Origin of the sequence: Mucilaginibacter myungsuensis (assembly GCF_015222005.1) — a bacterium.
Lineage (GTDB): Bacteria > Bacteroidota > Bacteroidia > Sphingobacteriales > Sphingobacteriaceae > Mucilaginibacter > Mucilaginibacter myungsuensis.
This window is the reverse complement of record NZ_JADFFL010000003.1, coordinates 633,712-691,382: the sequence shown is the minus strand read 5'-3', so window position 1 is coordinate 691,382 and position 57,671 is coordinate 633,712. Positions and strand designations below refer to the sequence as shown.

Here is a 57,671-nt window from a genome sequence, read left to right as displayed (position 1 = left end):
TCAAAAAACCGATCAGTGCCGATCCTTTTAACGACCATGCCGTAGTTGGCGCATTTTGGTTCAGAAACAAGGATGTTTATATGCGATCTGTAGATAGGATGATTGATCAGGACCGCCGCATCAACAATGAATTTTATATAGACGAGTGCATTAACGATGCCGTTGCCCTAGGATACAAAGTAAAAATTTTGGAGGTTGATAAATACATATGTTGGGGAACCCCGAACGATTATGAGACCTATAATTACTGGAAAAGCTATTTCGAAAAATATTGATGATGCAACTGTCTATCGTAATTCCTTGTTATAACGAGTCGGGTAACCTCAGCGCCCTGATCGGCAGATGCGAAAGCCTGGTAACCGACCATCCTGATGTGGAGGTGATTCTGGTGAACAACGGATCTACTGATAACTCTGCGGACCTGATGGCCGAACTGATCGCGAAAACGGGTAAAGCCAATATACGCTCGCATCATGTCGCAGTAAACAAAGGTTATGGACACGGCATATTAGCAGGCTTGCAGCAAGCTACAGCGGATGTGATCTGCTGGACACACGCCGACATGCAGACCGATATTTTTGATTGTGTCAAAGCTTTGGGCATCTATCAAAAGTCTGCGGATCCTTACACTGTTGTAAAAGGCCGCCGAAAGGGCCGCCCTGTCTTCGATAAATTGTTTACATCCTTAATGAGTTTTTATGTACTTTTTAAGTTGGGTAAATACACACCTGATGTTAATGCGCAGCCTAAATTATTCAGTCGGCAATTTTACAGCGAGATAGCCGGCAATGCCCCCGGCGATTTTTCGCTGGACTTGTATTTCTTGGTCAACGCGAAGAGTAAAGGCCGTATCATCGAATTTCCGGTCGATTTTGCTGTGCGAACTGCGGGCGAAGCCAAAGGCGGCAGCGGTGACTTGAAACTGAAGATCAAGCTTACCAAGCGGACGTTAGCCTTTATAAACAAATTCAAGATCGATCAGTAATAACCTCTTGAGGTCGCCATCCCACGCTATCCTGTAGTATCTCATGAGGTAAAGTAAAATTATATACCTAATTATTTTAGGTATATAATTTTACTTTATATATTTGCTTTCATGAACGCTAATCCAATGCTAAAAGGCACACTGCAAACCATCATACTTAAACTGCTGGAAGATAACGGCCGCATGTACGGTTACGAGATCACCCAAAAGGTAAAAGAAGTATCTGCCGGTGAAGTAATGCTGACAGAAGGCGCTTTGTATCCGGCCTTGCATAAGTTAGAAGGAGAGGGCTTATTGCAAACCACCAGCGAGATCGTGGACGGTCGCGCTCGCAAATATTACAGCCTTACCCCGCAAGGCGGCAAAGCCGTTACCAGTAAAATGGAGGAGGCCCGTGCGTTCATCGAACAACTTCAAAATTTGTTAGACCTTAAACCCGCTATCAAATGAAATTGACCTACCAACAAGATGCGGCGGTACGGGAATACCTGAACCGTTATATAAAGTACAACGAGGTTAAGGCCGAAATGTACGACCATGTAATGACCGCGCTGGAACATACTCCTGAAGATTCGGTTTACGGCGAAGCCATGAATACCGTAATGAACGATATCGGTGGCATTAAAGGTTTAAAAGCGATACAACGGTCGGCTAAGCGTACTGTAATTAAAGCGATGGTCAAGCAGTATCTGCAAAGTGGCAAATTGGTGTTGTCATCGTTTTGGATGTTACCTGTGATCTGTATTACTGGGCTGGCCTATTTTATACTGCCTACCGGGCAGCCTTTCATGGAACTTTTCGGGATACCGTTCATGGGTTATTTAACCGGCTCAGGTGTTAGGCTATGGCAGAAAGCTACGCGCGGTTATACCGAGGGTAGCGTAGTAACTGCCGCCTTCGATACGGTCGTTCCCTTCATTCAGTTTTTGCCGGTCACCATCTTGTTGATACCTAAAATGATGTTTTTTAGTTTCGAGTTGCCTTTCCCGCCGGTCGTGTTCGTGAGCATCATTTTTTTATGCCTGCTTCACGTCGCAACAGCTATCAAATTCAGCTCAACGCAATTCGATAAAGCCAATGGCCTTGTCGCTTAAAGACCCCTGATCATATGAAACCAACACCACAGCAAGACACCACCATACGCCAATACCTGCGCGATTCGCTCCGCTACCGCGAAACATACGAGGAAGTTTACGATCACGTACTGACCGCCCTGGAGCAACGCCCCTTCACCGGAACTTTGGAGGAAGCCGTTAACCAGATCCTTCGCGAAGACTTTGGCGGCTACGACCAGATGCGAGCTATGGAGAACGATGCCAAACGCCAGGTGATCAGCGACGGTGTTTCTAAATACCTTAAGTTTTTTGCCAGCTATTTCCGTTGGCCAAGGGTGTTTTACACCTTAGGTGCGGTATTGGTTGTCTATTTTACGCTTGCTCAGGTAAAACTGGAACCTATCGTTTTCGAAGCCATATTTGCTATGGTAGTGTTTACGCCCGGCATCTTATCATTACGCAGGTACTATATTGTTGGTTATATTTTTAAGGATACCAAGCGGTCGATCAGAGATGATGTGTTCAGCAGGATAGCCACGGTTCCTACGCGTCTGGTCGTATTCGTGGGCTTGTTCATTATCATCAATATGGACAAAGGCAAAAATATCTTTGATAACGCCACCCCGCCGGTGCTGACCGCCCTGTACGTGCTATCGGGTGTTTACCTGCTATCGCTTGTTGAGTTGTACAAAGACGAATTTAAACTAAGCATCACCAAATGAAACTGACCCCTGAAGAAATTGCCTGGGTAAGTGATACCCTTAACCTTTACGATATCAAATACCAGGAGATATACGACGAGTTGAAAGACCACATGCTTACCGCCATTGAACGGTTGCGTGCCGGCGGCGACGACCGTGCCGTTAATCTGCTGTGGACCGATGTGCTTAAACAACAATTCCCGGGTTGGTGGCCTTTCGAGGATATCGTTAAGCAATATCAAGGTGCTTACCAGAAAAAGATAAAACGTGCTATGTGGGCCAACTTTAAGCACGCGCTTAATATCGAAACGTTGCCACTATTAATGATCTTGCTGGTCCTTGCGTACTATCTACCGCAAAGTAAGCCGGTCACCATAGTTTTTGCAATAACGTTTTTGATGGTAAGTATAATACCTGTGTTGTACATTTGGTTTAAAGGCAGGGCGATCAAAACCGAGAAACCAAAACGCTCCATGGTTAAAGATCGCGTAGGTAACGTCTCTACTTATCTCATGGTCATTTTTAACTTGCTTTTCAACCTTGTAGGCATGTTAAGTCGCGAGTGGAAAGCTGCTTCTTTTCTTAACCCGGCCAAATATCCACCGGTAGTTTTTGTAGTGATCTTATTTTTCGCGTTCATTTACGCGTTAAGCTGCATCAAGCTTAGTCGCGATGAATTTAAAATAGCCTGATCCCGTTATGAAACTGAACAAAGAACAACTACAGCAGATCAATGCCTTCATCAACAAACGTGGTTTTACTTACTACGACCTGAAGCTGGAGATACTGGACCACATGGCCTGCAAGGTTGAAGAATTGATGACCGCCGATGACAAGATCAGCTTAGATCATGCGATCAGCATGGCGCATGGTGAATTCGGGGTACATGGTTTCAGCGTCTTCGAGGATGCCATGAAAAGCTCCTTGCAAAAGCGGTATTACAAATTGTTCTTTACTACATTCCTGTCCTATCTCAAACCTGTTTATTTGCCCATTTATGCAGGCACTATCTACCTGATGCATTGGTTGGCGGTTCGGTTCAACTCGGCAGAATTAGTGCTGGATATTGCCTGGGGGATGGTCTTTGTACTATTCCTTGCCTATTTACTCACCAACTATTTGCGCGAGCGGAGATTTAAAGGAATGCTTACCAACCAAATGGGTGGCTTTGCCGCTGTAATGATCAATATCCCCCTGCAATTGTTTATCTACCTGCCCGGTAAAGACTCTGATCTGTCGCAGGGTACGGCCGGTATTTTGATGGGCGCATTCCTGGTTTTTTCTATTATTACCTACCTCTGCTTACAACACATGAAGAATACAGTCTTAGATGCTTGCCGCAAATTGGAGGAGCAATATCGGTTGACGGTGGGTAGCTGATATTGTAAACAACTATTTTGGGGTGTCATGGTGAGCTTGTCGAACCATCGCCACTATGTATGTTACGATACAATGTAACGAAGCAACCGCACATCCTTTGACCAGCTCAAGATGACCCCTTTTTCGCTCTCACTTTCAACTTCATCACTTCCTTTCCGTAGTCTATCACCGCTTTATACTTCAGCAAAATATCCCCACCCAAAACGCCTAATACCTCAGGGTGATTTAATTGCCGGTAAGCGATATTGATGGTAGAGAGGTCCAGTACTGCCACCTGCTGATCTTGGATATGCAGGTCGCCGATGAACATATCCGGAATAATGGCCGTGAATGAGGCCATTTCATTGGTCCCTAATCCGGTAGATAGTCTATCGCTTTCGGATATCAGCGCCTCCTCGTGTGCCTCTAACATCGACTTATCAAAAGCAGTGCGCGATGCGCCGGTATCCAGCACTATTTTAAATGTATTCCCATAGATCACAATGTCCAGCAGCGGATGAAAGCCATCGCCATGAAGGTCGATGATCTGGAGTGGGATGGTGTGGACGGGCATGGGCGCAAGATAGGGATTAAGTCTGAAGTCTTGAGTCGAAAGTCTGAAGTCCAATTCATGCTATAACAGCCTTAAGTCCTAAGTCTGGAACTGCGCATGACTTAGGACTTAAGACTTAGAACTTCCGACTTAAAACGGATACCCTATCGCTAAATTGAACACCCCATTGGTCCGGTCGAGCTTAAAGCGTTGCCCGGTGGCGTATGGTTGCAGGATCGGGATACCGTAGTCGGTGCGAAGCACCAATACAGTAACGTCAAAACGCAGACCGAAGCCTACGTCGGCAGCCAGTTGGTTGATGAAGTTCTTGCCGAAAGTGCCGCCTTCTAAGCCGCGTTGCGAGTTCAAATTCCATACGTTACCGGCGTCAACGAACAGCGCTCCGTGTACAATGCTGAACAGGTGCGGGCGGTACTCGATATTAGCCTCTAACTTGATATCGCCCGATTGATCCGGCAGGAAACCTGATGTTTGCACGCCGCCCGTATTGGTTTGCGCCTGGAACGAACCCGGACCGATGGATCTTGCCCTGAAACCACGTAAGCTATTGCTACCGCCAATAAAGAATTGCTGACTGTAAGGCATAATAGTAGAGTTACCGAACGGCACGCCTACCCCCGCCAAAAAACGTGTAGCGATAGAACTTTGCTTGCCCGTTTTATGATAAAAACGGAATTCGTTCTCGAATTTGGCATACTGGTTAAATGGCGTACTGCCTATCTTGCGCACCTTGCCTGCCAACGTATCGGCACCAGTGGCGATACCTAACAACAATGCCGACGTGCTCACCTTGGTATTAAAGTACCAGGTATTGGTGCGGTTATTTTCGGTAGTGTTAGTGAATGTATAACTGTAAGACGGGCCAAAGGTCAGCTGGTTATCGATCACGTGTTTCAACGTTGGGTTACCGGTACGGGCTATGGTGTCCAGATATTCCTGGCTCACATTCCCGGCGCTTACGTAAGTGATATTGGTGATATTTAACTCGTGCGATTTATGGATGTCATCCTTCCAGTTGTAACCAAAAGATCCGCTGAACGAGTTAAGCGAGTACAGTTTCACCCTGTTGGTCATGGAATATTGCAGCGTCAGCTTAGTATGCGGAACGAAAGCCGAAGTATTGGTAAAGTTGATAGGGCTAATAAAACGCGGCCATGACAGGCTGGTATTCACACCGTACTGATACACGTTGTAGCCGCTATTCTGTCCTGATACCTGCACGTCTGTACCACCAAAAGCTGATATGGTCAGCAACTCCGCGCCTTTAAAGGCGTTGCGGTGGCGCCAGCTTACGTTCAGTTGTGTACCGGTAAAGTTGGCCGATGTGGTACGGGTCAGTATCTCGGCCTGTAAGGATTTACGCGGATATGGGGTAAGAAAATAGAAGACATTCAACTTTGGCGAATCCGGCGTAGATACATCCTCGAACCTGTTCTTCACGAATTTGAACGGCCCTAACTCAATAAACCTGTTCAGCGCTTTATTGTGTTCGGTACGGTTGTATACGCTGCCTTTTTCAAACTGTACGGTTTGTTTAAATACAAAATCCCGTACATACTCTCTTTTTTGTACTACAAAATAATTACGGTAAGGCTTCGCTTGGTCCAGCATCAGCGAGGTGTCGCGCAAAGTATAGTTAGGATAAATATAGATGTTGTTGATATCGTACATTTTGCGGCCACGTTCGGATGTTTCAGGCTTTACCTCCACGGTCAGATTTACCTGGTGGTTAACAACAGGGGTATCCACCCTTACGATCAAATTTTCGGGCGAGAAGTAGTAAAAGCCTTCCTCTTTCAATTTGGCATCTATCCGCACACGTTCGCTCTTGATCACGTCCAGATTATATTTATCGCCGGTTTTTAAAAACGTACCTTTTGCCGTACCCGCCACGGCAGTATCCAGATCGGTTTTACCTTTAGGGAAATAGATATTACGAATGCTATAACTCGGGCCGGGCTGAACGTCAAATATCGCCTTGCCGGTTTTACCTTTGCTCACCGTATCGCCACTGGTCTGTGCTTGGAAATAACCTTTATTTTGCAGACGGTTCTGCATAATGTCGCTATTGGTCTGCACGTTCACATCACCAAGTAACACTGGCGGCTCGCCCATGCCGCTCAATAATTTTTGGATAAAGTTGCGGCGGGCGTGGGTTTTATTGTAGATCCAAAGTTTATAACGCAAACCTAAAATACTACTATTAGGCTGTGGGCGCACAAGGTCCTTCATCTCAGCCTCTATTTCGCTGCGTTGATCTTTAGTTGTTTGTTTTTTTGCAGTATCTACTTTTATCTCGGCACCGGTGTACAGTTTTTGGTTCCCTGTAAGATACTTGGTGTTGCTGCAGGCGCTCACAAAGGCCGCTATCACTAATAAATATATAAACCTTTTGCCCATTTTAGTTGGATGATGTGGTTGCGATCTGCTTTTGCTGATCTTGGTCCTCGCGGAAATTATTGTTCAATATGGCCTGCTCGTCATCGGTCGCTTCGTCTTCCTCGTTCGGGGTCGAAGTTTCTTCGGGCGGGGTATCCTGCTTACGTTGCTGCTCGGCTTTGTCCTGCCCGTCCTGGGCTTTTTTATCGGTCGAGTCCTGCTTGGCCTTGTCTATCTCTTTTTGCTGTTTTTCTTTCTCGTTATACTCGCGTTGTTTTGCCCGTTCCTCGGCGGTCTTTTTGCGGAAGAGCTGGCTGAAACGGTTGTAATCTGCAGTCACACTGAAGGCCACGCCGGTCTCCACAACCTGGCCCTGAATTACGATATACTCATCTTTGCGGTAAGCGCGCAAACGGTAACGGCCATCCTTACTTAATTTGTAATTCACCGAAAGGTTACCGGCAATATTGGTCGCTTTTTGGCCCGGCTGATTCTGACCCTCCAGGTTAAAGTTGTTACCCACAGTAACCGTCAAACGGTCATTCAGGAACTGTTTAGACAAGCCAACGTTAAGATCCGTGCGGTTCTGCTGCGTGCCTGTCGAGTAATCCGCGCCCGATTCCAGGTCGAAACTTAAAGCCACACCACCGATCAGGTCGCCTGCCAGTTTATTCAATTGATCCGATAGTAAACTGCTTACGCTATTACGTATAGCGCCATCCACGCCTGTGCTACCGCCCTGACTGGCCAATGGATTGTCACCGATAAAGTGACCTAACACCAGCACGCCCAGTACCTGCTTGTTTAACTCGTTAGGATCTTGCCTTACTTGCGCTAAACGGTTCTCAACGGTATTCACCACGTCCGGCGATACGGTATAGTTGCTATCCGGCAACACAATGTCGAAAGTGATCTTTGGCGACATTAGCTGATCCTTCAAATTCAGGTTAACGTTGAAAGGTAACCTTTGCTTGTACATGGTACGCTGGGTTTCATCGCCGGTCAATTGTTGTTCTACCAGATCTATTGGCGGTACTTTGGCCACATAAACAGCGGTCAAGTCCACAATAGCACTGGTCGGGTCGCCCGTCCAGATGATAGTACTACCATTTTTGAAATCGAACTTACGGTTGACAGTTGCGTATGATAGGGCGTAAGACCCCGAGTTGACGGTATAAGTACCCGTCAGGTTGATCTTGCCGCTTGGGTCTATCCCGGCGTTCAGTTGCGCGTCACCTTTCAGGTGCACCACGTCACCGTTACGCTCATCGATCACAATGTGGAAGGCGGCGTTCTTATCCACGTTCAATTGTGCGGATATATCCATACCGGTAATGTCCGACTTCTTCAGCGAATCTAACTGCTTAGCCAGCATGATCGAGTCGAGCTTAGGTGCGTTGGCATTGGCAAAATAAACCACGCCTTTACGGTCCTCAACCGCCGGGTCATTGGTCGGTAGTACAAAGGTCATATCGGTTTGCTCGTTCACAGTCAGGTTGGCATCCACCTCGGGCTTATCCATGGTGCCGCGTATCTTTACACGGGTATTGATGAACAGCTTGCCATAGAATAGTTTGTTATCCGACTTAGTAGAGTTGACCGCACGGAAATTATCCGCGTTAATATCCAAACCAAAACGGAAATCGGTATAGGTTTTAGTGTAAACCGTACCGCTCACTACGGCTTTATTATTCAGCGAGTCGATCAGGGTAAAGTTGTTAAAGCGAACGCCATCATCGTTAAAGGTGATGCTCTCCTTAGGCATGCGGAAGTACGAGTTAAGCATACTCACATTAAAGCCTACCTCGTTAAAATTGACATCGCCACGCACCACAGGCGCGCTTGGCGTACCGGTGATCTTCATTTGACCGGTAATGTTGCCGCTTGCCCTGCGGATAGCCCCAAAACTGAAGCCCTCGATGCTCTTCATATTCAAGGTAACGATGTTCAGGCTCATATCCATCCTGCTTTCAGGCGCGGTGTAGTAAAGGCCATCTAACGTAACCTGGTTGCCTTTGCCCGTGATATTGACGTTGGCCGCAAATGCATTAGCTGTTTGGTTATTTACCTTGATCGCAATGTTACCAACGGTATCGCCTTTAAAGCTAAAATCGCCTATGTTGATACCCGCAGTAAATTGCGGCGACGCTTGCAGGTTACTTACCTCGGCTTTACCGTTGATGGTACCACCTACCAGCAAGGTATCCTGCTGGGCCATTTTGGTCAGCGTTTCTATTTTAAAATTTGTGAAGGCAACCGTAAGCGGCGAGTTATACTCAGGTGTGTTACTGTTGATACTCAATGTTTGCCCGGCGTTGGATATGGCGAAGTCTTTCGCCAAAATACCTTTACCACCAAATTGTAAGGCATTGGTCGGGCTAACTGTCCACGGGGTATAATCCAGCAACAGGCCATTAGGCAACAGGCTGAACTGATATTCGTTCTGCAAAGCCGCGAACACCCCAGCTATACGGAAGCGCTCTTTTTTATCAGCATCGCGCACCTGCACATTCAGGTTCAGCTTATTATCCTTAGCACTACCGGTTATGCTTGGGTAAAGCAGTTTAAGCGATGTACCGGCGTCAATTTCATCAACGGTCAGCGCGTAGTTGAGCGCATTATTATTGGTGTTAACGTTCAGTTTTCCATTGGTCACCACGTTAGTGCCGTAAACCACTTTAGGGATGGTACCGTTAACGGTCAACTCGCCGGTATTGCTGTCAAAACGGCCATTAATGTTCACAGGATCTAAGGTCTTAAGATTTGGAACAAATTTGCTAACCAGCGGGGTTTTTACCATCGTTAAACCAAAAGTGAATTGCTGGGGCGAGTAAGCCGGTTTGATAGGCTTGTTATTTTTGATCTTAGCGCGGTTGGCCGAATCTATTTTAGCTCTTGCTGCTGCTGTAGCGCCACCGGCTGCGTCGGTATTGTAATACTTGTTGATCACATCCTGCAAGGCTGTACCCACCTCGGTCAATTTATACTTACCGGCCATGCGGGCTTTCAGCATTGGCAATTTCAGGTATAAGGTGCTGCTATCCGCTGTCGCGGTCGACTTTAACGTAACGGTATCCAAAGCGATGCGTTCGCCTTTATTCACAAGCAACATATCTGTCAGGCTGATATCGGCATTCAGGTAGTCGGGATCAGCGGTAGGTACATCCGCGATCAGCTTACCGTGAAAACGCATCGGGTCTTTAACGAACTTTAAAGCTTGCAGGTTGATGCTATCAACTAACAGCGTAGCATTTACCGCCGGATATTTCTGGGTCATATCGGCTTTAGCATTCAACGCGAAGTTGATGTTAGGGTCTTTCATCCTGGCCGTTACATCATACTTGCCATTAGATGCAGTGCCTTTCATCACCAGGTCTTTGTAATTGTAGCCTTTTACGTAAACGCTTTTTACATCGCCCTCAAATTGTAAACTCAAATTTTTAGGGTCGATACCGGTTCCGCGTACTTTAGCATTAGCAGTAACACGACCGACCATTTGCGGTTGCTTGGTTAGCGCGCCAACGTTAACGTCTTTCAATTTTACGTTAGCATTGTAAGTCTCGCGGCCTTTGCGTGCGCCGTTGAAGATGGCATTCAGGTCGACAGCACCTAAGTTGGTGCGCAGTTGCATATTGGCCTTAAAGTTCTTAATGCCGCCTTTAAAAGTGCCCTTAAGGTTGATATTCTCCGGGACGCTCACACTTGCCGGGATGGTACCCTTAGGAGCCAAACGGAAAATATCGCCGCGGGTAGTAGTAAAGTCTTTCAGGTCCAGATCAAAGGTGGCTTTGTTCACATCAGGCAGGCCGCGCATGTAGGCAGTTGCTTTGATGTGCGTACGGCCCATACCACTGATCTCGATGTTCGGGATCTTCAGGTCGCTCACTTTGCCGGTCACCTTTCCATCGATCTTAAATACCGATCCAGGCGAACTTTTGAACGGCTCCATGGATGCCATGGTTGGCATCAGCAATAGCACATCACGTAAGCCTAATTTACTGCCATCCAGATCGGCATTGATGCCAAGTGAACCAACATCCTTGCTGATCGCATCTAATGATGGATAACTCACCTCTACCGATTTTTGAAGCGTTGTATTCGGGGTCTCCAACAACAGGTCTTTCAGGTAAGCACCTTTTGGCCCATATAAAAACGTGGTATGGAAAGTGTTGATCTTTAAACCACTCTTTTCATTAAACGCTAAATTCTCTATACGACCAGCGATGGTATCCGGACTGTAAGAAAGGCCTTTTATCTCGGTGGTCAGGCCTTTAATATCCATGTGGCCGTAATCTAAACCACGGGCGATAGGTTTTTGCGCGTTGTTATCAAATTTGATATCATCGTTATTGAATGTCATGCGCTCTAAGCGAACCCGCCAAGGTTTATTGGAGTTAGGCGCGGTCACCAACGTGTCTATCTTTTTAGCGGTCTTAACAACGGCTTCCGCGACAGTGGTCGGTTTATTCAAGATCAGTCCGGCTTTGGTGTCGTTAAGGGCGATGTTCTTAATGCCGATGCGCTGGTTCTTTAGGTCGATGTCGTCCATCTCTACCAGCAATTTGCCCAAGTCCATCTTGGTGCTCATCTCTTTGCTACGATAGTCAAGTTTAATGCGGGAGATATCGACAGTCCCAATATCCAGCGTCATATCCAACGGAGCGGTAGCGGTATCTACAGTAGCTGCCTGCGCAATAGACGAACCTTGAGGCGTTTGGATGATCTTCGCGTTCACATCCGAAAGGTTGATCTTAGGGATGCTGAATTTCATCTTATCCAGGTCAAAATCTTTGATGCGAGTATCAAAGTGACCTAATAAAAACTTCACATCGTTGCCGGTAGTAAGGTCTTTGTAAGAGATGTTGATCTTGTCGAGGATGATCTTATCCAGCGATATCACCATACCTGCCGAAGTATCTTTAGGCGCAGGCTCTGTCTTTGGTCCGCCGGCAAAGGCTTTAATGATGTAATCGAAATTAAAGACGCTATCCTGTCCGCGATACACTTTAGCAGTAATACCTTTTAGATTGATCTCGTTCACCTCTACTTTGTTGTTAAGCAACTTAAGCAGACTGATATCTACCTTTAACTTCTCGCCGGCGATCAGTGTGTCTTTTTTCTGGTCCTCAAAGTAAACGTTCTCCAGCACGATCAGCTTAGGCAAGCCCAGGCTGATGTGGCCGATCTGTACCTTGGTCTTGATCTTATCCTGCAAAAACGTAACTGCCTTATCTTTGGCAAAATTTTGCACGGAGGGTACCTGTAGCAGCACTACGATCAGCAGTACCAATATCAATACGCTCGCAATTATCCAGAGGATGGTCTTAAGGGCTATGCGTCCAAATTTTTCCAATTTGTAATTATTTCAAAGGGTGATGTACATGTTGCGTCGCCTGCAGGGTTGTCACGGCAAATATGGGATAGAACTAAAACTAAAAGTTGTACTCTGAATTTGCAGACGTCAGACTTTTTAACAACAGAGCTTGTTAGATGTTTTTAAAATAGGACAAGTTTTTTAGATGAAAACCTGCTTTTATGACTTATTCGATAGGGACATAGATGGCGAAGGTAGCCGACTACTACTCCACAAACAAATATACTAAAAATATTAGTCACTTTTAAATATTCCGTTGGAAATAATTTATACCGTCTCCTCAAGGTCAAAAGATATTCCACACTTATCAACACCACTGCCTGCCGATCGGTTTTTTGGTAGATTTGTTCTCCGCAACGATATAGTGCTAACGATAATTCTATTATGCCCGATTTTTCTCATTTACACGTACATACGCAATTTTCACTCTTAGACGGCGCTGCCGATATCAGCAAGCTTTATAAAAAAGCTGCCGCCGACGGGATGAAGGCATTGGCCATTACCGACCACGGTAACATGTTCGGCGTGTTCAAGTTCGTAGCCGAAGCGGGTAAGCATAACGTGAAGCCGATCGTTGGTTGCGAGTTTTACGTGGTTGATGACCGCCATAAAAAACAGTTCACTAAAGAGAATAAGGACGTACGCCGTCACCAGTTATTTTTGGCTAAGAATGCCCAGGGTTATAAGAACTTAGTGAAACTTTGCTCGCTGGGTTATATGGAGGGTTTGTACAGTAAATGGCCCCGTATTGATAAGGAGCTGATACTGAAGTATCACGAAGGACTGATCGCTACTACTTGCTGTATCGGGGCATCGGTACCGCAGGCTATTTTGAAAGGAACCGAAGAGGAAGCTGAAGCGGAATTTAAATGGTGGCTGGATCTGTTCGGCGAGGATTACTATATCGAACTGCAACGTCACGAGATCAACGAGCAGACCATCATCAACAATACGCTGCTTAAGTACGCTAAAAAGCATAACGTTAAGGTTATCTGCTCTAACGATTCGCACTATGTGGATCAGCAGGATAGCAACGCGCACGATATTCTGCTGTGTGTGAACACCGGCGATATGCAGAGCACCCCCATCATGACGGATGAGGACACCAGCAGCAAGGGCAAACGTTTCGGTTTCCCTAATGATCAGTTCTACTTTAAGACCCAGGCTGAGATGGGCAAGCTGTTCCATGATCTGCCCGAATCGCTGGATAACACTAATGAGATCGTAGATAAGGTGGACGTGCTGAAACTGAAGCGCGACATCATGCTCCCCAATTATCCTATCCCGCCCGAGTTTAAGATACACGACGGTGCAGAATCGGACACGCTGAACCAGTGGGAGTACCTGAAGCATTTAACTTTTACCGGCGCTAAAGAACGCTATATCGATATCAGTCCCGAGGCAGAGGAGCGGATCAACTTTGAGCTGTTCACCATCCGTACCATGGGTTTCGCGGGGTACTTCCTCATCGTGGCCGACTTTATTAAAGCCGGGCGTGATATGGGCGTATTCATCGGGCCGGGCCGTGGATCGGCAGCGGGATCAGTGGTTGCCTACTGCATCGGCATCACCAATATCGACCCGATCAAGTATAACCTCCTGTTCGAGAGGTTCCTGAACCCCGATCGTAAATCGATGCCCGATATCGATACCGACTTTGACGACGAGGGTCGCCAAAAAGTTATCGATTACGTAGTTGACAAATACGGCAAGAACCAGGTAGCCCAGATCATTACCTACGGTAGCATGGCCGCCCGTACCAGTATACAGGACGTAGGCCGGGTACTTGATCTGCCATTGGCCGAGGTGAACCAATTGAAAAAACTGGTGCCCGACACCTTGGGTATCAACTTGAAGCAGGCTATTGAGCAAGTTCCCGAATTGCAGGAGATACACAAGAGCAAAGAGCTTAGGGGTATCGTGCTGCGCGAGGCCGAGAAGCTGGAAGGTTCTATCCGTAACACAGGTGTGCACGCAGCGGGTATCATTATTGCGCCCGACGACCTGACCAATATCGTGCCGGTGGCTACTGCGAAAGACTCGGACCTGTTGGTGACCCAATACGACGGGCGTGTGATCGAGGACGCGGGCGTTATCAAGATGGACTTTTTGGGTCTTAAGACCCTGACCATCATTAAAGGCGCGCTCCGAATGATCAAGCAGAACCATGGCGAAGATATCGACATTGACCTGTTGCCGCTGACGGATCAGCTTACCTTTGAGCTTTACCAACGTGGCGATACCAACGGTACGTTCCAATTCGAGAGTGACGGTATGCAGATGTACCTGCGTGAGCTTAAGCCCGATAAGTTTGAGGATCTGATTGCCATGAACGCCCTTTACCGCCCAGGCCCTATCGAATACATCCCCAACTTTATTGCCCGTAAGCACGGCAGGGAACCGATCACTTATGACGTTCCGGATATGGAGGAATACCTGTCCGAGAGTTATGGCATCACCGTGTACCAGGAGCAGGTGATGCTCTTATCGCAAAAATTGGCCGGCTTTAGTAAGGGCGATGCCGACGTTCTGCGTAAGGCGATGGGTAAAAAGCAGATAGAGGTACTGAACAAGATGGAGGCCCAGTTTATGGACGGCGCCATGGCTAAAGGCCATCCTAAAGATAAACTTACCAAGATATGGACCGACTGGAAGGCTTTTGCCCAGTACGCGTTCAATAAATCGCACTCTACCTGCTACGCGCTGGTTGCTTACCAAACCGCCTGGTTAAAAGCCCATTATCCGGCCGAATACATGGCATCGGTATTGAATAACCAGAACAGTATAGATAAGATATCCTTCTTTATGGAGGAGTGCCGCCGCATGGGCGTGCCGGTATTGGGGCCTTGTATCAATGAAAGTGATAATGCCTTTGCCGTGAATAAAAAAGGCGAGATCCGCTTTGGTCTTTCAGGTGTGAAAGGTGTAGGTGAAAAAGCCGTGGAGAGCATCATAGAGGAGCGTGAAACTAACGGTCCGTATGCTACGGTTTACGATTTTGCCCAGCGGAGCAACGTGCGCGCGGTCAACAAAAAATCGTATGAGAACCTGGTTTATGGCGGGGGCTTCGACTGCTTTGGGATGAAACGTGCGCAGTTCTTTGCCAAGACCGATGTTGGTCTGTTAAACGGTATCGAACGTTTGATCAAATATTCTAATGATTATCAGAATACACAAAGCACATCGCAATCGTCGCTATTTGGTGGCGAGATGGCATCTTACGTGCCGGAGCCAACCTTACCTGAGTCTGAAGAATGGCCGCTGATCGAACGTTTGAAATACGAGCGTGACGTGATCGGGATCTACCTGACGGGGCACCCCCTGGATAACTATAAACTGGAAATGGCCCGTTACTGCAACAGTAAAGTATCGGACCTAAAGCTGATGGTTAAAGCCCGCTCTGCTGAGGGTGGTGAAGATACCTTAGCTGCCTTTAACGATCTGCGCCGTAAAGGTGAGTTAGCTATCGGAGGCTTAATGGTGAACGTGCAGCATAAAACCACCAAGACAGGTAAGCCATTCGGCACATTCGTTTTGGAGGATTATAACGATAGTTATGAGTTTGCCCTTTTTGGCGATGATTATATCAAATTTAAGAACCTGCTGGGTGAAGGGTACTTTGTGCAGTTAAGAGGCAGCATCGAAGAAAAGTTCCGTCAGAAAGATAACTGGGACCTGCGTATCGGCAGTATCAATCTGTTGACCGAACTGCGGGATAAATTTACTAAGTCGGTTACCGTGATATTAGACCTGTTCTCGTTAAGCGATCAGCTGTTGGAGGAATTGGAGAACATTGTAAAGGTCAACAACGAACGTTACGAGAACCGTAACTGCTCGCTCCGTTTCCAGGTGCGCGATCGAGAGGATGCTTTGCTGGTAGAGATGCCATCCAAAGCCTACAAAGTTAACCCAAGCGATGACCTGCTGGAAGAATTATTGAACCTGACGAACATAGAGCCAATGCTCACCTAACACATCAACCTAAATATGAAACGATCCATCTACCTATTGGCCTTGTGCCTGTCCATCTTGCAAACTGCATCAGCGCAAAGCAAGCAAGCCTATAACAGCCTGCTTTGGGAAGTAAGCGGTAAGGGGTTAAAAGCGCCGTCATACCTGTTCGGCACTTATCACTTTGCTACTAAAAAGCTGGTGGATAGCTTGCCTGCTATCCGTCAAAAATTTGAGGGCAGCAAGGCCATGGCAGGCGAGATAGTAATGGACAGCACCATGATGCTAAAGCTGGCCGGCAGCGTGGTACTTACCAAAGGCTCGTTAGATAGTTTATTTTCGGCCGATGACTATAAGGTCATCCATGACAAGTTAATTGCTTTGTTCGGCGATCAGATGGCCAATGGTTTTAAAAAGCTGAAACCTTCGGCAGTACAACTAATGGTAGCTTCGGCTACTGCCCCGATCCCGCCGCCACCGTTGAACGAACAGTTGGATAACTATTTCCAAACCGAAAGCAAAAAGCAGAACGAACCCGTAATAGGCCTCGAGACCGTTGAGGAACAAATAGAGCTGCTGATGAATGGCGAAATGGAGACGCAAAAGAAGCAACTGCTAAAATACCTGCGCGAGATGGATCAGAATAAAGACGTAAGTATAAAGCTCTACCAGTTGTATCTGAAACAAGACCTCGACGGTTTAGCTACTCTGATCAAAGATACCCCCGGCTACACCCAAAAAGAAATGGACGACCTGCTAAAGGCCCGCAACTTGAAATGGCTGGCTAAACTGCCGGCGATCATGAGCGCCCAGTCAACCTTTGTTGCCGTAGGTGCAGCTCACCTTTTAGGCGAGTGGGGGCTGATAGACCAGTTGCGCAAGCAAGGGTACACGGTGAAGGCGGTGAAGATGTAGCACATCAAGCAAAGACTCAACTATACCGACGAGGATAACTAATTTAAAGTCATGACTACAGAAGCCATCAGAGAAGAACTACACCTATATGTCGACTCCGCTGATGAAGTCGCTCTTGTGGAGATGCTACGTTTTATCGAAGACTATAGATCCGGAGCGTCTGATCATTGGGAAGATGAAGAATTTGTTGCCGAAATGGAACGAAGGGTTCAAGAGCTTAAGGACGGCACAGTTAAGGGTGTACCTTGGGAGGAAGTAAAACGTCGAACGAGGGAAATAACCAATTAAAGGCGTTATCTTTCAGACTGCATTTCCTCTTAATTCCTCATCAGCGTTTTTGCTCGCATACCTCCACCAACTGATCAAGCCGATAACACAGGTCAGCATCACATTAAGCAAGGTGAAGCCGATCGCGCCGCCAACTTCGCCGGTCGCGCAATTTAAACCATCCGGATCTATAGGTCGCAGGCTTAGCAATAAAAACATCCCACCGATAGGTATCACCAAACTCATCAAAAATGCTATCCCGGCTATCGTGCCTATAAATAATTTGCTCAAACCTTTTATCCGCTTGCGCGAATAGATCAACTGAAATATCGGCGGAGAAAACAGTGTAATAAGGTAAATGAACCCAACTATCTGGCGCATGGTTATCAGTTTATAACTATTGATACCCGCAAACAAAAAAGGTAACCGTCAAGGCTACCTAAAATATCTTACTGCAAACTGCTAACTCAAAACTGCCAACTTCCTTACACATTCCTTCCCTCTATCATCTTAAAGAACTGGTCCCGATAGGTATCACCCACGGGTATCACTTTATCGCCAATGAAAATGCGGGACCGCTCAATGCTGTCGATCTTATTCAGTGCGACGATGTATGATTTATGCACGCGTACGAAATGGCGTTCGGGAAGGGCATCTTCCATCTTTTTCATGTTCTGCAGGGTGATGATGCGCTCGGCAGCGGTGAAGATGGAAATATAGTCTTTCAAACCTTCGATATACATAATATCGTGCAGATAAACTTTTTGGATCTTGTGCTCGGTCTTTACAAAGATAAAATCGTGTGAGAAATCATCCTGTGGTTGGGCTGGTGCTGCGGCTACCGGTGCAGCAACCTCGGCTACAGGCGTATTGGCCGTTGGATGAATAATGCCTTGCGCTTTTTGGGCCGCTTTAAAAAAGCGGTCGAAGGCGATCGGTTTCAGTAGGTAATCGATCACGTCCAATTCGTAACCTTCCAGCGCGTATTGCGGGTAAGCGGTAGTGAGTATCACTTTGGCTTTGCCGTTGGATATCTTCAGGAACTGGATACCGGTCAGTTCGGGCATTTGCACGTCCAGGTAAACCAGGTCTACCCCGCCGGCTTGAACGATGGTCAATGCCTCGATCGGGTTAGTGGTCGACTTGACCAGCGTCAGGAAAGGGATTTTAGATATATAATCTTCAATGATATTTAAGGCCAAAGGCTCATCATCTACTACAAGGCATCTGATCATGCTATAAAATTAAAGATAATTCACAAGTATATGTATCGGCATCGTCATGTATTTCCAGCTGATAATTGCCGGGATACAGCAGATCCAGCCTGCGGCGAACATTGCTTAACCCAATGCCACCGATCGCGTCGCGGTTCATCAGGTGTTTTTTGTTCTCCATATAAAACGACAAATGCTTTTCGGCCACATTAATGATCATCTTGATCGGGTGGGCCGGGTCGTTAGCTACGCCGTGCTTAAACGCATTTTCGATAAATGGTATCAACAATAGCGGTGCTATGCGTTGGGTAAGCACTTGCCCGTTAACATCAAGTTCAATGTAAGCGTTCTTACCAAAGCGGATCTTTTGCAGGTCGATGTAATTTTGAAGGTAGGTGATCTCTTTAGCCAGGTCTACCTTGCTATCGTTACAGTCATACAACATATACCGCATGATCTCGGATAATTTCAAGATGGCATCCGGCGTCGTGTCCGATTTTTGATAGGCCAGCGAATAAATACTATTCAACGAGTTGAACAAAAAGTGCGGATTGATCTGGGATTTTAGGAAGGCCAACTCGGCGGTCAGGCGCTCATTCTCCAGGTTGCGTTGCACGCGTTCGTTAGAGAACCAATCTTCGGTAAAGCGTAGTACCAAACTAAAAAGGATGAATATGGCGCTGGTAAAAAAACTGCGAAAGATATAGCTAAAAAACATCAATTGCTCTTTAGGCATTGGCTTATTTGCCTTAAACCTTGGATGCAGCAGATCCCAAAATTGAGCGGTTATGGCGTACTTGATCACGCCGACGACCAATAAGCAGATGAGCACATTCAAAAAAAACATCCAGTAACTTTTACTGCGCTGGCCAAAGTGCCTGGGTAGCAAATAAAGGTAGCTTACATAAAAAAGGCCAATGTTAACTATCCCAAATACGCCAAAGGCTACCAGCAAGGTCCTCAGCGGGATGATCTCGGCCCCGTGAGCCAAAAATATCAATCCGGCGGTGGTACTAAGCCAAAACAGGGTATGCCAAAATATTTTCCAGCCTTTTTTCATTGCTCTAATGTAACATAATGAGGTATCACAGCGTCTATCAATTATATTAACCCGCTTCAAGATCCGATGAACGGGCAAATTTCTTCGACGAACTCCCCATTTTGGCTGCCAACCGTTCGGTAGCCCTATTTACCCGTTCATCTATAATTGCAGGCAGTTGGTCTAATTGATTTTAGCGGCTTAAACCTTTGGTGTTTATTTGCATCATCAAAAACGATCACACACCATGAAAAAGTTAATATCAAACTCAAACCCTTTTATCCTTATATTACTACCGGTATTGTTTGCCCTGGTAATGGGCATCGGCTACCAGTTTGAACAGACCGCCAATACCGAAATGCATTCTATTACCTTAAATAACGTAAAACATTCTACATCGTTATTTCATAAAGGTGTTAGCCTGATCAAAACCGTTTGCGGCGTTACAAAAAACAATGTATGGTAATAGAAACAAACAACCTGACCTTTAATTTTGGCAACCAGACGGTGGTTAAGTCACTGTCGTTACAAGTCCCTGCGGGGAGCATATATGGTTTTCTTGGTCCTAACGGCGCCGGGAAAACCACTACCATTAAACTGCTGCTTAACCTGCTGCAGACCCAGCAGGGCGATATCAAGATCTTCGGGATGGATTTTGCGCATAACAGGCGCGATATCCTGTCGCAAGTAGGTTCGCTGATAGAGCAGCCAGCCATTTACGGCCACCTGACAGGGCGCGAGAACCTGATCAACCGTGCCTTATTACTACAAGTGCCTGAGGGCCGCGTTGATGAAATGCTGGCCCTGGTAAAACTTACCCATGCCGCCGCAAAAAAAGCAAGCAATTATTCTTTAGGGATGAAACAGCGTTTGGGTATTGCCTTAGCCTTGCTATCGGATCCTAAACTACTGATGCTGGACGAGCCGACCAACGGTCTTGATCCCAACGGTATCATCGAGATACGGGAACTATTGGTGCGCCTGGTGCGCGATCATGGCAAAACCGTCTTCATCTCCAGCCACCTATTGGCCGAGATCGAAAAGATGGCCACCCACGTAGGTATCATCAACTTTGGCGAGATGCTTTTTCAAGGTCCGATAAAGGATCTGCAAAGTATTAGCCAACCAATGGTGCAGATAGAGACCGATAATAATGTGGACGCGGCCAATCTGCTTACCCGTAGTGGTTACAAAGTGATAGACGTGAAAGATGAATGCCTGAACGTTGCTTTCGAGTCAAAACAGTCCACAGCTAAGATCAATACCTTACTAAACCAAAATGGTTACGAGGTGTACAGCATCCATAAAGTACAAAAGGACCTCGAGAATTTATTTTTAGACATCACCAAAGCCCCAGCCAAATAAATGAAAGGATTTTTACTTTCCCTCCGTTCCGAATTTTTTAAGAGCCGCAAAACGCTGGGCTTTTGGGCGGCCATCATTATGCCCTTTGCCATTTGTGTATTGGTTTGCTGGGGTATGTATAGCGAGAGCGAGCGTATCATCAAAACGCCGGCATTGAATGGTATGCTGATGTGGCGTATGTACTCGGGCGCGATATTAAATGTGATGGGTTTCCTGCTTCCCTTCTTTATAATTTTGGTGGCCTATTCCGTCAATGGTATTGAACATAAGGCCGATACATGGAAAACTTTATTCAGTTTACCGATATCAAAATGGTCGGTTTATGCGGCCAAGTATTTTTATACGATGTTGATGATCGTGATGTGCCTGGCCTTGTTCCTGATCCTGACCATAGTGACGGGTAACCTGCTGGGCATGCTCAAACCCCAAATGAAGTTTACCGAATTTCACATGGAGGGAGCCTTGGCCATGGTCTATCTAAAACTGTTCCTGTCATCTTTAGGTATCCTGTCGATACAGTTTTTATTGAGCTTGGTATGGTCTGATTTTCTGAAACCGATGGGTATCGGTTTTATTGCCACAATTGGCGGCATGATATGTTCTGCCATGAGGTTGACGTACGCCTACCTGATACCTTATTCGCACCCAATGATGGCGTTGGAAAGCCTTGGACTGCGCCGCAAAAAGGATGTAAAAATGCAAATGGAATTTTATGTGGACCTGTTTACTAAGGAACTATATGTTGGCCTGGTGACAGCAGTAGTGGTATTTATTGCCGGTTATTATATTGTGCAGCGGAAGAGCGTGAAGTAGCGGAAGAGATACAACAAGATATTCTTTAGAGACACGGCACCCCACCGTGTCTTTTTTGTTATTATAAATCGTCAAAACAGGCCTGCATCTGAGAGTAAGAGGAATGATGTATATACGAACGCTATTTAAGAAAATATTTGAAAAGCACTGCCAATGCTACTATCAATGTTTGTTCCCGCTATCTGTTACAAACCCTCGGTTTGCCTACGCTCAGTGTCTGCCGCGCGCTTCACGTTTTCCACGTCTATCGGGTTTATGGGTGAACGATCGTGCTATAAGTGATATGCTTAAAGGTAAGATGCAAGGCTACGTAGAGACAGGTACTTCGTGTCTAAGCCTGTGCAGGTTATATACGCAGGTTCGTTTTGCAAACGGGAGACACAGGGTATCGTGTCTCTACAGAAAAAATGTTCGTTTTAAACTTCTAAGCTGGTTATCCCACCCAAACGGATGATCCTTATCGCGTTAGCCGCTGTGGCCAGGGCACAACCGATACCAACAAAAGGATTATACCAGATAGCCGATACGCCCTGAAAGATCAGCCCAAGCCCAATGACGCCCATTAAACAGATCCAAATACCGGCAACGTAATAAAACGTGTGATTTAGGATCTTGCCTACCGGCAAAAAGTGCAACCCAACGATAAGCGCGAATAGCGGCACGGTCAAATTATCATGACGGGTGGTCATCAGGCCCAGTTTCATTCCGATGCTAACAATGGCTGCCGAAGCCATGATCACGTACATCTTTTTATTATGGCTTTTCTCTACCGCATCGTCAACAGAACCTTTGGGTTGCTGACGCGCCATATTATTTAGCTTTACATAGCAAATGATAGAGTAAATAATGATGATACCGAACGCCCCGCCTACCGCGCCATGGTCGCGGTTGTCTAAAGCTATCTCGGCAATAAATACCCACAACGCTGTCACCGCAGCCATTAATGCCAAGCCATTACAAAGATCTAACAGTTGTTTGCGGCTGAGTGTAGAGGCAAGGGTTTCCATGGCAGGTTAAGTTTGGTTAGAAAAAGAGTGGTATATCAAAGATAGACCACTCTTTTATCAATTGCAAGTATTTAACCCTTAATAGCTTACCTTAACGGTTTAGGATATATCGGCAAGCTTTCGTGCCCTTCGGCATCTACCGATTGCACGGCGAAGAAATAGTTGTCTTTAGAGTAATTTAACGTGGTTTCGTTACCTGTAACGAATATTTTTTTCTCCCAGAACGGACTGATCGTCTCGCGCATCAGAATGTAATAGCCCGTCGGTTTCTTACCACTTTTAGGTGTCTCCCATTTCAAGGTGGTCTTGTTGGTCAAACCCGAAGTAACAACGCCGACATTTTGTGGCGATGCCGGTGCCAGCGACAGATTAGCCAATACCGAAAGATTCATGCGGGCGGCTTTTTGGATAAAAGTGTAGTCGGCAAACTCAGCGATATCGCCATAATCTACATCGTTCTGCTTGCCTACGTACTGGTGCTGGCGGTTAAAGTCCTCATTCATCTCGGTAAAACGTACAGCCGTAAAGCCATTCAGTTGGAACGAAGTATGGTCGCCGCCACGCAAAAAGCGGTCCCGACGGTAGATCAGTTTCACATCCAGGTTCTCTACGTAACGTTCTGCCGTTTCTTTAATGTAACGGGCCAATTGGCGAGATGGCGCATCGTTCTCGCCACCATTGGTCACCAGGCTGTTGATGTGTTGGCTAATGCGACGGGTAGCCGTAGTATCGCCGCGCTGTGCCAGATCGGTTGAAGGTACACCCTCGCTGAACACGCGGATGCGGGTGTTATCTTTAATATCATTATCTAAGCCCCGAGTGTTGCCTACAATATCGTTATTCAGCATGGCATCTACATTCCAGTTCATTTCTTTGGCTTTTTTGGCCGCGTAAGCCGAACCTAACAACCCTTGTTCCTCACCCGGAACGCACATGAAAATAATAGTGGCCGGGAACGAACGTTTGGCCATCACCCGGCATATCTCCATAGAGACCGCCGTACCCGAAGCATCATCAACTGCGCCAGGTGCCGCGGCTACCGAATCCATCACATTCTTCACGATAGAATCATAGTGGCCGGATACAACGTAAACGCGGCTATCGTTAGGGTCCGTGCCTTTTAGCGTTGCTATAATGTTCTTAAGCACGGTAGGGCGGTTAACGCGGCTGCCGATAGGCTGCACAAAGCTTTGAAATTCTACCTTCATTCTGCCGCCTGATGCTGCCGCGTATTTTTCCATCTCGGCTTTTATCCAGTTACGTGCCGCACCAATGCCGGTGGTTTTACTGGTAGTATCGCTCAGGGTATGCCGTGTTTTAAAGGTGACCAGCTTACGGATAATGGCTTCGATATTCTGCGCCGATACCTCGTCCAGCATTTGTTTAATAGCCGGATCCTGACGGATGGTGGTTTGGGCCTGGGTTAGTAGCGCAAGGCTTAATAACGGAACTGTGAGTAGAAGTTTTCTATATTTCATTTGTGTTAGTGTGTTTATATCTATTTGTCATTGCGAGCGTAGCGCGGCAATCTCAGAGGACGGGTAGCCTCTATATTGGTATACTGGCATGTCCGAATGTCCTATGGGATTGCCACGTCGCGCTCACGCACATGTCCGCCCTTCGCTTCTCGCAATGACAAAACTTTATAAATTTCCCCCCTCTTCCTCTCCCGCTATCTCTAAGATATTCCCCGGTTGTTCAAAGTTACTGCGCACAAAGTGGCACCAGTCGCATTCTTTTTTACCGCAACCAGTGGCAAAATCGTGGGCTTGGATCTTGGCGTAAACATCGGTGATCTGTTTGGTCACTATCTCTTCATCCTGCGGGCTTATCACTACTTTTTCTTTGTGATACTCGCCTTCGGGCGTTGGCTCTATAAACTCAAATACGGTGCTTACCACCTGCCAGTCTTTGGTTCGGTCGTTATCGATCAGTAATTTATAAAATACCGCCTGGCGCCAGTAATCGCCGCCATTAGGGAAGTCTTCGTCCGGGCGTTCAAATTTTTCTTTGGCATATTTTACCTTGCCGGTCTTGTAATCCACCACGTTCACCTCTTTTCCGTGGAACTCGATCTTATCCAGGTTACCTTTAACCGGTATACCGGCTATCTCCAGGTTTTTTATCGGTAGCTCCACCAGTGCCACTTTGTTCCAAACGGGTACGTTCATCTCGTAATAGGGCGGCAGTATCTTTTCGCCGTAGTTGGTCCGCAAGGTAAATTCTTGTTTGGTAAAAGCATCACGGTTACGGAACATGTACGACTTAAAGTCCTGCATAAAGGTCTCGGTCGGCGGGAACGGGTCATCCTTTTCTTTTACCGACCGGAACGCTTTCTTCAACGCGTCGTGCACGGCCGATCCAAAAGTAGCAGCCGGACTTTTGCCCGACGGCACCCTGATCAGGCATTGGAAGTAAAACCTAAGCGGGCAATCCAAATAATTGCTCAGGTGCGTTACCGATAGGGTATAGTTTTGCAACAGTTGGTTAATGTAGTTGGTATCCAGCAGTTGCACGGTAGGTTTATCAGCCTCGGTAAATTGAGTGGCGTAAAAATCCACCATATCATCCGGTGTCAATTTTGGATGGATGACCTGCAGGTCTGAGCTTGCCAATATTTCGCCGATAAATTGCGAGGCATCCTGCTCTTTCTCATTCTTGTCCATGGCCCAGTAGGATATATTCAGGCACTGCTTGGCACGGGTAAGCGCCACATAAAATAACCGGCGCGATTCTTCTTTCTCCGCAGTTTCTGAACTTGGCGCCTGCATAAGCGTATCGGGAAAGGCAAAGTCACGGTTCGGTCCTTTGCTGTCCCAAATCTTTTTATTGCAGCCGATCATAAAAACATGCTCGTACTCCAGTCCCTTAGATCCGTGCGCGGTAAGGAAGTTGACGCCATTATCGGTATAGATAGTTTGATGCAAACTCATCCTGATGTTGTTCTTTTTCATCAGATCTATTAGCGTCACAAATTCATCCAGCGTAATCTCGGGCTTTTTGCGGCTTTCGTTCTTTAGAAATTCAAAAAAGTTGGTCAGCATTTGCATATAACGGCCCTTGTCAGGCTGTTTCATGATATACTTTAGGATGCCCATCTTATTGATCACCTGCTGAAAGAATGCCTGCAGCGTCATGCTTACCGAATCCTTTAGCAGATCGTCAATATGGCGCATCAGGTATTTGATCTCGTTATTAGGTTGGGCATCAAACAGACCAATTTGCGATGGCATGCGCATCTCGCTAATGTAACGGCGCAAAGAGGTTTTAGGTAAGCCTTTGCTGTAAGAGCTAAAATTTTCGGACGATACCGCGATACTGGCTTTGGCGATATCGATGGGCGGAATATCAAAAAAGTCGTAGTGCATCAACTCGAACAGCTTATCGTCTCCGCTATATGGGGTATCCATCTCGGCCTGCAGGTAACGGAGGATATTCATGATCTTCTCGCCAAAGGGGTCGGTGAGTATGTCTAAACGACGGCGGGTGTTCACGGCAATGTTCTTGCTATCCAGGTATTCCTGCAAACCCTCTACCTGATCGTGCTTGCGGTAGATCACGGCTATCTCGCCAGGCTCTGTCCCGTCAGCGATCAGTTTTTCAATGATGCGGGCAATGTCCACCATCTCTTGATCCGGGTTGGCATACTCGCGGATGGTCGGCTCTACGGCTAATTCCTCAAAACGCGGGTGCGATGAGCGCAGGTTCTTGTCCAGCTGTAACTGTCCGGACAAACGCTCCACATTATGATCGATCAGCGAGCGGGATATATCCAGGATGTGCTGATTAGAACGGTAGTTATGTTTTAGTACAATGGTTTTGAGCGAGGCTACATGATCATTAGCAAAATCGATAATGTTCTTCATGTTGGCACCCTGAAAACGGAAGATCGATTGGTCGTCGTCGCCAACCACAAAAACGTTGGGCGTATCCCAGTAGCTAATGATAAACCTTAACAACTCGTTCTGCGATCCGCTGGTATCCTGAAACTCATCTACCAGTACATATTGATAGCGCTCCTGATAACGGCGTAAAATATCCTCGTTCTCGCTAAAGGCGCGGATCACCCATAAGATCATGTCGTCATAATCATAGCGCGACTTCGCATCCATCTTAGCCCGGTAGTTCTTATACTCGCCAACGCCAGCCAAAAGCTTGGCCATTTTGTCGGCTATCTTATCAATGTCTTTTTGCTTAACGTCGCCTACTTTAATGCCTGTTTTGGCATTGGCCCTTTTGTAAATAAACTCGTCGCGCAAGGGAAGATCTTCCAGATAGTTCTTAACTGCTTCGCGCATCATGTCCTCGGTCCAGTTCTCTCGTTTCATATACGAGAACAGGCTTTTTAACCGCGAGGTTTCAAAATAGATCTCGCCCGTAAAGCGCTTTAGTTCATGCTCATTGCCAAACTCATCTACCAACTCGCGGAATAGGTCAGCCGAATCCAGATCTGAGAGGGCCTCCAAATTCATCTTGCCAAAATATTCCAGGTTCTCCTGTATCACCTCGTTACAAAAGGCATGGAAGGTGTGTATGTGTATGCGGTAAGCATCCGGACCGATAAAATCGAACAGGCGCTTGCGCATGGCCACGGCGCCCGCATCGGTATAGGTAAGGCACAATATCTCGTTAGGCTGGGCATCGGTCTCTAACAATATCTTGCCAATACGGGCGGCCAGGATCTGTGTTTTACCTGTGCCCGGCCCGGCCACCACCAGCACAGGGCCATCCATCCGGTTAACGGCTTCCAGTTGCTCGGGGTTAAGCCCGGCTATTACTTTCTCAAATTTCTCGTTGTATTTTGGATGAGCGTGTTGCATGTTCTGATGTAAATATATCTAATTATCGGGGCAATGCCGGTGGGGCAGTGTCAAATTAGGGTTACAAAGATACGTGCCCGTGGCAATGGTGTTGAGGCTTTGTTTGGATATTAGTTGCCGGTGACTGATATTTACATTAAACTTAACCTAAATGGAAATACCTTACGCAGGTCGCGCCACGGTGACCGATAATTTTGATCAAGTCGAGATCATGATACCTGCTTACAGAAATGGTTTTGTCGTGATATTTTTAACCGTGTGGTTGTTTGGGTGGTTGTTTTTTGAGATAAATGCGATAGAGACCGCGATGAACAAACAGATAAGACCATTGGATATATTTATGGATCTATGGTTGATCGGCTGGACTATCGGAGGTCTACTTGCAATAAGGATGTTTATATGGATGCTCTTCGGAAAAGAGATCGTCAAAGTTGGACAAAGGGGAACTTTTATTATCAAGACGCTACGCTTTGTTTATCACACCGAAAGCTTACTTGTTAAAGGACTGTCTTAATTTTAGAGTAATGGCAGAACCAAAACCGGCATGGAACCGCCGCGATAATTCAAACATCGGTATTTCTGACATGGACACCATCCGTTTCGACTACGGCATGAAGACCATTAAATTTGGCGGAGGACTGGACGAAGCCGAGGCTAACCATTTACTCCAAAGATTGAAAGATAAAAAGATCTTGACCGCTCACAATTTAGCGGCGATAGTCTGATATTTGCGGACTATTATTATGCCCGCAAAACCCATCATCACCCAACACCCCGACCGCACCGAGGTCATCATTCCGCCTGATCCTAATTGGCTGATAATGTTGGTTGTGGTGTTCATCTTAGCCTTTTGGTGGATATCGGGTGGGGTTATCGCCATTAGAGCAATTATCGATAGCCGCGAGCTGGATGCTAACGATTGGGTTTGGGCTACCTGGGGCATAGCTGTAATGCTGATATTGCTCCGCTATATCTGGGCCGCCATCACCGGGACAGAGCGTATCATATTTACTTTCGGTTCGATGTCCGTTAAACGGAGCCTGCTGTCATCAGCAGAAGTTTACGATCTGCCCAAGATCCGCCGTTTTGAGGTGATAGAGATGGACGAGAACTACTCCGTTTTCGACGGTCGCCTGCCGGACGCTGATGGTAAAGGTACGATACGGTTCCGCTATTTGGATAAGTATGTTCGTATTGGTTACGGCTTATCACTATCGGCGGCCGAACGTCTGGTAAAAGATCTTGCCGAAAGAAATATCGTCACCGATAAAAATTTTTGAACGGATAGATATAAACTAATTAATTAGTTTATATTTGATATTAGCTATGCGGATATTCGGATTGATATTTTTACTGGTTGCCGCCATCGGTTTTTGCGCCTGGTACAAGGCACAGCCACGGGTCATCCCCGGCACGTATGCGGCATTAAATATAGGCATCAAATGGGATGATAAATTTATGGATCAGCTCCCGGCCGATATGGATACCTCCATTATTGTTCGTGATGCCATAGGCAATCCGCTCAAATTCGCGCAGTATCTGCCGATCGTTTTCAACCACGAGGGTTTCATCTTTCAGGACCGTGGCGTGTGGCGCTTAATGCGTTTTACCGAGGGTGCACGCGACACGCTTAAACGTGATACCGGCATTGTAGCCCGGCTATCCAGATGGGCTGCATTTAGACCCGATACTATCCAAGATCCGCAAGTAAAATTAAAGGCATTGGCCAAGATTCTTAACCAGGTGGATAGAGTGCTGGTACTGAAAAGCCAACGCCAACTCATCCTGCAAAGGCAAGGCAAGGACGTTAAAACGTTCCATATAGAGTTAGGCATGCAACCCGTCGGCAAAAAACAATTTGAGGGCGACGGTAAAACGCCCGAGGGCACTTACACCCTCGATGTAAAATACACCCGTGGCGATGCCTATTACAAAAGTTTCCTGCTATCCTATCCCAATAAGCAAGAGAAGGCATATGCCGCATCGCAAGGCAAAAAACCGGGCATGAGCATCTTGATTCACGGCACAAAACCCAATAAAATTAAAGCTAAAGATTGGACCGCCGGCTGCATAGCCATGCAGAATGACGATATGGATAAGCTGTTTGATAACGTTGCTGAAGGGACGTTGATTGAGGTGAGGCCGTGAGGGGGGGCTATTTTTTGAGTTTATTAAGTGTCACTACATCGGTGATATCCTGACGGCGTCCGCTGGATAATTTGTTTTTTATCAGGTCGTCTAAACCTATGTAACTGATCTTTAAGCCATCAACATCAAAAACTTGTTTGTTAAGGTAGGCTTCATTAAAAGTTACTCCATCTATCTCATTCAAGATGTCTATGCGCAATGGGGGATAACCCAACTGAGTGATCAGCCCCTGATCAAGAAAATCTGATTTTTCTAATCCTAAAGATGCTAATCCGAAATCCCTAAGTACTGATACCATTTTGTTGGCGTTCGATTCGGATATCGCTATCCAAATATCAAGGTCACCCGTATGGCGTGGTTGCCCATGAAAAGCTAAGGCATAGCCACCAACTACCATATAGTCGATGTGGTATTCATTCAATAGGTGAACGAAATCCTGAAAATCTTTCTCAAAATTCATGGATGCAATCGTCTTTGACTAACAACCGTTTTATCCATGCGTTGTCCGGGACTTTTGCTGAACTGTATGAGTTGAGTTACTGCTGCAAGCCGCTCAACCACTGGTCTCGAAAGCCAATATTTAAGATCCTCTTGTTTCTCGTCTATCTCTTTGAGTTTAGCTTGTCTTACGACGGGTACTATCTTTCTCATAAGTACTTTTGATATTTAATCATCACCTCTTCGTGCGGAGTTAATTTTCCTTCCCTTACTTGTTGGCGGGAACGTTCAATACCTTTGATCGCCTGATCTGGCAAGCTATTCCAAAATTCCTAATCACGATCATCCGTAGAACTTTCGTGTAACTTAAATTGATCATTCAATGCCCCCATACCCAAATTTACGGCATTACATCACCAAAAACAATACCCGAACCGGTAGGGAAATAGGTATTTACGCTCACCGGCAATTTACCCGCGGCTTTGATCTTGCTGGTGATCACCTTGGCGGCGGCACGTTGCATAAAGGCCTCTTTTTGGTAGCAAGCCAAAAGGGCCGAGCTTTTTTCGATACCCGGCATACCGGCTATGGTGTACGGATTGGCAAATAAGCTCATCACTACATTAGGCAAAGCGGCAAGATCGGCTATCATTAGTTTAAGGTTGCTTGGGTAATCTATTTTACTGGCCGGGCGGTTGCGGTTATCGTGCAGGCCTACGATCACCTGGTCAAAGCCCTTCAACTCTTTCAGGTAGGCGCTCATGTTAGGGGCCGATACATCTTTAGGGATGATGAACATTTTAGCATCCTTAAAATTGCTGCAAAGCTCTTGCTGAAAAACGGTCTTTTCGGGCACGCCGATAGATACGATGGCGGTATGTTTCAGCGGATCCAGCTTTTGTAAAGTGGTATCACCTTTTAGCAGGGTAATGGCTTTGTCGGCCAGTTCCTGTTGCAGGGCGTAGGCTTCCGGGCGGTTAAGGTCATCAAACACGCCAACAGCTAATGATGGTTTGTAATGGTTCAAGCCCGCCCAATATTTAGCGGCTAATACTTTTTTAACTTTTTCGTCAAGTTCTTTCTCATCAACTTCGTGGTGGCGGATGGCCTTTTTGATCATGGTTACTGCCCGGGCCGAGTTCTCGGATAGTTCGAGGATATCGTTACCGGCAATAAATGCTTTTACATCGGCCAAACCATTAGGGAAGAATTTCACAACGCCCTTCATTTCCATCGCATCGGACACGATTAATCCTTTAAACTTTAACGAATCTTTCAGTACACCGGTAATGATGGGGCGGGAGAGGGTGGACGGCACATTTTTGGTGTTATCCAGCGCCGGGATATTCATATGGGCGATCATTACGCCGCTTAAGCCCGCTTTGATGGCCTCGCGGAACGGATACATCTCCAGCGAATCCAAACGTGCCTTGTCAAATTTTAACTGCGGCAGATCATAATGCGAATCCACATCCGTATCGCCATGGCCAGGGAAGTGTTTAGCTGTGGTGAGGATGCCGCCATCTTGCATACCCTGCATATAGGCAATGCCTTTTTGTGCTACGTTATGCTTATCATCACCAAAAGAGCGATAGTTGATCACCGGGTTGTTGGGGTTGTTGTTCACGTCCATCACCGGGGCAAAATTCATGTGGATGCCCAGGCGTTTAAGGTCGTACGCAACATATTCACCCATTTTTTTGATGATGGCGCGATTCTGTATGGCACCCAGCGTCATCTGGTAAGGGTAGGATATCGTCGAATCTAAACGCATGCCTAAACCCCATTCACCATCTATGGATATCAGCAAAGGTACTTTTGATAATGCCTGGTATTTATTGGTTAGCTCGGCCTGGCGGCCTGGGCCACCTTGGAAGAAAACCACCCCACCCAAATGTTCATCGTGGATCACCCGGCCTACCGAATCCTGATAGCGTTGCGGCAAATTGGTATGCGCGCGCACAAAAAATAGCTGCTGTACTTTTTGCTTGCGGGTAAGTTTATGAAATACAGAATCGACCCAGTGCTGCTGCTTTTGGTTGCCGGATAAAAAACCGGGCGTTTGCGCGAAAACAGTGCTACCGAAGGCAGAAGCGGATAAAATTAATAGGGCGGATCTTAGTATTCTCATAGCTTGTTCAAAAGTAAACAAAATAACATAACGCCTTGTTTAGTTTGCCGGGCGACAAAAATTTAACGCTTGCTTAATAAACCTTTGGCAAAAGTGCCGCTCTATAGCATTAAACAGTTTATTGATACTTAGAAAAACGAACATGAAAAAGTCGACTTTATTTTTAGCGATAGCATTACTTACCAGCATCTCGGCCATAGCTCAACGCCGTTATCCGGCACCACGCCGTTACCCGGCATCAAGCCAACGCCGTGTTAACGACGATTACAATAAGGTGAAATTCGGCATCGTGGGCGGTGTCAATCTTTCCAACGTGGTAGATGTTAACGATTCGCGTTTTGATACTGATACTAAGGCCGGATTGAATATCGGTCTGAGTTTAGATGTGCCGATCATTAAACCGCTAAGTTTTGAGGGTGAGGTATTGTATTCGCAAAAAGGTTACCGCGCTGCCACTATCGATGGTGATTTTACCCAGCGCAACCATTTTATCGATGTGCCGTTGCTGGCCAAGTTGAAACTGGCCCCGCAATTTAACGTTGTGGTAGGTCCGCAGATATCGTTCCTGATGTCTACCCAAAATATCTACCGCAACGGTTTCACCACCATTCGCGAGGATGTTTACACCCGCGATGCTGATGGTTATAACAAAGCGCTGATCGGTGGGGTAGTAGGTGTGGGTATAGATCTTAGCCCGAATGTGGAGTTACGTGGCCGTTACACCCTGGATCTGCAAAGTACCAACCGCGATCGCGTTACTTATGTGCCGCAATACCGTAACCAGGTATTTCAGATCGGTTTGGGTTTCAAATTCTTTTAATGTGTTAAATGTTGTAGTTTTTAACAGCGGCTTGCCTTATGGCGGGCCGTTGTTGTTTGATGGAAGATAAGTGTTACACCCACATATCAACATAGATGCTTACTTTTGCAACTGCAAAAAAGCAAGGGAACAGATTAAAGCATGCAGCAGAATTTAGGGAATAGTGCGCCGGCCAAACGTAATTATACTTTTATAGATAACATTAGGTGCATTGCCATGATGAGCATTGTGGCCGATCATGCTTTCTCGCTGGGCGATAATTTGTTCAAAGGTTACGATGCTAACTTTTGGGTGTATGGGTTCAATATTCAGATAGCCAAATTTGGTACTATCACTTTCTTTTTGATGGCGGGCTTTTTATTGGGCGATAAGTTTGCCGAATACACGCCGGGGCAGTATCTGGGCCGCAGGTTCAAAAGTACTTTTAAGCCGTGGATCATTTGGTCGCTGGTGTTTTTGGTGGCTGTCATGATCCGCGAGGCGGTATTGGCCTTGCGGATCTATCATGATCCTTTCGACTTCTGGGCGCAGTTGCTGCATACCCTAAAGATCGTTTACCTCGATTCTAACTACTGGTTCATTATCAATTTTTTGATCTGTATCGGTATGCTGCTCATCTTTAAAAAAGTGCTTTATAAATGGCAGTTGGGCGCAGGTCTGATGCTTTGTACGCTTTTTTATAGTGTAAATATCTATAACGAGTGGATCTTTCCGGTGCATACCACGGCTTTATTCGGGTTTGTGTTCTTTTTGTGGCTGGGCGCGCAACTGCATAAAAATTGGGACTTTGTAGAGCGGCGTATCCTATCGGCACCCATTTGGGTATTTGTGACCTTGTTTTTAATTGCCTTATGTTTGGCCCTTGCCGAAATAAGGTTGCTGACCAGTCACGGTAGCGTAGACCCGTTCAATACTTTACGCATCAGCAATATCATTTATTCGCTTATCGCCTTTGGGTTGTTGGTGAAGATCAAAAATTTAGATCTGGTAAGCTATTTTAAACCGCGCGAAACTACTTACGGTATCTATCTGGTGCACTATATCATTATCTATAATGTGTTGGGCGAGATACTGATCCATTTTAATGTGCCGGCTGTAACTCAGATGAGCGCGGCGGGCTTATTCGTTTATCAGTACTCCCGATTTTTGATCGTATATTTGCTCACGCTCGGCATTGTTAAGGGGATAAACCGCACCAGTTTCAAATGGGTCATTGGTAATAATGTAACGGCCAAATAACACTGAACCACCCATGGGATTAAGACGATATTTTAGGGAACGCAAAAAAAATAAAAAAGGCATCAAACAGGTGAAGGTGGGCAACTACCAGTTACTGGCCGATAACCAGCACCCCATAGAGGATTACCTAACCAAGTTTAACTACTACTCGCGCAATTTAGCCCGCATTGCTAAATACATCGAGAACAAGTACCCTAAATATGGCATTGTAGATGTTGGTGCCAATATCGGCGATACGATAGCCCTATTGCGCAGTGCAGGTGTTGATCAATTTGTTTACCTGATAGAGGGCGAGGCATCATACTTTGCCTTATTGCAACGTAACCTGGAGCAGTTTACCAATGCCAAATGCATCTTCACTTTTTTGAGTGAGCAGGATGTGATAGAGGCTGGTTTTGTAGAATCTGACCGTGGCACGGCCAAAATGAACCTGGACGAAGGCAAACAGACCGAGGTTAAAAAGCTGGACACCGTTGCTGTTGCCGAAAAGTTTGACACCATTAAGCTGTTAAAGACCGATACCGATGGCTTTGACTTTAAGATACTACGCGGCAGTTACAATATGATCCGTAAGGACAAACCGGTACTGTTTTTTGAGTACGATGCCGCCTATCTGGAAGAGCTGGATCCCCAAGGCAATAATACCTTAACCAACCTACAGCAGATGGGGTATAATACAGCCATTTTTTATGATAACTATGGCAAATTGCTCATCAGCACCACACTGAGTAATACCCTGCAGTTGCAGCAACTATACACTTATATGAATAATAAAGACGGGGCTTTCCCGTATTATGATGTGTGCTTGTTTCATGCTGATGACGATGCTTTGGCTAACGAGGTCATCGCAAAGGAAATGGCATTGTATAAATAAAATAGAAGGATAAGTACTGCAAAAACATCTTTGCCGAGTATTTTGACCTGACCGATCTGCCCGCCGATACTAAATTTGAAATCGCTACCGCGTTCGAGGTGTTCGAGCATTTACCAGACCCGATAGCTGGCATTAAAGAAATGCTTGCCTATAGTGATAACCTGCTTTTTACTACCGAGCTACAACCCGAAAAATTGGACGACGTGAACGATCGGTGGTATTTTATCCCCGAGACCGGCCAGCATTTATCGTTGTTTAACGAGCCGTCTTTAAAATACCTGGCTGATAAACTGGGTTATAATTTTTATACCGATGGCAAGTCGCTGCATTTATTTACTAAGCAAAAGTTCAGCAAAAACCCGGTCAAGTCCGATAAGGACCCATTCCTGATCCGCAAAGCCAAAAAGCTGGTACGCAAGACTGAGCAGAAACTGTACGGCAAACGCGAGGGTTTGTTAGAGCGTGATTGGAAGTATATAAAAGGGAAGTTGAGTAAGTAGTTTTTGTTATTTTAACCACAGAGGGCACTAAGACTTTCACAAAAGACACAGAGATCCATTGATTGCAATTTGCATAGCTTTGCGTCCGTTGCGCTTTTAGTTTGATATTCCGTCGATCGCTGCCATTGTTTTTTATATGTTGGATATATGCAACGAACTTTCGTTATCGGGGACATACACGGGTGCTTTGAAGAATTGATGGCACTTATTGAAAAGGTAGGTTTAGCCCCTGAAGATCTGCTTGTTTCTGTCGGCGATATCGTTGACCGGGGTAACAGGTCAAAAGATGTTTACGAATACTTTCTTAACAGACCCAACTCCAAAGTTTTAACCGGCAATCACGAGCGGAAACATGTTAACGGCGTACTGAGCTATGCCCAGGAAATTGTAAAAGTGCAGTTCGGGCCGGATTATCAACCATTTTTAGATAAGATAGCTGCACTAAGTTACTCCTATGAGATAGAAGAAGCTATTGTAGTTCATGCTGCCTTTGAGCATGACAGATCACTAAAAGATCAAAAAGATGAGGTGCTTAGCGGATCAACCTCCGGGGAGCGATATTTAGAGAAGAAGTATGGGGCCGACTCTGATTGGATCGATCATTACAAAGGCTACAAACCCATTATCTACGGCCATCGTGTGGTAGGTGATCGGCCTTTAATCAAAAACAATACCTACGGGATAGACACAGGGGCGTGCCACGGCGGATATTTAACGGCGATAGAGATACCCGGCTTTATTATCCATCAGGTGAAGTCTGAAAAAGACTATTGGAGGTCCGAGCAAATGCAATGGCAGATCCCGGTGTTAAAGTCAAAGGATTGGCTAAATATGGAATTCGCCGCGATCAATAAACAACTTGAAAAGTTGTCTTTTGTAGAAGATGCCGAAGTGCGGGATTTTTTAGATCAACTCAAAAATTGGGTATTAGCACTCGAGAATTTAACCGTCGCGTTAAAAAATAACATAGATGAGTTTACAGCAGACTTAGCTAAAAAGCATCCGGACGAATTTAATGCAGAGGCCAATAAATTCGATTTTAAGACATTCCTTTTTAAGAGTAAAAACAACAATTTAAAAATTGAGGATGTCAAAAACAATTTGAATACCCCTCAAAAAATGATCCATCTTGCTCGTCAACTAAATGTAGATCACCCGGAAATGTTATAGATCTAATTACTACTACAGCGATCCTTCTTTATAAGGATATGAAAGGACGGCTTACTTCGCCAACTCTCTATATAATTCCAACGTCTCATTCACGCATTTCTGCACGGTGAATTGCTTTAGCCGCTCGTAACCGTTTTCTATAAGAGTTTGGCGCAGGCCTTCGTCGGTTAATAGTTTGCTTACTGTTTCGCGGATGCTTTCGTCATTATTCGGATCAAAATATGCCGCAGCGTCGCCACCAATTTCGGGGAAGCAACTATTGTCGCTGGCGGCTACGGGGCAACCTGCAGTGAAGGCTTCTAACAGAGGGAAACCAAATCCTTCGGAGAAAGAAGGGAACACAAACACCAAAGCCTGGCGGTACAGCTGATGCAACTCCGCATCGCTGGCGTTGATCTGGCGGCATTGCTGTTTGATCTTCAGCTGATCAAATAAAACCAGCTCCTCATCTGTGAAATTGCCACCTGCGGTGCAGATGAGTTGTCGCGTTGGGTCGGCATTCAATAGCGGGGCAATGGCTTTAGCCATCCCTACAAAGTTTTTGTAGAAATAACGCTCACCAACAAACAGGATATAGCGCCCGGGTAAGGATAAACGCCCTACACCCGACGGTACGTACTCAAAGCCGTGGTGGATGACCCTGATCTTGCTTTCAGCTTCGGGATAAAATTTGATGATGTCGCTTTTGGTGTATTCGGATATGGCGATCACCGCCGTGGCCTTTTCTATCAACAGTTTCTTTTGCGGGATCACCTGGTTATTATCCGTGAACTGATCCTCCATTACTTCGTGGATCATGTCGTGCACGGTCAGCACAAATGGCTTTTTCAGATCATCCAGAAAATATGGATCGTAATAGGTGGGGTGGAACACATCGAAATTATTGTTCCGGATCCTCAGCGATGAATAGCGCCTGTTCCAACGATAAATGCGGCTTTGATGCCCCTTAAATATTCTGCGACCAAGGGCGTTGTTCAGCAATACTTCATCGTTGTCGATATAGGCATTCTCTGAATATACGGCCGCTATCTTACTGTCCACGTTGGGCAGCAGGTCCAGGCTTTCATCAAGGTTATTAAAATAGCGCGATATGCCCCCGTAACGCTGTACCGAGAATATTTGATGGTCGAACAGGATGCGTAGCGGCTTCATATATCTCGGGCTTAGCTTTGAAAAGTTTGCATTTCGATCAGCTTGCGGTATAAACCATTATTAGCCATCAGCTCCAGATGGGTGCCTTGCTCTACAATGTTACCGTCCTCTAATACCACAATGATATCGGCACTTTGGATAGTGCTTAAACGGTGGGCAATAATGAGCGAGGTGCGGTTCTTCATCAGGTTGTTCAGGGCATCCTGCACCAATTTCTCCGATTCGGTATCCAGTGCCGATGTAGCCTCGTCCAATAGCATGATCGGCGGGTTATTCAATATAGCGCGGGCGATACATAAACGCTGGCGCTGGCCACCGCTCAGTTTAACACCGCGGTCGCCGGTGTTGGTTTGGTAACTATTCTCGGTCTCTATGATGAAGTTATGGGCATTGGCTATCTTGGCCGCGGTTTCAACTTGCTCCATGGTGGCATCGGGTTTACCAAAGGCGATGTTGTTGAATATAGTATCGTTAAATAATATCGATTCCTGGTTCACCGTGCCTAATAACGAGCGTACCGACTCGGTCTGCAACTTGTTAAGGTTTTGTCCGTCTATCAATACCTCGCCGCTTTGCGGTTCAATAAAGCGCGGGATCAGGTCCATTAAGGTAGATTTACCACCGCCGGATGGTCCTACCAGAGCCACGGTTTTGCCCTTAGGGATGGTGAGGTTAATGCCCTTTAACACCGGGCGGTTAGGGTAGCCGAACTCCACGTTCTTAAGTTCGATACCTTCTTTAAAATCGGTAATGGCAATAGCGTCCGGAGCGTCAACAATGGCTGGTTTTTCGTCTATCAGTTCCAGCACACGGCCACCGGCTACGATACCGGAGTGGATATTGCTGAACGAATCTGACATAGCCTTAGCAGGGCGCATGATCTGCGAGAAAAGCGCTATGTAAGCGATAAACTCTTCTGATGTAAGTGTAGAAGAACCATTTAGGACCTCGCTACCTCCATAAAGAACAATACCTGCAACCATGGCTACACCTAAAAATTCGGATACAGGAGAAGCAGACTGCTGCCTGTTAGCCATAGAGCGGGTTATTTTTGAATATTTGGTATTCTGCTCGTCGAAGCGTTTTTTTATAAAGCCTGTGGCATTGAAGGCTTTCACTATCTTCATTCCTGAAAGAGCTTCGTCAAGATAAGTGATCATGTTACCATAGGTCTCTTGCGAGGCTACGGCCTGGCTCTTCAATTTTTTTACGATGCGCGATATAATAAAACCACCTATTGGCACTACTAACAAAGAAAATAAGGTCAGCTTAACAGATATGATAAGCAGCATGACCATATAGGCAATCAATTGCAAAGGTTCTTTAAAAACCACCTGTAATGTACCCGTTACTGAATATTGTACCACCTGCACATCAGAGGCGATCTTAGTCATAATATCGCCTTTACGCTCATTATTAAAAAAGCCCATGTGCATGTCCATCACATTGTTAAATACCACCCTGCGCAGCTTTAATAAAATATGGATACGTAGGCTTTCGATTATTCTTTGTGCAAAATAACGCGATGCGTTACTTAATAAGACCGACGCTACGATGATACCGCATACAAATTTTAGGGCAGCGAATTTGTCTTCGCTTAAAGAGGCGCGGTAAACATAATAGTTCATCATTTTTGTGATCTGGGTCCAGTGCTCTGGCTCAGGTACAGGTGTGTGTACCTTATCATTTAACACCGTTAGTAACGGTGCCAGCAACGCCAGGTTCAGCGTTCCGAATACCACAGTAATGATTGTAGCTAAAATATAAGGGATGGCAAATTTCTCTATGGGTTTTGCAAAAGAAAGCAGCCTAAAGTATGTCTTCATTTAAAATATTAATTCTGCAAAGTTAACAGATATAGCGGATATATATTGTAGCAGGTTTGTAAGCGTAACGCCAGATAATTATGAGGTGCTACATCGCTGTTCTTTTTATAATTTTACGCCATGGCTGTCAACCCTTCAAAAATATCGGTGATCATGGTGACCTTCAACGCTGCCAAAACGGTGCAGCGTACGCTGGATAGCATTTATGCGCAAGCATATCCTAATATCGAGATCATTGTTGTCGACGGTAAAAGTACCGACGGTACTACCGATATCCTGCTGGCCAATAAAGAAAAGATCGCCTCGCTGACCATCGAAAAAGATAAGGGTGTGTACGATGCCATGAACAAAGGCCTGGACCGCATAACCGGCGACCGGGTGTACTTTATCGGTGCCGATGATGTAATGCTGCCCGCTTTCTCTGACATGGTGCATGAACTGACCGACCCGACCGCCATTTACTACGCCAACGTATTTGCCGACGGCGCCAAACGCAGCGGAAACATTGGTACACGTTACCGCATGGCTAAGTTTGGCGTTTACCATCAAGCCATGATCTACCCGGCATCGGTATTTAAAAAATATCGTTATAACTTAAAGTACCGTATCTCTGCCGATTTTGCTTTGACGTTAGTTTTGAGCGGCGATAAAAATTACCACTTCGTTTATAAAGAGTACACCATTTGCGATTTTGATCACACCGGGCTGTCCGGCGTTACGATCGACAAACCCTTCCAACGCGACAAGGCCTGGTTGATCCTGCGGAATTTTGGTCCTAAAATATGGGTGAGGTACCTTGTGTATAAATACAAGAACAGAGATAACCCGAGGGCCTGAGGTTGAGTTTTATTTAACCACAAAGGGCACAAAGAAGGAAAAACACAAAGGACACAAAGCCTTGCATGTTGACGATGCAAGGCTTTGTGTCCTTTGTGAAAAACTTTGTGCCCTTTGTGGTTAGTCTACCGCGATAGTTCCTCTACCAAACTCGCAAAATGCTCCTGGAAAAGGAAATCATACCCATTCGGCCCTTCGGGTACTACGTTGATCACTTCGTAAGATACCTCTAATAAGCGGGGCGTTTTCAAACCTTCTGCTATCGAGTACGGGAAAGATTGGTTACCGATAAAGAATTTGCTGCCGGCAATGATGCGTGCCATGTGCAAAAAGTCATCTACAGGTTGCCATTGCAGATCGGGCAGGAGCTTTTTCATCGCTTTATATTCGCTTTCTACGCCTAAAAATACCAATTTGTGTTTGGCAAGAATGCTATGATCGATATTTTGATTTTGATAGCGGGCGCTGCGGGCTAAAACGATGGTGTCTTTATAAGAAGCATCCGGCTCTACCGTCAACCAAGGCTCGTATAACTTTGGACTTGCGCCGGTAATGTAACTGCACCAACGGGCGATGTTACCCCGGTTCTGCGGCACTAATCCTGAGCGGAAAAAGTCAAGATCGATGTGGATGACCTCGTTATTATACACGCGGCAGCTATTGATATAAGATTGGCCCTCGATCAGCGGCTTGATCAGGTCGGCGGTCTTTTGGTTAAGCATTACATTGCCCATAGAGTGCTCGCTGTAATTGCTCAGGTTCATGGGGCGGCCTAATTTTAATAAGAAGTTGATCGGCACATTGGTTTCCTGATAGATCCGCTTGATGGTAGGCAGGGCGTAAATAATATCGCCGGCATTGCCGCTATGGGTCAGGTTAAGTTCACCATGCTGGGCGGCAACAGCTTTGATCTTATTAAGATCGGTAAGTTTATTATTGCCTATTAGGTATTGGTTAAGTTCGTTCTGCTGATAGTTCACCATATCCCACTTATACTTTTTATAAGCGGTTTTAGAGGTCATCTTTAATAAGAGCTTGCCGATGAAATTCTTCTTCTTCATGTGTGGGTTCAAAAGTACAAAGAATTGGCGATAGTGGATGCGATACTGATCGCTACGGAATTACCCCTTATTAAAGTTAGTGCTAATGCGATGTCTGTGATCTTCCCCTAAATTAGGGGAAAGTAATGGCAGTGCTATTTGTAGTTGCTTTCATAAGGGGTAATTTCTGCGCCTGGCAAATTATTTTGCAAGATATTCCACCGATATCATAGCTTTGGTAAACACTATCAAACACTCTAAACGATTATGAAATTCAATTACCTATTAAGCGCCGCTCTGCTCTGCGCATCGGCCACGGCCTTTGGTCAGGCCAATATCCGCGAGGCTAACCAAACATCGGCTAACCCGGATAATGCTGAAAAATTTGAACCGATCCCGGCCGTGGTCACCCCGGCTAAAACTTTAGGTGCGGCACCATCTGACGCGATCGTGCTATTCGACGGTAAGAACCTGAACGAATGGTTAGCGGGCAACGGCAAAGATCAAGCCGGTTGGAAGATCGACAAAGACATCCTCACCGTAGACAAATCCAAAGGCGACATCCAAACCAAAAAGAGCTTTGGCAATTTTCAGCTGCACATTGAGTGGAAGATCCCTGAAGGCATCACACAAACAGGCCAAATGAAAGGCAACAGCGGTATCTTTTTACAAGGCCAATATGAGTTGCAGGTGTTGGATACCTATAATAACGAGAACAAGACCTATACGAATGGCATGGCGGCCAGCATCTATCGCGAGGCTACACCGCTGGTAAACCCGGCCCGCAAAGCAGGGGAATGGAATGTGTATGACATCGCCTACACCCAACCCGAGTGGAATGAGGATGGCACGGTGAAAACGCCTGCCCGTGTTACGGTCTTCTTTAACGGGGTAATGGTGCAAAATAATCAGGAGATCCGTGGTTTTACGTCGACAGGCTCAAAACACGTTTACCGTAAACATGGTGTGGGTCCGCTGAAATTGCAATCGCACGGTGACCCGAGCCCGCCGATCAGCTATCGGAATATTTGGATCAGGGAGTCGTAGCGGATCGCAAGTCACAGACTTGCTTTTATCTGTAAGGCTTCAGTTTTAAACTGAAGCCAGTCCTCAAAGCAACGTCAAAAGGCATCGCAAAACGATGCCTTTTGACGTTAAAAAAGCCCTTACAGCGGTCAGATGAGGTATTTGCAAAATACCCATCTGACCAACTAGCAACACTGGCTTAAGTCTGTGACTTAAGCCTATGGATGAACTGAAGTCTGCGACTTCAGCAAAGGCCTAACTCATTGATCCTGGATCACATACACGGGTAGTATAAGAAACTTTATACGGTGGATCGGTATGTTTTGTGTCATACTTTTTTCAACAAATTGTCAACATTCTTTTTGGTTGTGATCGGCCAAAAAATTATCCGATCGATCGTTAATAACTTGCCTATGATGTGAAAAACTTAGGCATACAAGGATCGATCGGAGACCCTACATTTGTTTCAGTCCTTCGATCGGCTATCGACATCTACTAATACTTTGTTAACGTTATGATGATCAGGCGTTAACACACAAACGGTCGCCGAAGGATGTTAAAACCCTATACATTTTAAAGAAGTCAGAACCTTGTAAGCTGCTTTTGATACAAAAAGAGCAGAGGCGGCACTGTCGGCTGTAATGTGGGGGTACGAAATAAATATAAGTTTAAGGATAAACAGGGCGAAACATGAGTCAGGAAAACGAACTATTACTAAGAGAAAATAAGGACCGCTTTGTGATCCTTCCGATAAAATATCCCGCGATATGGGAGATGTACAAAAAGTCGGAAGCAAGCTTTTGGACCGCTGAAGAGATCGATCTTTCTGACGACCTGAAACATTGGGATAACCTGAACGATGGCGAGCGCCACTTCATCTCACACATCCTGGCTTTCTTTGCGGCAAGCGATGGTATCGTTAACGAGAACCTAGCCGTAAACTTTATGAGCGAGGTGCAATTGCCCGAGGCGCGTTGCTTCTATGGTTTCCAGATCATGATGGAGAATATCCACTCGGAGACCTATGCTTTACTGATCGACACTTATATAAAAGATCCGGCCGAAAAAGACCGTTTGTTCCACGCTATCGACACCATCCCTTGTGTAACTAAAAAAGCGGACTGGGCCATGCGTTGGATAGAGAACGGAACATTTGCCGAGCGTTTGGTAGCATTTGCGGCTGTTGAGGGTATCTTCTTCTCGGGTAGTTTCTGCTCTATCTTTTGGTTAAAGAAACGCGGCTTAATGCCGGGCTTGACCTTTAGTAACGAGTTGATATCTCGCGACGAAGGTTCGCACTGCGAGTTTGCTTGTTTGTTGTACAGCATGTTAGAGAACAAGCTGAGCACCGAGGTAGTTACCGGCATTATTAAAGACGCGGTAGAGATCGAGAAAGAATTTATCACCGATGCCTTACCGGTAGCCTTGATCGGTATGAACGCGAAGCTGATGAGTCAATATATCGAATTTGTGGCCGACCGTTGGTTAGGCGAACTGGGTTATCCAAAAGTATACGGCGCTACCAATCCCTTCGACTTTATGGAGATGATATCGCTGCAAGGCAAAACCAACTTCTTTGAAAAACGTGTAGGCGACTATCAAAAAAGCGGTGTAATGAACACCGGCGGTGCCGACAGCAAAGCATTTTCACTGGACGAGGATTTTTAGAGACAGTGAACGGTGATCGGTTAACCAGAGACCTGTGGAAAACTGATCATCACAAGAAATACAAAACCAACCTTCACACTTTATACTGGGTTAATTAACAGAACAAGAAACAGGTTCCGGTAAAGCGGAACAAAAAAAGGGGGACAAAAAATGTACGTAGTAAAAAGAGACGGTAAAAAAGAATCCGTAAAATTTGACAAGATCACCGCACGGATAGAGAAACTGTGCTATGGTTTTCCATCGTTGGTAGACCCTATCGATGTGGCTAAAAAAGTAATTGAAGGTTTGTTTGACGGTGTGACCACATCTGAATTAGACAACCTTGCAGCCGAGACGGCAGCATCATTGACCACTACGCACCCCGATTACGCGTTACTGGCATCGCGTATAGCTGTATCTAACCTGCATAAAAATACCATCAAGTCGTTCTCTGAAACGATGAAGAATCTATACGAATATGTAGATCCTAAGAACGGTAAGAACGCCGCTTTATTAGCCGACGACGTTTACGCGATCATTCGCGATAACGCCGAAGAACTGGATAGCAGTATTATATATGACCGCGACTTTGGCTTTGATTACTTTGGTTTCAAAACCCTTGAGAAATCATACCTGTTAAAGTTGGACGGTAAAATAGCTGAACGCCCGCAGCATTTATTTATGCGTGTATCGGTAGGTATCCATAAAGACGATATCGCAAGCGCCATCAAAACATACAACCTGATGAGCGAGCGCTGGTTCACACACGCAACCCCTACACTGTTTAACGCGGGTACCCCCAAACCGCAAATGTCATCATGTTTCTTGTTGACCATGAAAGACGACAGTATAGACGGCATTTACGATACCTTAAAGCAAACCGCTAAGATATCACAAAGCGCAGGTGGCATTGGCTTGAGCATACACAACGTACGTGCAACAGGCTCATACATCAGTGGTACTAATGGTACCAGTAACGGTATCATCCCAATGCTGCGCGTATTTAACGATACTGCACGTTACGTAGATCAGGGTGGTGGCAAGCGTAAAGGCGCTTTCGCGATCTACCTGGAGCCTTGGCATGCGGATATCTTCGAATTTCTGGACTTGCGTAAGAACCACGGTAAAGAAGAGATGCGTGCACGTGACCTGTTCTACGCCCTGTGGGTGTCTGACCTGTTCATGCAACGCGTTGAGGCTAACGAGGACTGGAGCTTATTCTGCCCGCACGAAGCACCAGGCTTAGCCGAGTGCCACAGCGAAGAATTTGTTGAACTATATACCAAATACGAAAGAGAAGGCCGTGCCCGTAAGACCATCAAAGCACAAGAACTTTGGTTCGCGGTATTAGATAGTCAAGTAGAGACCGGTACACCGTACTTGTTGTATAAAGATGCTGCTAACGCAAAATCTAACCAACAGAACCTGGGTACTATCAAAAGCTCGAACCTTTGTACCGAGATCATTGAGTATACATCAGACAAAGAAGTTGCGGTTTGTAACCTGGCGTCTTTAGCCTTGCCACGTTATGTGATCAACGGAGTGTTCGATCATGATAAACTGTACGAGGTAACTTACCAGGCTACTTTGAACCTGAACAGGATCATTGATAATAACTACTACCCGGTTAAAGAAGCCGAATACTCTAACCTCCGTCACCGCCCTATCGGTTTAGGTGTGCAAGGTTTGGCTGATGCCTTTATCCTGTTGCGTATGCCATTTGAAAGCGAAGAGGCTAAACAACTGAACAAGGATATCTTCGAGACCATTTACTTTGCTTCGATGACCGCGTCTAAAGATCTGGCCGTTAAAGAAGGCGCTTACGAAACCTTTAAAGGTTCGCCATTATCAAAAGGTAAATTCCAGTTTGATATGTGGGGTGTTACTCCGGAGAGCGGCCGTTGGGATTGGGAGAACTTACGTTTAGACGTAATGAACCATGGTGTACGTAACTCGTTATTGGTTGCGCCTATGCCGACCGCATCTACCTCGCAGATCTTGGGTAACAACGAGTGCTTTGAGCCATACACCTCAAATATTTATACCCGCCGTGTATTGAGTGGCGAGTTTGTGATCGTGAACAAACACTTACTGCGCGACTTGGTTGACCGTAACCTGTGGAACGGTGGTATGAAAGATAAGATCATTAGTGCTAACGGTTCTATCCAGGATATTGCAGAGATCCCGCAAGATCTTAAAGACCTTTACAAAACCGTTTGGGAGATCAAGATGCGTAACATCATTGATATGGCTGCCGACCGTGGCGCTTACATCTGCCAATCGCAATCGTTGAACTTGTTCATCAACTCGCCGAACGCGAGCAAGCTGACCTCGATGCACTTCTACGCCTGGAAGAAAGGCCTGAAGACAGGTATGTACTACCTGCGTACCCAAGCAGCATCGCAAGCGGTTAAATTCACCGTAGAGAACCAGGGCGGTAAAAACATGGACCCTGTTATCCCTGAACTGGTTAACCAAATAGCAGACGAGATACCAGCCGGCCCATCATGCTCGATGGAAGAAGGTTGTGTGACCTGCTCTGCGTAAGTTCATAGTCTAAAGTCGGAATAATAGAAACGGCCGGGAAGCGAAAGCTTTCCGGCCGTTTTGTTTTAAGATATCCGTGCTCGCATCCATGTGAACACAGATATTCAGAAAACAATCAGCTACAAAACACGAACAACAGCAAAACCGATGCGGTTAAAGGGCTATAGATCTAACTGATCCATTAGAGAATTAAAAAAGGTGCGATACTTCTGTTCGTCTACGTGTGTATAATTATATTTAAAGTTGTCTACTGTCAAATTGAACCTCTCAGTGTAGATGCTTATAACATGCGTTTTCATTAACTGAAAATCGTTTAGATCAATATCTGATAAATAGTTATAAATAAATTCCAGATCTAAATAATCGTCTTTCCAGTCTTTGGTTTCCAGCTGCTTTTTATTTTGTCTCAGCAATTGACGAAAATAGCGCTCTTCGTAATTTGTGTAATATAGTTGGTCGCGGGTTATGTAATGGCTTTTATCTAACAAATAGAATAAAGTTTTAAATATTCCAGTTTCTACAATTTCCGGATCATTTAAACTAAAGTCTGTCTCGATTTGAGATCGCTCTGAGTAAATTTTTTGATAGTTGTTTACAACATGATCTCTGGTTATCAGATATTTACACATTCTGATCTTAAACAATTTATTAAACTCAAGTTCTAAATTTAAAAATCTCGGTTTCCATTCCAATTTCGAGGCTTTCTCGAGGCTTACAACAGAATAATTATGATAACTAATTTCTCCGTCACTCCAAGATTCTGAGAAATACTCACTGCCAACATAGATCTCTAATCTATCAGATGAAATTACATCGATAAATACACAGCTGTCAGCATAATGCTTCACGTGTGTTATGGGACGGTTTGCATTGATATGTATCTCGTGATACATGTCCTCGTCGTACGCCCAATATGGATGACCGTTAAAAATATAATGATGGTCATTTACCTCCGTTATGTGATTTACGTAAAACGGTTTATAATCAAGGTCACTCATTTCCTCCATTTCACAAAGTTAGCTGGTTTTATGTATCGGGCCGATAAAAACTAATTCGCAAGTAAGCGGTCGGTTTGCATCGCAATGACGTGCTGAGTTCATCACTATATACACCTGCACCCACTCATAAATTGACACCCTCATGTATGCTCTCATCCTCCATTTCCCTACCTTTGCACCAATGCTCCACCCCAAACACGAGGTTATTTACTGCGACCGTTGCAGCGCCACTTTTGAATGTAAAGCCAACTCATTCACCAAGTGCCAGTGCAGCACTGTGCAGTTAACTTTAAACGAGGTGCAATACGTAAGTGAACTTTACGAGGGCTGCCTTTGCGCCAAATGCCTGCTGGAGTTGCAGCAAGAATACCGCGAGGAGAATGGTGTAGTTCAATAAACCGAGATGTCGACATTTTTAACACAGATCGCTTGCGAGGTTGATGACGCTTACTCCGTCCTGATCGAGGATGACGGTAGAGTAGCTTATGCTTATCTATTGGAGTTTGGCGATGTGATAGGTGATGTGTGGCTTTATAATCAGGACGAAGCCCCGACGGATAGCAATTGGGCCATGCAGTCAAGTCCGTATCTTAACCCAAGAGAGTTTCTTGCCGACGGTTCGGACATTAAGCCGATCAAAGATGAAAAGGAACTGCGCTGTGAATGGACCTTATCTGCCAGTGATAGTTCGGTAGAGGTTGGGATCTATATCCGGGATAAGTTTGTGGCCAGTATCGAGTCAGGGTCTAAGCCGGGTTGGTCGGTGTTGGTGGTGAAGGATGGGCCACTGGCGTTGGTGTATTAAGGGTAAAAAAGTCATCCCGAACTTGTTTCGGGAACCTATCAGGCAGGTCAACACAGCAAGTCTTAACTCCGCAAATGAGGTGCTAAAACGACTTCAGCATGACTTCTCGCAAATATCTTCCAGGCTTTCGGTCTTTCCGACTTCCGGACTCTCCTAACTAAACTGCTCCACCACCTGCTTCAATTGCGCGGCTTGCACTACGCCGCTCTGGCGCCATTTCAGATCACCGTCTTTAAACAGGATCAGTGTTGGTACGCCTTGCACATTGTAAGCACCCGCGGCTTGCGGGTTCTTGTCAACGTCTATCTTAATGATCTTTACGCCGTCGCCCACCATATCTTTTAGTTGTTTCAGGATAGGGGCCATCATTTTACATGGTCCGCACCACTCGGCCGAAAAATCGATCAGCACCGGTGTGTCCGACTTTATAATATCCGCAAAAGTTGCCATAGCGTTTATGTTTTGGTGCAAATATAACAGTTGGCCCAAAGGATAGTTTGCTTATGCAGTCTACTTAAGCTCATTTCGCATTTGACATTCCGCCTTTCGCATTCCTGTTACTTGATCAACCTAAAAAACCTATTCCAACGCACCTTATTCAGCATGTTGTTGGCCGATGAGTCGGTACTTAACCAGGTTACTGCTGCTTTGCCGATGATATGGTCCTCCGGCACATAACCCCAAAAACGTGAGTCGAGGGAATTGTGGCGGTTATCGCCCATCATCCAGTAGTAATTCATTTTAAAAGTGTAGGTGTCGGCTTTTGAACCATTGATGAGGATATCTTTGCCATTGGTCTCTACTTTGTTCCCTTCGTGACTTTCTATCGCCATGCGATACAAGGTCAGGGTCGAATCGTTCAGGGCAACAGTCATCCCTTTCTTAGGCATTACCAGCGGGCCAAAATTATCCAGGTTCCATTTAAAATGGTCGCTGTGCGGGAATATCGTGCTATCATATTGCGTTGCGGGAACCAAGACCGGCTCTACACTCTTAATATTCGAATAGCTTTTAAACTCTTTTAGTTTGTCCAGCGGTACCAGCATCACATATTGATCAAGGCTTAATTGCTGCACGGTTTGGATGCTTAGGTCTGTCAGCAATAGCTGATTGATATCTTTACCATCGGTCTGTACCACGTATTCCATTAACGAGCGTGGGGCGTTAGCGGCAGGCTTACCGTTAATGTACACTTGTGAATTAATGATCCGCAACTCATCTCCCGGGGTGGCCTGGCAACGTTTGATCAGGGTAGTACGCTGGTCTATCGGGGTCTCTAATTCTTCGGGTTTGTTAAATACTACGCAGTCGCCTTTTTTTGGTTCGGTGTAGCCCGGCAGGCGATAGTAAGGTAATTCGATACCGTCCCAATAAGTTTTTACACCGTAAACGGTCGGCTCGGTGAACGGGACGGTTACCGGGGTGATCGGCATCCTTGCGCCGTAAGCCAGCTTGTCTACAAATAAATGGTCGCCTATCAATAACGAACCTTCCATCGATCCTGATGGTATCGCATAAGCAGAAAAAATAATACCACGCACAATGGTCGATGCGATGAGCGCGAACAACAATGCATCGCCCCACTCGCGCAAGGCTGACTTTTTAGGTTTGTTAGCATTGACTTTTTTGCGGAAGATATTTTTGAACTGCATAACGTAGGTGTTGATCAGCAGTTTGGACGCAGAGAGGTAGGGATTGTTACAGGTCTTTTATATAATTCCTTCCCTGGGGAAGGGCGCTGCGGCTGGTGCGCAACGGCAGGAAGGGGTTCTGCGGAATGTATTGTGGTAAACCTCTCTCTACCCACAACCGGCAATGCTATGCAGCGCTGGCCAAGAGCGTGGCGTACTCTTGACTTATTCGTATCTTGCTTTAGAACTACAAAGAATAAGTATCTGATTATCATATAATTATGTTTTAGATAGTTTGAAATATGTTAACCTTTGTTAACTTTCTTTATAGTTTAAATTTGGTATTCGTGGTATTCCTTGTTTCCCGGTAGGTAGTGTATGTAAATAGCCGGTGAATAAATAAAAGACAAGACCGTCGCTACGAGATCTTATCCCAACTCAACCCATCTTTTTTAGACAAGAAGCTTTGGTGCAGGATCTGATTTTCTGGATGGCTGAGCTGCGGATCTTGTTCAAACATTTCCTCCACGCATTTACGGGCAAGCATCAACAGTTGCTGATCTGCGGTAAGGTCGGCAAGTTTAAGGTCTAACACGCCGCTTTGTTGGGTACCTTCGATGTTGCCGGGACCGCGCAGTTGGAGGTCTATTTCGGATATCTCAAAGCCGTTATTGGTCTTTACCATAGTATCCAAACGGATCCGCCCATCTCTACTCAACTTAACGTCACTCATCAAAATACAGAAAGATTGCTCGGCGCCCCTGCCAACACGCCCTCGTAACTGGTGTAATTGCGATAAGCCGAAACGTTCGGCATTCTCTATGATCATTACCGAGGCATTAGGCACGTTCACGCCCACCTCAATAACAGTGGTCGCTACCATAATGTGTGTTTCGCCTTTTACAAAGCGTTGCATTTCGTAATCCTTTTCGGCAGGTTTCAATTTACCGTGGACAATGCTCAAGCGGTATTGCGGCAAGGGAAACTCTCGGCTCATAACTTCGATCCCATCCTCCAGATTCTTCAGGTCCAGCTTTTCACTTTCCTTGATCAGCGGGTAAACAACGTAGATCTGACGGCCCTTGGCAATTTCCTGTTTCATCATGCCAAACATGCGCAGGCGCTGATTCTCGTAAAAGTGTAGTGTTTCGATAGGCTTCCGTCCGGCAGGTAGTTCGTCAATTACAGACACATCCAGATCGCCGTACAACGTCATGGCCAAAGTACGGGGTATAGGGGTAGCCGTCATCACCAACACGTGCGGCGGTATCGTGTTCTTTCGCCACAGTTTGGCGCGCTGTTCCACGCCAAAGCGGTGCTGCTCGTCTATCACTACAAAACCAAGATTTTTATATTGTACCTTGTCCTCGATCAGTGCATGCGTACCAAAGAGGATATGCAGCGAGCCATCCTCTAATTGCTTGTGAAGTTGGGTACGGTCTTTCTGCTTGGTGGATCCTGTCAGCAGGGCGATATTGATAAAGTCATCGCCGATGATATTCTTCACCGTTAGGTAATGCTGATTAGCAAGGATCTCTGTTGGTGCCATAAAGCAGGCCTGGAAGCCGTTATCCAAGGCGATCAGGATACTCATCAATGCCACAATGGTCTTGCCGCTGCCTACGTCGCCTTGCAGCAGGCGGTTCATTTGTACGCCGCGCTGGGTATCTAAGCGTATCTCTTTCAGTACCCGCTTTTGCGCGCCGGTGAGTTGGAACGGTAGCTTATGCTGATAGAACTCGTTAAAGTAATGGCCCACCTTATCGAACACATTGCCCTTGAACTTTTGCGTCCGCAACAATTTGTTGCGAAGTAATTTTAGCTGGATGAAGAACAGTTCCTCGAACTTTAACCGCTTAGTGGCTTCTGCGAGTGCATTAGCATCTGTTGGGAAATGGATGTTGCGGTAGGCCTCCGCCCGGTTCATCAATTTTAATTTATTGATGATAGGTGAGGGCAGGTTCTCGGGTATCTCACGGGCATGTTGCTCGATCAGGAAAGAGGTCATCTTTTGCAGACCTCTGCTATCTAAACTGAACTGTTTAAGTTTCTCGGTCGAACTATAGACGGGCTGCAAGGTCGCATTCCCCTGCCGGCGAAAGGCCTCAGCCGAATATTGCTCAACCTCGGGATGCGACATTTGGGCTTTACCATTGAACGATCCCGGCTTGCCGAACAAGATGTAAGCTTTGCCGGTAACCAAATATTTTTCAACCCATTTTATGCCCTGGAACCATACCAGCTCCATTGTACCCGTATCGTCCTGCACCTGTGCTACCAGGCGCTTGGTCTGTTTTTCGCCTACGATCTCTTTATGGGTAAGGCGGGCGATGACTTGCACATGCGGCATGTCAGGGTTAGTATCGCGTATCTTATAAAATTTGGTACGGTCGATATACTTAAAAGGAAAATGCCGCAGCACATCCTCAAAAGTATAAATGCCCAGTTCCTTTTTCAGTACCTCGGCGCGCGAAGGGCCAGTGCCCTTCAAGTATTCTACCGGTGTTTGAAAAGTCTGGTTCAATGTTGAGGTATGGGTTTGATGTTATCTGTTCCCGGATCTTTAGGTCCGAATAGTGAGCTGATCACCGGCCAGTTAAAAATAATCACCGCTACGATCAATAGCAAGTATCCGCCTATCTGTTGCAAGGTTACGTGTTCGCCAAAAGCTACAATGGCAACGGTGAAAGATATGGCCGGGTTTACGTAGATCGTGATCCCGAGCGTTGATGATGGAATACCATTTAGTGCGTACGAACTTAAGAACAACGGCACAATGGTCATCAAAACAGCAATGATCAATATCATAGCCCAAAAATCAACCTCGGCCGGTACAGGCTTGGCATCATGAAAATAAAAGGGCAGCAGGATCAGCGTCGATATCAGCAGATTGATGCCTAATAAATTAAGCTTATCAAACCGGTTCAAAACCTTTTGCAGGATCAGGTACAGGGCATAAGTTGCCGCGATGACTACCGACCACATGGCTTGCGATACGGACGCGGTGGAAAGTATGCCCACACTTAAGATCGCTATAGCGATGGCGATCAATTTTAAACGGGTCACTTGTTCTTTCAATATCAGGAAGCCTCCGGCTGCGGTCAGTATCGGGCAAACCATGTAAGCAAATGATGCCGCCTTCAAGCTGACGTGGTTAACCACATGGATAAACGTGTACCAGTTAAAAGTGATAAATATGCCTGATGCGAGGAATAATAGCAGGATGCGCCTGCGCTCTTTACTTCCCATTGCCTTTACTAATTGATAGTCGGCCTGCAATTGCTTTTTGCGGAACATCAAGTTGATAGCCCACACAATTGCGAAGGATGTAAATATGCGGTAGTAAAGGATCTGCTGCGGCGAGTATTGCTTGATATGCCTTAGCGGGAACGCAAAAAAACCCCATATCACCGCGGCGGCAATAGCACAAGCAAGATATAGTGCACTCGTTTTTTGTTTGGTCATTAACCTAATAGTACGGTCACTGATATTTCTACGTTCACATTTTTGGGCAGACCGGCAACGGCAACGGTCTCCCGCGCAGGGAAGGGTTGGGTAAGGTAAGAGCCGTATACCTCATTTACCTCGGCAAAAAAAGCCATGTCTTTTAAAAAGATAGTGGTTTTGGCAATATGGGCAAAATCGGTACCTGCCTCTGTAAGGATGGCTTTGATGTTCTCCATCACTTGGGTAGTCTCGGCTTTAATGCTGTCCTGAACTAAGTCGCCGGTTACGGGGTTAATGGCTACCTGGCCTGACACGAATAATAAGTTACCTGCTACGATAGCCTGACTGTACGGGCCGATAGGGGCAGGGGCGTTGGTGCTAACGATGTCTTTCATAGTTTGTTGGAAGTTCGGAAGTCCGCGTAAGTCGGAAGGTCCGGATATTAGGTGTGAATTTTAGTATTTGCGACTTTATTTCTACTTCCGGACTTTCGGTCTTTCCGACTTCCGGACTCAAAGCACTATTTCGAAAGAACGAACCAGTCCAGTAGTTTATAGATCATCCCGGCTACGAACATGGTGATAGCAATGGCGTTGATCATGTGCATCACCTTCAGGTTAAAGTTGATCGGCCTGTTGGGGTCTTTCTTTCTAAAAAAGTACATGCTACAAATCTATGCAAAAAAAAGAAGGCCCTGAATATTCAGGGCCTTCCAATTATTTAATTACTCTTTGCGAGATAATTAGCGTTGGAATTGAACACGACGGTTCAATACACGACCTTCTTCTGTAGAGTTGTCAGCAATTGGTTTAGTTTCGCCAAAGCCTTTTACTTTAACGCGTTTTGCATCAACACCTGAGTTAACCAGGTAAGTTTTAACTGCATTAGCGCGGTCTTTAGAAAGACGTAAGTTGTGAGCAGCAGTACCTTCTGATGAAGCGAAGCCTTGTACTTCTAAGCTACCTGAACCGCTTCTTAAGTCAGCTGAAGTAGCATCTAAAGCTGGGTAAGAAGAAGTACGTAATACTGAGCTATCAAAATCAAATTGGATAGCAGAGTAAGCAGCAGCAACAGGCTCAGCAGGAGCAGCAACAGCAGCAGGGAATTTGATCTCGCAACCAGCACCGTCAACTACTGTACCAGCAGGAGTGTTAGGGCATTTGTCAAATTGATCAGATACACCGTCACCATCAGAATCTTTTTTCAGGTCGTTAACAGCAGTTTCTACGTTAGCAACACGGCCTTTCAAAGCAGCAACTTCTTTACGTAACTCAGCATCGTACAACTCGTCGTACATTAAAGCTACTGGGTTAACCCACTGAAGATCTGGTTTTGATTTTGAACCTAAAGTGAACTCTAAACCACCGTAACCGTAAGAGTAACGGTCTTTAGTTGGATAAGCTCTGTTCAAACCGTCAAAGTTGTCGCCGTTAACAAAAGTTTGATCGTAACCAAAGTTTAAAGCAGTTACCTCGCTTAAACGGAATTTAACACCAACACCAACAGGGACGATCATCTCTTGAACCCATTTCTTTGTGCCATCAGTGTTATAGTAAGCAGCTGCTGGATCGGTCGCAGTGGTACCGTTAGGCAAAGTGATCTCTGGGTGGTAGTTAGCCAAACCGATAGCCGCTTTAGCGAAGAAGTTAACAGAGTTTTTACGGTGTAAAAAGTCGATAGTTGCAAAGTTGAACACACCACCTAAAGCGGCAGACTGATAAAAAGTCTTAACAGCTTTACGGTTATCACGAGATGCGCCCGGATCTGCATTTGTACGGTTGCTGAAACCAACCCAACCACCTTGTAAATCCAATTGGATACCAAATTGGTGAGCCAATTGTTTCCTTACATTGATACCAAAAGCTGGTTTGATATCGTGGCTTTTGTAATCCTGGCTACCACCGGTCGCTAATGCAGGTGAAGTTGCGCCTGCGTTAATGCCAAAGTACCAAGTTCTGTACTGACCAGCACCACCAAATACTTTTGGGGTCGTGGTTCCAGTGCCATCCGTTGTTTGAGCGTTTGCCACGCCAAAACCCATAGCTGCAACGAACGATAAGGCTACTGTTTTCTTTAATGTAGAATAGTTCATAGTTTTTTTAGATTAAACAATTAATTGTGATTTTTTTCCAAAATTAGTAATTATGTTTGAATTCTATTACCAAACACTGTTCCAATTTTGTCGCATTCTTAGGACAAAGAAATAGAAAATTTGTTTCGGACAGACCAAAATCAATTTTAATAATGAAATACCTACCAATAAGTAGTGACTTATTTACTTTTAATAGAAAAAATTTCGTCTCGCGATTAAAATCGGCCTCAATAGCTCTTTTTAATGCAAATGATGAATTTGTAAGAAGCGGGGATCAAAATTTTATTTTTAAGCAAAATGCCGATCTTTTTTACCTGTCGGGTATAGATCAGGAGCAAACTATACTGCTTTTGTTTCCGGATTGTCCTAATCCGTTGTACAAAGAAGTACTTTTTTTAAGACAAACTAACGAACACATTGCTGTTTGGGAGGGTCATAAGTACACTAAGGAAGAGGCTAAAACGGCGTCCGGCATCGAGGCAGTATATTGGCTGTCCGATTTTGACAACATTTTGCATAGCATTATCCACTATGCCGAACACATCTACATCAACACTAACGAGAATGACCGTTACGCGCACACTGTTCCGTATCGTGATCTGCGTTTCCTGAACGATCTGCGTGCTAAATATCCGCTCCATCATTACGAGCGGTCGGCGCCGATCATGCGGGATCTGCGGGCCGTAAAGTCAACGATCGAAGTAGAGCTGACCCAAAAAGCCTGCGACATTACTCGCGATGCTTTTATCCGCACGTTGAAGTTTGTTAAACCGGGTGTTAACGAGTACGAGATAGAGGCCGAGATCATTCACGAGTTCATCCGCCAAGGTGCTACCGGGCACGCTTACAGCCCTATCATTGCTTCGGGGCCAAACGCAATTGTGCTGCATTATATAGATAACAATCAGACCTGTAAGGACGGCGATGTGATCCTCTTCGATTGGGCGGCCGAGTACGCTAACTATAATGCCGATATGAGCCGGTCGATACCGGTTAATGGCCGTTACACCCCGCGCCAGCGCCAGGTTTATGATGCTGTGCTGCGTGTGATGCGTGCCGCTACGCAATTATTGGTGGCAGGTACCATCTGGAACGAGTATCACGATGAGGTTGGTAAGATCATGACCAGCGAACTGATCGGACTTGGCCTGCTCACCAAACAAGATGTAGAAAAGCAGGACCCTAAAATGCCGGCCTATAAAAAGTACTTTATGCACGGCACATCGCACCATCTGGGTATAGATGTGCATGACTTTGCCAGTCGGTACACGCCGTTTGCCGCAGGTAACATCCTTACCTGCGAGCCGGGCATCTATATCCCTGCCGAAGGTTTGGGTATCCGTATCGAGAATAACATTTTGATCACAGAGACCGGTAACATCGACCTGATGGCCAACATCCCGGTAGAGGCTGACGAGATCGAGAGTATTATGAACTCTTGATCAAGGAATGCGAAAGTCGGAATGTGATCCCGATAGCTATCGA

Annotated in this window: 51 protein-coding genes (1 of these 51 running past the window's edge); 29 read left to right on the top strand and 22 right to left on the bottom strand. The window is 45.8% G+C overall.

The annotated features are described in order from the left end of the window. The 7 genes from IRJ16_RS10835 to IRJ16_RS10805 all read left to right on the top strand — a co-directional run. Positions 1-275 carry the 3' portion of a glycosyltransferase family protein gene (locus tag IRJ16_RS10835; RefSeq protein WP_194111550.1) on the top strand. It extends 457 nt beyond the left edge of the window, so the window shows 275 of its 732 coding nt (coding positions 458-732); its start codon lies off the left edge, out of view; the stop codon is at positions 273-275. Beyond that, positions 275-985, top strand: a complete 711-nt coding sequence (locus IRJ16_RS10830) for a glycosyltransferase family 2 protein (RefSeq protein ID WP_194111549.1) — start codon at positions 275-277, stop codon at positions 983-985. The genes IRJ16_RS10835 and IRJ16_RS10830 overlap by 1 nt, the downstream gene beginning before the upstream one ends. Positions 986-1,096: 111 nt before the next feature. Beyond that, entirely contained in the window at positions 1,097-1,435 is a 339-nt protein-coding gene (locus tag IRJ16_RS10825; RefSeq protein ID WP_194111548.1) for a PadR family transcriptional regulator, read from the top strand. Continuing rightward, complete coding sequence (locus tag IRJ16_RS10820) at positions 1,432-2,079, top strand: hypothetical protein (protein WP_194111547.1); 648 nt, start codon at positions 1,432-1,434, stop codon at positions 2,077-2,079. Before IRJ16_RS10825 ends, IRJ16_RS10820 begins: the two co-directional genes overlap by 4 nt. A gap of 14 nt (positions 2,080-2,093) precedes the next feature. Continuing rightward, positions 2,094-2,762, top strand: a complete 669-nt coding sequence (locus IRJ16_RS10815) for a fatty acid desaturase family protein (protein ID WP_194111546.1) — start codon at positions 2,094-2,096, stop codon at positions 2,760-2,762. Beyond that, on the top strand, positions 2,759-3,433 hold the full coding sequence (locus tag IRJ16_RS10810) for a hypothetical protein (protein WP_194111545.1): 675 nt from the start codon (positions 2,759-2,761) through the stop codon (positions 3,431-3,433). Before IRJ16_RS10815 ends, IRJ16_RS10810 begins: the two co-directional genes overlap by 4 nt. Positions 3,434-3,440: 7 nt before the next feature. After that, on the top strand, positions 3,441-4,121 hold the full coding sequence (locus tag IRJ16_RS10805; protein ID WP_194111544.1) for a hypothetical protein: 681 nt from the start codon (positions 3,441-3,443) through the stop codon (positions 4,119-4,121). Positions 4,122-4,227: 106 nt separating this feature from the next. Here IRJ16_RS10805 and IRJ16_RS10800 read toward each other — a convergent pair whose 3' ends face one another. The 3 genes from IRJ16_RS10800 to IRJ16_RS10790 all read right to left on the bottom strand — a co-directional run bounded on the left by IRJ16_RS10800 (position 4,228) and on the right by IRJ16_RS10790 (position 12,406). Continuing rightward, complete coding sequence (locus tag IRJ16_RS10800) at positions 4,228-4,674, bottom strand: aspartyl protease family protein (protein ID WP_194111543.1); 447 nt, start codon at positions 4,672-4,674, stop codon at positions 4,228-4,230. A 129-nt stretch (positions 4,675-4,803) separates the two neighbouring features. After that, on the bottom strand, positions 4,804-7,074 hold the full coding sequence (tamL, locus tag IRJ16_RS10795) for a translocation and assembly module lipoprotein TamL (RefSeq protein WP_194111542.1): 2,271 nt from the start codon (positions 7,072-7,074) through the stop codon (positions 4,804-4,806). A gap of 1 nt (position 7,075) precedes the next feature. After that, positions 7,076-12,406, bottom strand: a complete 5,331-nt coding sequence (locus IRJ16_RS10790; RefSeq protein WP_194111541.1) for a translocation/assembly module TamB domain-containing protein — start codon at positions 12,404-12,406, stop codon at positions 7,076-7,078. Between the two features lie 405 nt (positions 12,407-12,811). Between IRJ16_RS10790 and dnaE the strand changes: the two genes are divergently transcribed. From dnaE to IRJ16_RS10775, 3 genes are read left to right on the top strand one after another with little or no spacing between them, the layout of a single operon-like run. After that, complete coding sequence (gene dnaE / locus IRJ16_RS10785; protein WP_194111540.1) at positions 12,812-16,399, top strand: DNA polymerase III subunit alpha; 3,588 nt, start codon at positions 12,812-12,814, stop codon at positions 16,397-16,399. Positions 16,400-16,414: 15 nt separating this feature from the next. Next, positions 16,415-17,293, top strand: a complete 879-nt coding sequence (locus IRJ16_RS10780; protein WP_194111539.1) for a TraB/GumN family protein — start codon at positions 16,415-16,417, stop codon at positions 17,291-17,293. Positions 17,294-17,344: 51 nt separating this feature from the next. Beyond that, the gene (locus tag IRJ16_RS10775; protein ID WP_194111538.1) at positions 17,345-17,581 is read left to right on the top strand and encodes an addiction module protein; all 237 of its coding nucleotides are present in this window, start codon (positions 17,345-17,347) and stop codon (positions 17,579-17,581) included. 12 nt (positions 17,582-17,593) lie between these two features. Here IRJ16_RS10775 and IRJ16_RS10770 read toward each other — a convergent pair whose 3' ends face one another. From IRJ16_RS10770 to IRJ16_RS10760, 3 genes are all read right to left on the bottom strand, one after another. Beyond that, positions 17,594-17,941, bottom strand: a complete 348-nt coding sequence (locus IRJ16_RS10770) for a hypothetical protein (RefSeq protein ID WP_194111537.1) — start codon at positions 17,939-17,941, stop codon at positions 17,594-17,596. A gap of 104 nt (positions 17,942-18,045) precedes the next feature. Further along, entirely contained in the window at positions 18,046-18,795 is a 750-nt protein-coding gene (locus tag IRJ16_RS10765) for a LytR/AlgR family response regulator transcription factor (RefSeq protein WP_194111536.1), read from the bottom strand. Between the two features lies 1 nt (position 18,796). Then, on the bottom strand, positions 18,797-19,834 hold the full coding sequence (locus IRJ16_RS10760) for a sensor histidine kinase (protein ID WP_228080018.1): 1,038 nt from the start codon (positions 19,832-19,834) through the stop codon (positions 18,797-18,799). Between the two features lie 226 nt (positions 19,835-20,060). Here IRJ16_RS10760 and IRJ16_RS10755 point away from each other — a divergent pair, with 226 nt between their 5' ends. The 3 genes from IRJ16_RS10755 to IRJ16_RS10745 are packed head-to-tail and all read left to right on the top strand — an operon-like array spanning position 20,061 to position 21,991. Then, on the top strand, positions 20,061-20,279 hold the full coding sequence (locus IRJ16_RS10755; RefSeq protein WP_194111535.1) for a hypothetical protein: 219 nt from the start codon (positions 20,061-20,063) through the stop codon (positions 20,277-20,279). Further along, positions 20,273-21,178 carry an ABC transporter ATP-binding protein gene (locus IRJ16_RS10750; protein ID WP_194111534.1) on the top strand — a complete coding sequence of 302 codons (906 nt, stop codon included), beginning with the start codon at positions 20,273-20,275 and terminating at the stop codon, positions 21,176-21,178. The genes IRJ16_RS10755 and IRJ16_RS10750 overlap by 7 nt, the downstream gene beginning before the upstream one ends. Further along, positions 21,179-21,991 carry an ABC transporter permease gene (locus tag IRJ16_RS10745; RefSeq protein ID WP_194111533.1) on the top strand — a complete coding sequence of 271 codons (813 nt, stop codon included), beginning with the start codon at positions 21,179-21,181 and terminating at the stop codon, positions 21,989-21,991. Positions 21,992-22,407: 416 nt separating this feature from the next. Here the strand turns inward: IRJ16_RS10745 and IRJ16_RS10740 are convergent, their stop codons facing one another. From IRJ16_RS10740 to IRJ16_RS10730, 3 genes are all read right to left on the bottom strand, one after another. Further along, a complete protein-coding gene (locus IRJ16_RS10740) occupies positions 22,408-22,998 on the bottom strand; it encodes a hypothetical protein (protein WP_194111532.1) in 591 nt (196 codons plus the stop codon). Between the two features lie 86 nt (positions 22,999-23,084). Continuing rightward, positions 23,085-24,476, bottom strand: a complete 1,392-nt coding sequence (locus IRJ16_RS10735) for a M20/M25/M40 family metallo-hydrolase (RefSeq protein ID WP_194111531.1) — start codon at positions 24,474-24,476, stop codon at positions 23,085-23,087. Positions 24,477-24,641: 165 nt separating this feature from the next. Beyond that, complete coding sequence (locus tag IRJ16_RS10730; RefSeq protein WP_194111530.1) at positions 24,642-27,818, bottom strand: ATP-dependent helicase; 3,177 nt, start codon at positions 27,816-27,818, stop codon at positions 24,642-24,644. A 151-nt stretch (positions 27,819-27,969) separates the two neighbouring features. On the opposite strand from IRJ16_RS10730, the gene IRJ16_RS10725 reads away from it, so the two are divergent. The 4 genes from IRJ16_RS10725 to IRJ16_RS10710 are packed head-to-tail and all read left to right on the top strand — an operon-like array spanning position 27,970 to position 29,966. Next, entirely contained in the window at positions 27,970-28,332 is a 363-nt protein-coding gene (locus tag IRJ16_RS10725) for a hypothetical protein (protein ID WP_194111529.1), read from the top strand. Between the two features lie 10 nt (positions 28,333-28,342). After that, positions 28,343-28,543 (top strand): hypothetical protein, encoded by a 201-nt coding sequence (locus IRJ16_RS10720; protein ID WP_194111528.1) that lies wholly within the window; start codon positions 28,343-28,345, stop codon positions 28,541-28,543. A gap of 18 nt (positions 28,544-28,561) precedes the next feature. Continuing rightward, positions 28,562-29,098 carry a hypothetical protein gene (locus IRJ16_RS10715; protein WP_194111527.1) on the top strand — a complete coding sequence of 179 codons (537 nt, stop codon included), beginning with the start codon at positions 28,562-28,564 and terminating at the stop codon, positions 29,096-29,098. Between the two features lie 46 nt (positions 29,099-29,144). Then, positions 29,145-29,966, top strand: coding sequence for a L,D-transpeptidase family protein (locus tag IRJ16_RS10710; RefSeq protein ID WP_194111526.1), 822 nt, complete (start codon positions 29,145-29,147; stop codon positions 29,964-29,966). Between the two features lie 7 nt (positions 29,967-29,973). On the opposite strand, the gene IRJ16_RS10705 is transcribed toward IRJ16_RS10710, so the two are convergent. Together IRJ16_RS10705 and IRJ16_RS10700 are read right to left on the bottom strand one after the other, a co-directional pair. Further along, a complete protein-coding gene (locus IRJ16_RS10705) occupies positions 29,974-30,426 on the bottom strand; it encodes a nucleotidyltransferase (protein WP_194111525.1) in 453 nt (150 codons plus the stop codon). Positions 30,427-30,804: 378 nt separating this feature from the next. Further along, positions 30,805-32,535 (bottom strand): glycoside hydrolase family 3 protein, encoded by a 1,731-nt coding sequence (locus IRJ16_RS10700; RefSeq protein WP_194111524.1) that lies wholly within the window; start codon positions 32,533-32,535, stop codon positions 30,805-30,807. Positions 32,536-32,677: 142 nt separating this feature from the next. Here IRJ16_RS10700 and IRJ16_RS10695 point away from each other — a divergent pair, with 142 nt between their 5' ends. From IRJ16_RS10695 to IRJ16_RS10675, 5 genes are all read left to right on the top strand, one after another. Continuing rightward, positions 32,678-33,355 (top strand): porin family protein, encoded by a 678-nt coding sequence (locus IRJ16_RS10695; protein ID WP_194111523.1) that lies wholly within the window; start codon positions 32,678-32,680, stop codon positions 33,353-33,355. A 141-nt stretch (positions 33,356-33,496) separates the two neighbouring features. Continuing rightward, positions 33,497-34,594 carry an acyltransferase family protein gene (locus tag IRJ16_RS10690; protein WP_194111522.1) on the top strand — a complete coding sequence of 366 codons (1,098 nt, stop codon included), beginning with the start codon at positions 33,497-33,499 and terminating at the stop codon, positions 34,592-34,594. A gap of 13 nt (positions 34,595-34,607) precedes the next feature. Next, entirely contained in the window at positions 34,608-35,468 is an 861-nt protein-coding gene (locus IRJ16_RS10685) for an FkbM family methyltransferase (RefSeq protein ID WP_194111521.1), read from the top strand. A gap of 26 nt (positions 35,469-35,494) precedes the next feature. Continuing rightward, on the top strand, positions 35,495-35,968 hold the full coding sequence (locus IRJ16_RS10680; RefSeq protein ID WP_394355214.1) for a methyltransferase domain-containing protein: 474 nt from the start codon (positions 35,495-35,497) through the stop codon (positions 35,966-35,968). 147 nt (positions 35,969-36,115) lie between these two features. Continuing rightward, on the top strand, positions 36,116-37,138 hold the full coding sequence (locus tag IRJ16_RS10675; RefSeq protein ID WP_194111519.1) for a metallophosphoesterase: 1,023 nt from the start codon (positions 36,116-36,118) through the stop codon (positions 37,136-37,138). A 51-nt stretch (positions 37,139-37,189) separates the two neighbouring features. Here the strand turns inward: IRJ16_RS10675 and IRJ16_RS10670 are convergent, their stop codons facing one another. Next, positions 37,190-38,290 carry a glycosyltransferase family 4 protein gene (locus tag IRJ16_RS10670; protein ID WP_194111518.1) on the bottom strand — a complete coding sequence of 367 codons (1,101 nt, stop codon included), beginning with the start codon at positions 38,288-38,290 and terminating at the stop codon, positions 37,190-37,192. 11 nt (positions 38,291-38,301) lie between these two features. After that, a complete protein-coding gene (locus tag IRJ16_RS10665) occupies positions 38,302-40,116 on the bottom strand; it encodes an ABC transporter ATP-binding protein (RefSeq protein WP_194111517.1) in 1,815 nt (604 codons plus the stop codon). Between the two features lie 120 nt (positions 40,117-40,236). Here IRJ16_RS10665 and IRJ16_RS10660 point away from each other — a divergent pair, with 120 nt between their 5' ends. Then, the gene (locus tag IRJ16_RS10660; protein ID WP_194111516.1) at positions 40,237-40,953 is read left to right on the top strand and encodes a glycosyltransferase; all 717 of its coding nucleotides are present in this window, start codon (positions 40,237-40,239) and stop codon (positions 40,951-40,953) included. Positions 40,954-41,078: 125 nt separating this feature from the next. On the opposite strand, the gene IRJ16_RS10655 is transcribed toward IRJ16_RS10660, so the two are convergent. Further along, the gene (locus IRJ16_RS10655) at positions 41,079-42,014 is read right to left on the bottom strand and encodes a hypothetical protein (RefSeq protein WP_194111515.1); all 936 of its coding nucleotides are present in this window, start codon (positions 42,012-42,014) and stop codon (positions 41,079-41,081) included. 246 nt (positions 42,015-42,260) lie between these two features. Between IRJ16_RS10655 and IRJ16_RS10650 the strand changes: the two genes are divergently transcribed. The 3 genes from IRJ16_RS10650 to IRJ16_RS10640 all read left to right on the top strand — a co-directional run bounded on the left by IRJ16_RS10650 (position 42,261) and on the right by IRJ16_RS10640 (position 47,213). Continuing rightward, positions 42,261-43,040 carry a 3-keto-disaccharide hydrolase gene (locus IRJ16_RS10650; protein ID WP_194111514.1) on the top strand — a complete coding sequence of 260 codons (780 nt, stop codon included), beginning with the start codon at positions 42,261-42,263 and terminating at the stop codon, positions 43,038-43,040. A 669-nt stretch (positions 43,041-43,709) separates the two neighbouring features. Next, a complete protein-coding gene (locus IRJ16_RS10645; protein ID WP_194111513.1) occupies positions 43,710-44,687 on the top strand; it encodes a ribonucleoside-diphosphate reductase small subunit in 978 nt (325 codons plus the stop codon). Positions 44,688-44,837: 150 nt separating this feature from the next. Beyond that, a complete protein-coding gene (locus IRJ16_RS10640) occupies positions 44,838-47,213 on the top strand; it encodes a ribonucleoside-diphosphate reductase subunit alpha (protein ID WP_194111512.1) in 2,376 nt (791 codons plus the stop codon). Between the two features lie 161 nt (positions 47,214-47,374). Here IRJ16_RS10640 and IRJ16_RS10635 read toward each other — a convergent pair whose 3' ends face one another. Next, entirely contained in the window at positions 47,375-48,061 is a 687-nt protein-coding gene (locus IRJ16_RS10635) for a hypothetical protein (protein ID WP_194111511.1), read from the bottom strand. 292 nt (positions 48,062-48,353) lie between these two features. On the opposite strand from IRJ16_RS10635, the gene IRJ16_RS10630 reads away from it, so the two are divergent. Together IRJ16_RS10630 and IRJ16_RS10625 are read left to right on the top strand one after the other, a co-directional pair. Then, complete coding sequence (locus IRJ16_RS10630) at positions 48,354-48,608, top strand: cysteine-rich CWC family protein (protein WP_228080013.1); 255 nt, start codon at positions 48,354-48,356, stop codon at positions 48,606-48,608. A gap of 6 nt (positions 48,609-48,614) precedes the next feature. Beyond that, positions 48,615-49,016: a hypothetical protein gene (locus tag IRJ16_RS10625; RefSeq protein WP_194111510.1), complete on the top strand. Its 402-nt coding sequence runs from the start codon at positions 48,615-48,617 to the stop codon at positions 49,014-49,016. A 153-nt stretch (positions 49,017-49,169) separates the two neighbouring features. Here IRJ16_RS10625 and trxA read toward each other — a convergent pair whose 3' ends face one another. The 7 genes from trxA to IRJ16_RS10590 form a co-directional block, all read right to left on the bottom strand. Next, entirely contained in the window at positions 49,170-49,466 is a 297-nt protein-coding gene (trxA, locus tag IRJ16_RS10620; RefSeq protein ID WP_194111509.1) for a thioredoxin, read from the bottom strand. A 107-nt stretch (positions 49,467-49,573) separates the two neighbouring features. After that, entirely contained in the window at positions 49,574-50,668 is a 1,095-nt protein-coding gene (gene lepB / locus IRJ16_RS10615; protein WP_194111508.1) for a signal peptidase I, read from the bottom strand. A gap of 397 nt (positions 50,669-51,065) precedes the next feature. Then, positions 51,066-53,171, bottom strand: coding sequence for an ATP-dependent DNA helicase RecG (gene recG / locus IRJ16_RS10610; protein WP_194111507.1), 2,106 nt, complete (start codon positions 53,169-53,171; stop codon positions 51,066-51,068). Beyond that, the gene (locus IRJ16_RS10605) at positions 53,168-54,112 is read right to left on the bottom strand and encodes an EamA family transporter (protein ID WP_194111506.1); all 945 of its coding nucleotides are present in this window, start codon (positions 54,110-54,112) and stop codon (positions 53,168-53,170) included. The genes recG and IRJ16_RS10605 overlap by 4 nt, the downstream gene beginning before the upstream one ends. After that, on the bottom strand, positions 54,112-54,489 hold the full coding sequence (locus tag IRJ16_RS10600) for a RidA family protein (RefSeq protein ID WP_194111505.1): 378 nt from the start codon (positions 54,487-54,489) through the stop codon (positions 54,112-54,114). Before IRJ16_RS10600 ends, IRJ16_RS10605 begins: the two co-directional genes overlap by 1 nt. Positions 54,490-54,614: 125 nt before the next feature. After that, positions 54,615-54,758 (bottom strand): DUF6728 family protein, encoded by a 144-nt coding sequence (locus IRJ16_RS10595; RefSeq protein WP_194111504.1) that lies wholly within the window; start codon positions 54,756-54,758, stop codon positions 54,615-54,617. 78 nt (positions 54,759-54,836) lie between these two features. Further along, positions 54,837-56,186, bottom strand: coding sequence for an OmpA family protein (locus IRJ16_RS10590; protein ID WP_194111503.1), 1,350 nt, complete (start codon positions 56,184-56,186; stop codon positions 54,837-54,839). A gap of 152 nt (positions 56,187-56,338) precedes the next feature. On the opposite strand from IRJ16_RS10590, the gene IRJ16_RS10585 reads away from it, so the two are divergent. Then, a complete protein-coding gene (locus IRJ16_RS10585) occupies positions 56,339-57,628 on the top strand; it encodes an aminopeptidase P N-terminal domain-containing protein (RefSeq protein WP_194111502.1) in 1,290 nt (429 codons plus the stop codon). Positions 57,629-57,671: the final 43 nt, after the last annotated feature.

Excerpts from the sequence above, each read along its gene's own strand:
- IRJ16_RS10830 (WP_194111549.1), top strand. The coding sequence starts at position 275 with ATGATGCAACTGTCTATCGTAATTCCTTGTTATAACGAGTCGGGTAAC.
- IRJ16_RS10825 (WP_194111548.1), top strand. The coding sequence starts at position 1,097 with ATGAACGCTAATCCAATGCTAAAAGGCACACTGCAAACCATCATACTT.
- IRJ16_RS10820 (WP_194111547.1), top strand. The coding sequence starts at position 1,432 with ATGAAATTGACCTACCAACAAGATGCGGCGGTACGGGAATACCTGAAC.
- IRJ16_RS10815 (WP_194111546.1), top strand. The coding sequence starts at position 2,094 with ATGAAACCAACACCACAGCAAGACACCACCATACGCCAATACCTGCGC.
- IRJ16_RS10810 (WP_194111545.1), top strand. The coding sequence starts at position 2,759 with ATGAAACTGACCCCTGAAGAAATTGCCTGGGTAAGTGATACCCTTAAC.
- IRJ16_RS10805 (WP_194111544.1), top strand. The coding sequence starts at position 3,441 with ATGAAACTGAACAAAGAACAACTACAGCAGATCAATGCCTTCATCAAC.
- IRJ16_RS10800 (WP_194111543.1), bottom strand. The coding sequence starts at position 4,674 with ATGCCCGTCCACACCATCCCACTCCAGATCATCGACCTTCATGGCGAT.
- tamL (WP_194111542.1), bottom strand. The coding sequence starts at position 7,074 with ATGGGCAAAAGGTTTATATATTTATTAGTGATAGCGGCCTTTGTGAGC.
- dnaE (WP_194111540.1), top strand. The coding sequence starts at position 12,812 with ATGCCCGATTTTTCTCATTTACACGTACATACGCAATTTTCACTCTTA.
- IRJ16_RS10780 (WP_194111539.1), top strand. The coding sequence starts at position 16,415 with ATGAAACGATCCATCTACCTATTGGCCTTGTGCCTGTCCATCTTGCAA.
- IRJ16_RS10775 (WP_194111538.1), top strand. The coding sequence starts at position 17,345 with ATGACTACAGAAGCCATCAGAGAAGAACTACACCTATATGTCGACTCC.
- IRJ16_RS10770 (WP_194111537.1), bottom strand. The coding sequence starts at position 17,941 with ATGCGCCAGATAGTTGGGTTCATTTACCTTATTACACTGTTTTCTCCG.
- IRJ16_RS10765 (WP_194111536.1), bottom strand. The coding sequence starts at position 18,795 with ATGATCAGATGCCTTGTAGTAGATGATGAGCCTTTGGCCTTAAATATC.
- IRJ16_RS10760 (WP_228080018.1), bottom strand. The coding sequence starts at position 19,834 with ATGAAAAAAGGCTGGAAAATATTTTGGCATACCCTGTTTTGGCTTAGT.
- IRJ16_RS10755 (WP_194111535.1), top strand. The coding sequence starts at position 20,061 with ATGAAAAAGTTAATATCAAACTCAAACCCTTTTATCCTTATATTACTA.
- IRJ16_RS10750 (WP_194111534.1), top strand. The coding sequence starts at position 20,273 with ATGGTAATAGAAACAAACAACCTGACCTTTAATTTTGGCAACCAGACG.
- IRJ16_RS10745 (WP_194111533.1), top strand. The coding sequence starts at position 21,179 with ATGAAAGGATTTTTACTTTCCCTCCGTTCCGAATTTTTTAAGAGCCGC.
- IRJ16_RS10740 (WP_194111532.1), bottom strand. The coding sequence starts at position 22,998 with ATGGAAACCCTTGCCTCTACACTCAGCCGCAAACAACTGTTAGATCTT.
- IRJ16_RS10735 (WP_194111531.1), bottom strand. The coding sequence starts at position 24,476 with ATGAAATATAGAAAACTTCTACTCACAGTTCCGTTATTAAGCCTTGCG.
- IRJ16_RS10730 (WP_194111530.1), bottom strand. The coding sequence starts at position 27,818 with ATGCAACACGCTCATCCAAAATACAACGAGAAATTTGAGAAAGTAATA.
- IRJ16_RS10725 (WP_194111529.1), top strand. The coding sequence starts at position 27,970 with ATGGAAATACCTTACGCAGGTCGCGCCACGGTGACCGATAATTTTGAT.
- IRJ16_RS10720 (WP_194111528.1), top strand. The coding sequence starts at position 28,343 with ATGGCAGAACCAAAACCGGCATGGAACCGCCGCGATAATTCAAACATC.
- IRJ16_RS10715 (WP_194111527.1), top strand. The coding sequence starts at position 28,562 with ATGCCCGCAAAACCCATCATCACCCAACACCCCGACCGCACCGAGGTC.
- IRJ16_RS10710 (WP_194111526.1), top strand. The coding sequence starts at position 29,145 with ATGCGGATATTCGGATTGATATTTTTACTGGTTGCCGCCATCGGTTTT.
- IRJ16_RS10705 (WP_194111525.1), bottom strand. The coding sequence starts at position 30,426 with ATGAATTTTGAGAAAGATTTTCAGGATTTCGTTCACCTATTGAATGAA.
- IRJ16_RS10700 (WP_194111524.1), bottom strand. The coding sequence starts at position 32,535 with ATGAGAATACTAAGATCCGCCCTATTAATTTTATCCGCTTCTGCCTTC.
- IRJ16_RS10695 (WP_194111523.1), top strand. The coding sequence starts at position 32,678 with ATGAAAAAGTCGACTTTATTTTTAGCGATAGCATTACTTACCAGCATC.
- IRJ16_RS10690 (WP_194111522.1), top strand. The coding sequence starts at position 33,497 with ATGCAGCAGAATTTAGGGAATAGTGCGCCGGCCAAACGTAATTATACT.
- IRJ16_RS10685 (WP_194111521.1), top strand. The coding sequence starts at position 34,608 with ATGGGATTAAGACGATATTTTAGGGAACGCAAAAAAAATAAAAAAGGC.
- IRJ16_RS10675 (WP_194111519.1), top strand. The coding sequence starts at position 36,116 with ATGCAACGAACTTTCGTTATCGGGGACATACACGGGTGCTTTGAAGAA.
- IRJ16_RS10670 (WP_194111518.1), bottom strand. The coding sequence starts at position 38,290 with ATGAAGCCGCTACGCATCCTGTTCGACCATCAAATATTCTCGGTACAG.
- IRJ16_RS10665 (WP_194111517.1), bottom strand. The coding sequence starts at position 40,116 with ATGAAGACATACTTTAGGCTGCTTTCTTTTGCAAAACCCATAGAGAAA.
- IRJ16_RS10660 (WP_194111516.1), top strand. The coding sequence starts at position 40,237 with ATGGCTGTCAACCCTTCAAAAATATCGGTGATCATGGTGACCTTCAAC.
- IRJ16_RS10655 (WP_194111515.1), bottom strand. The coding sequence starts at position 42,014 with ATGAAGAAGAAGAATTTCATCGGCAAGCTCTTATTAAAGATGACCTCT.
- IRJ16_RS10650 (WP_194111514.1), top strand. The coding sequence starts at position 42,261 with ATGAAATTCAATTACCTATTAAGCGCCGCTCTGCTCTGCGCATCGGCC.
- IRJ16_RS10645 (WP_194111513.1), top strand. The coding sequence starts at position 43,710 with ATGAGTCAGGAAAACGAACTATTACTAAGAGAAAATAAGGACCGCTTT.
- IRJ16_RS10640 (WP_194111512.1), top strand. The coding sequence starts at position 44,838 with ATGTACGTAGTAAAAAGAGACGGTAAAAAAGAATCCGTAAAATTTGAC.
- IRJ16_RS10630 (WP_228080013.1), top strand. The coding sequence starts at position 48,354 with ATGTATGCTCTCATCCTCCATTTCCCTACCTTTGCACCAATGCTCCAC.
- IRJ16_RS10625 (WP_194111510.1), top strand. The coding sequence starts at position 48,615 with ATGTCGACATTTTTAACACAGATCGCTTGCGAGGTTGATGACGCTTAC.
- trxA (WP_194111509.1), bottom strand. The coding sequence starts at position 49,466 with ATGGCAACTTTTGCGGATATTATAAAGTCGGACACACCGGTGCTGATC.
- lepB (WP_194111508.1), bottom strand. The coding sequence starts at position 50,668 with ATGCAGTTCAAAAATATCTTCCGCAAAAAAGTCAATGCTAACAAACCT.
- IRJ16_RS10605 (WP_194111506.1), bottom strand. The coding sequence starts at position 54,112 with ATGACCAAACAAAAAACGAGTGCACTATATCTTGCTTGTGCTATTGCC.
- IRJ16_RS10600 (WP_194111505.1), bottom strand. The coding sequence starts at position 54,489 with ATGAAAGACATCGTTAGCACCAACGCCCCTGCCCCTATCGGCCCGTAC.
- IRJ16_RS10595 (WP_194111504.1), bottom strand. The coding sequence starts at position 54,758 with ATGTACTTTTTTAGAAAGAAAGACCCCAACAGGCCGATCAACTTTAAC.
- IRJ16_RS10590 (WP_194111503.1), bottom strand. The coding sequence starts at position 56,186 with ATGAACTATTCTACATTAAAGAAAACAGTAGCCTTATCGTTCGTTGCA.
- IRJ16_RS10585 (WP_194111502.1), top strand. The coding sequence starts at position 56,339 with ATGAAATACCTACCAATAAGTAGTGACTTATTTACTTTTAATAGAAAA.